56 protein-coding genes are annotated in these 56,313 nt (G+C 67.7%); 21 read left to right on the forward strand and 35 right to left on the reverse strand.

Going from position 1 to position 56,313, the window contains the following annotated elements:
* Positions 1–301: 301 nt before the first annotated feature.
* Positions 302–1,597, reverse strand: coding sequence for a wax ester/triacylglycerol synthase domain-containing protein (locus ACFW3F_RS16260; protein ID WP_388059087.1), 1,296 nt, complete (start codon positions 1,595–1,597; stop codon positions 302–304).
* A gap of 28 nt (positions 1,598–1,625) precedes the next feature.
* Positions 1,626–2,879, reverse strand: coding sequence for an acyl-CoA dehydrogenase family protein (locus ACFW3F_RS16265; protein WP_388059089.1), 1,254 nt, complete (start codon positions 2,877–2,879; stop codon positions 1,626–1,628).
* A gap of 187 nt (positions 2,880–3,066) precedes the next feature.
* Between ACFW3F_RS16265 and ACFW3F_RS16270 the strand changes: the two genes are divergently transcribed.
* From ACFW3F_RS16270 to ACFW3F_RS16285, 4 genes are all read left to right on the forward strand, one after another.
* Positions 3,067–5,463: an acetyl-CoA acetyltransferase gene (locus tag ACFW3F_RS16270; RefSeq protein WP_388059091.1), complete on the forward strand. Its 2,397-nt coding sequence runs from the start codon at positions 3,067–3,069 to the stop codon at positions 5,461–5,463.
* A 154-nt stretch (positions 5,464–5,617) separates the two neighbouring features.
* The gene (locus ACFW3F_RS16275; RefSeq protein ID WP_388059093.1) at positions 5,618–6,826 is read left to right on the forward strand and encodes an AI-2E family transporter; all 1,209 of its coding nucleotides are present in this window, start codon (positions 5,618–5,620) and stop codon (positions 6,824–6,826) included.
* Between the two features lie 90 nt (positions 6,827–6,916).
* Positions 6,917–8,149 carry an acyl-CoA dehydrogenase family protein gene (locus ACFW3F_RS16280; RefSeq protein WP_388059095.1) on the forward strand — a complete coding sequence of 411 codons (1,233 nt, stop codon included), beginning with the start codon at positions 6,917–6,919 and terminating at the stop codon, positions 8,147–8,149.
* Positions 8,150–8,169: 20 nt separating this feature from the next.
* Positions 8,170–9,321: an acyl-CoA dehydrogenase family protein gene (locus tag ACFW3F_RS16285; protein WP_388059097.1), complete on the forward strand. Its 1,152-nt coding sequence runs from the start codon at positions 8,170–8,172 to the stop codon at positions 9,319–9,321.
* Between the two features lie 60 nt (positions 9,322–9,381).
* On the opposite strand, the gene ACFW3F_RS16290 is transcribed toward ACFW3F_RS16285, so the two are convergent.
* Both ACFW3F_RS16290 and ACFW3F_RS16295 read right to left on the reverse strand, forming a co-directional pair.
* Positions 9,382–10,170: an enoyl-CoA hydratase gene (locus ACFW3F_RS16290; RefSeq protein WP_388059099.1), complete on the reverse strand. Its 789-nt coding sequence runs from the start codon at positions 10,168–10,170 to the stop codon at positions 9,382–9,384.
* A gap of 25 nt (positions 10,171–10,195) precedes the next feature.
* The gene (locus ACFW3F_RS16295; protein WP_388059101.1) at positions 10,196–10,720 is read right to left on the reverse strand and encodes a DUF1648 domain-containing protein; all 525 of its coding nucleotides are present in this window, start codon (positions 10,718–10,720) and stop codon (positions 10,196–10,198) included.
* 60 nt (positions 10,721–10,780) lie between these two features.
* Between ACFW3F_RS16295 and ACFW3F_RS16300 the strand changes: the two genes are divergently transcribed.
* Complete coding sequence (locus tag ACFW3F_RS16300) at positions 10,781–11,866, forward strand: NADH:flavin oxidoreductase/NADH oxidase (protein ID WP_388059103.1); 1,086 nt, start codon at positions 10,781–10,783, stop codon at positions 11,864–11,866.
* Positions 11,867–12,247: 381 nt separating this feature from the next.
* Here ACFW3F_RS16300 and ACFW3F_RS16305 read toward each other — a convergent pair whose 3' ends face one another.
* Positions 12,248–12,889 carry a TetR/AcrR family transcriptional regulator gene (locus ACFW3F_RS16305; protein WP_388059105.1) on the reverse strand — a complete coding sequence of 214 codons (642 nt, stop codon included), beginning with the start codon at positions 12,887–12,889 and terminating at the stop codon, positions 12,248–12,250.
* An 87-nt stretch (positions 12,890–12,976) separates the two neighbouring features.
* Here ACFW3F_RS16305 and ACFW3F_RS16310 point away from each other — a divergent pair, with 87 nt between their 5' ends.
* Both ACFW3F_RS16310 and ACFW3F_RS16315 read left to right on the forward strand, forming a co-directional pair.
* Positions 12,977–14,284 (forward strand): cytochrome P450, encoded by a 1,308-nt coding sequence (locus ACFW3F_RS16310; protein WP_388059107.1) that lies wholly within the window; start codon positions 12,977–12,979, stop codon positions 14,282–14,284.
* A 596-nt stretch (positions 14,285–14,880) separates the two neighbouring features.
* Entirely contained in the window at positions 14,881–15,213 is a 333-nt protein-coding gene (locus ACFW3F_RS16315; RefSeq protein ID WP_388059109.1) for a transglycosylase family protein, read from the forward strand.
* Positions 15,214–15,325: 112 nt separating this feature from the next.
* Here the strand turns inward: ACFW3F_RS16315 and ACFW3F_RS16320 are convergent, their stop codons facing one another.
* Positions 15,326–15,739, reverse strand: a complete 414-nt coding sequence (locus tag ACFW3F_RS16320) for a hypothetical protein (protein WP_388059111.1) — start codon at positions 15,737–15,739, stop codon at positions 15,326–15,328.
* Positions 15,740–15,825: 86 nt separating this feature from the next.
* Complete coding sequence (locus ACFW3F_RS16325; protein ID WP_388059113.1) at positions 15,826–16,005, reverse strand: hypothetical protein; 180 nt, start codon at positions 16,003–16,005, stop codon at positions 15,826–15,828.
* A 59-nt stretch (positions 16,006–16,064) separates the two neighbouring features.
* On the opposite strand from ACFW3F_RS16325, the gene ACFW3F_RS16330 reads away from it, so the two are divergent.
* Positions 16,065–16,805 carry a guanylate cyclase gene (locus ACFW3F_RS16330; protein ID WP_388059115.1) on the forward strand — a complete coding sequence of 247 codons (741 nt, stop codon included), beginning with the start codon at positions 16,065–16,067 and terminating at the stop codon, positions 16,803–16,805.
* Here the strand turns inward: ACFW3F_RS16330 and ACFW3F_RS16335 are convergent.
* Complete coding sequence (locus ACFW3F_RS16335; RefSeq protein WP_388059117.1) at positions 16,774–17,427, reverse strand: TetR/AcrR family transcriptional regulator; 654 nt, start codon at positions 17,425–17,427, stop codon at positions 16,774–16,776. The genes ACFW3F_RS16330 and ACFW3F_RS16335 overlap by 32 nt on opposite strands.
* A 106-nt stretch (positions 17,428–17,533) precedes the next feature.
* On the opposite strand from ACFW3F_RS16335, the gene ACFW3F_RS16340 reads away from it, so the two are divergent.
* Entirely contained in the window at positions 17,534–18,355 is an 822-nt protein-coding gene (locus ACFW3F_RS16340) for an SDR family NAD(P)-dependent oxidoreductase (protein ID WP_388059119.1), read from the forward strand.
* Between the two features lie 21 nt (positions 18,356–18,376).
* Here ACFW3F_RS16340 and urtE read toward each other — a convergent pair whose 3' ends face one another.
* The 6 genes from urtE to ACFW3F_RS16370 all read right to left on the reverse strand — a co-directional run bounded on the left by urtE (position 18,377) and on the right by ACFW3F_RS16370 (position 24,687).
* Positions 18,377–19,069, reverse strand: coding sequence for an urea ABC transporter ATP-binding subunit UrtE (urtE, locus tag ACFW3F_RS16345; RefSeq protein ID WP_388059121.1), 693 nt, complete (start codon positions 19,067–19,069; stop codon positions 18,377–18,379).
* 3 nt (positions 19,070–19,072) lie between these two features.
* Positions 19,073–19,954, reverse strand: a complete 882-nt coding sequence (urtD, locus tag ACFW3F_RS16350; RefSeq protein WP_388059123.1) for an urea ABC transporter ATP-binding protein UrtD — start codon at positions 19,952–19,954, stop codon at positions 19,073–19,075.
* Positions 19,951–21,063: an urea ABC transporter permease subunit UrtC gene (gene urtC / locus ACFW3F_RS16355; protein WP_388059125.1), complete on the reverse strand. Its 1,113-nt coding sequence runs from the start codon at positions 21,061–21,063 to the stop codon at positions 19,951–19,953. Before urtC ends, urtD begins: the two co-directional genes overlap by 4 nt.
* Positions 21,060–21,947, reverse strand: a complete 888-nt coding sequence (gene urtB, locus ACFW3F_RS16360) for an urea ABC transporter permease subunit UrtB (RefSeq protein WP_388059127.1) — start codon at positions 21,945–21,947, stop codon at positions 21,060–21,062. Before urtB ends, urtC begins: the two co-directional genes overlap by 4 nt.
* Positions 21,948–22,046: 99 nt before the next feature.
* Positions 22,047–23,360 carry an urea ABC transporter substrate-binding protein gene (gene urtA / locus ACFW3F_RS16365; RefSeq protein ID WP_388059129.1) on the reverse strand — a complete coding sequence of 438 codons (1,314 nt, stop codon included), beginning with the start codon at positions 23,358–23,360 and terminating at the stop codon, positions 22,047–22,049.
* A 280-nt stretch (positions 23,361–23,640) separates the two neighbouring features.
* A complete protein-coding gene (locus ACFW3F_RS16370) occupies positions 23,641–24,687 on the reverse strand; it encodes an oxygenase MpaB family protein (protein ID WP_388059131.1) in 1,047 nt (348 codons plus the stop codon).
* 114 nt (positions 24,688–24,801) lie between these two features.
* Here ACFW3F_RS16370 and ACFW3F_RS16375 point away from each other — a divergent pair, with 114 nt between their 5' ends.
* Positions 24,802–25,410, forward strand: coding sequence for a TetR/AcrR family transcriptional regulator (locus ACFW3F_RS16375; protein ID WP_388059133.1), 609 nt, complete (start codon positions 24,802–24,804; stop codon positions 25,408–25,410).
* Here the strand turns inward: ACFW3F_RS16375 and ACFW3F_RS16380 are convergent.
* Positions 25,391–26,629 (reverse strand): MFS transporter, encoded by a 1,239-nt coding sequence (locus ACFW3F_RS16380; protein WP_388059225.1) that lies wholly within the window; start codon positions 26,627–26,629, stop codon positions 25,391–25,393. The two genes, ACFW3F_RS16375 and ACFW3F_RS16380, sit on opposite strands and share 20 nt — an antisense overlap.
* A gap of 89 nt (positions 26,630–26,718) precedes the next feature.
* On the reverse strand, positions 26,719–27,465 hold the full coding sequence (locus ACFW3F_RS16385; protein WP_388059135.1) for a TetR/AcrR family transcriptional regulator: 747 nt from the start codon (positions 27,463–27,465) through the stop codon (positions 26,719–26,721).
* Between the two features lie 95 nt (positions 27,466–27,560).
* Here ACFW3F_RS16385 and ACFW3F_RS16390 point away from each other — a divergent pair, with 95 nt between their 5' ends.
* Positions 27,561–28,547 carry an ATP-binding cassette domain-containing protein gene (locus ACFW3F_RS16390; RefSeq protein WP_388059137.1) on the forward strand — a complete coding sequence of 329 codons (987 nt, stop codon included), beginning with the start codon at positions 27,561–27,563 and terminating at the stop codon, positions 28,545–28,547.
* Positions 28,544–29,368: an ABC transporter permease gene (locus ACFW3F_RS16395; RefSeq protein WP_388059139.1), complete on the forward strand. Its 825-nt coding sequence runs from the start codon at positions 28,544–28,546 to the stop codon at positions 29,366–29,368. The genes ACFW3F_RS16390 and ACFW3F_RS16395 overlap by 4 nt, the downstream gene beginning before the upstream one ends.
* Before the next feature lie 18 nt (positions 29,369–29,386).
* Here the strand turns inward: ACFW3F_RS16395 and ACFW3F_RS16400 are convergent, their stop codons facing one another.
* On the reverse strand, positions 29,387–29,896 hold the full coding sequence (locus ACFW3F_RS16400; RefSeq protein WP_388059141.1) for a carboxymuconolactone decarboxylase family protein: 510 nt from the start codon (positions 29,894–29,896) through the stop codon (positions 29,387–29,389).
* 149 nt (positions 29,897–30,045) lie between these two features.
* Between ACFW3F_RS16400 and ACFW3F_RS16405 the strand changes: the two genes are divergently transcribed.
* On the forward strand, positions 30,046–32,055 hold the full coding sequence (locus ACFW3F_RS16405; RefSeq protein WP_388059143.1) for a DUF2339 domain-containing protein: 2,010 nt from the start codon (positions 30,046–30,048) through the stop codon (positions 32,053–32,055).
* A 42-nt stretch (positions 32,056–32,097) separates the two neighbouring features.
* Here the strand turns inward: ACFW3F_RS16405 and ACFW3F_RS16410 are convergent, their stop codons facing one another.
* Positions 32,098–32,964 (reverse strand): formate/nitrite transporter family protein, encoded by an 867-nt coding sequence (locus ACFW3F_RS16410; protein WP_388059145.1) that lies wholly within the window; start codon positions 32,962–32,964, stop codon positions 32,098–32,100.
* Positions 32,965–33,219: 255 nt separating this feature from the next.
* On the opposite strand from ACFW3F_RS16410, the gene cynS reads away from it, so the two are divergent.
* Entirely contained in the window at positions 33,220–33,672 is a 453-nt protein-coding gene (gene cynS / locus ACFW3F_RS16415) for a cyanase (protein ID WP_388059147.1), read from the forward strand.
* Here the strand turns inward: cynS and ACFW3F_RS16420 are convergent.
* Positions 33,660–35,240, reverse strand: coding sequence for a PucR family transcriptional regulator (locus tag ACFW3F_RS16420; RefSeq protein ID WP_388059149.1), 1,581 nt, complete (start codon positions 35,238–35,240; stop codon positions 33,660–33,662). The genes cynS and ACFW3F_RS16420 overlap by 13 nt on opposite strands.
* 88 nt (positions 35,241–35,328) lie before the next feature.
* Here ACFW3F_RS16420 and ACFW3F_RS16425 point away from each other — a divergent pair, with 88 nt between their 5' ends.
* Both ACFW3F_RS16425 and ACFW3F_RS16430 read left to right on the forward strand, forming a co-directional pair.
* A complete protein-coding gene (locus ACFW3F_RS16425) occupies positions 35,329–35,829 on the forward strand; it encodes a nucleoside deaminase (RefSeq protein WP_388059227.1) in 501 nt (166 codons plus the stop codon).
* Positions 35,826–36,797: an isopenicillin N synthase family dioxygenase gene (locus tag ACFW3F_RS16430; protein WP_388059151.1), complete on the forward strand. Its 972-nt coding sequence runs from the start codon at positions 35,826–35,828 to the stop codon at positions 36,795–36,797. Before ACFW3F_RS16425 ends, ACFW3F_RS16430 begins: the two co-directional genes overlap by 4 nt.
* A 6-nt stretch (positions 36,798–36,803) precedes the next feature.
* Here the strand turns inward: ACFW3F_RS16430 and ACFW3F_RS16435 are convergent, their stop codons facing one another.
* The 4 genes from ACFW3F_RS16435 to ACFW3F_RS16450 all read right to left on the reverse strand — a co-directional run bounded on the left by ACFW3F_RS16435 (position 36,804) and on the right by ACFW3F_RS16450 (position 40,424).
* On the reverse strand, positions 36,804–37,685 hold the full coding sequence (locus tag ACFW3F_RS16435; RefSeq protein ID WP_388059153.1) for a sulfurtransferase: 882 nt from the start codon (positions 37,683–37,685) through the stop codon (positions 36,804–36,806).
* A gap of 156 nt (positions 37,686–37,841) precedes the next feature.
* Positions 37,842–38,819, reverse strand: coding sequence for an arabinofuranosidase (locus tag ACFW3F_RS16440; protein WP_388059155.1), 978 nt, complete (start codon positions 38,817–38,819; stop codon positions 37,842–37,844).
* A gap of 392 nt (positions 38,820–39,211) precedes the next feature.
* Positions 39,212–39,763, reverse strand: a complete 552-nt coding sequence (locus ACFW3F_RS16445) for a putative immunity protein (protein ID WP_388059157.1) — start codon at positions 39,761–39,763, stop codon at positions 39,212–39,214.
* Between the two features lie 22 nt (positions 39,764–39,785).
* Positions 39,786–40,424, reverse strand: a complete 639-nt coding sequence (locus ACFW3F_RS16450; protein ID WP_388059159.1) for a GNAT family N-acetyltransferase — start codon at positions 40,422–40,424, stop codon at positions 39,786–39,788.
* Positions 40,425–40,568: 144 nt separating this feature from the next.
* Here ACFW3F_RS16450 and ACFW3F_RS16455 point away from each other — a divergent pair, with 144 nt between their 5' ends.
* A complete protein-coding gene (locus tag ACFW3F_RS16455; protein ID WP_388059161.1) occupies positions 40,569–41,942 on the forward strand; it encodes a trypsin-like peptidase domain-containing protein in 1,374 nt (457 codons plus the stop codon).
* Here the strand turns inward: ACFW3F_RS16455 and ACFW3F_RS16460 are convergent.
* The 5 genes from ACFW3F_RS16460 to ACFW3F_RS16480 all read right to left on the reverse strand — a co-directional run bounded on the left by ACFW3F_RS16460 (position 41,930) and on the right by ACFW3F_RS16480 (position 45,468).
* A complete protein-coding gene (locus ACFW3F_RS16460; protein ID WP_388059231.1) occupies positions 41,930–42,055 on the reverse strand; it encodes a hypothetical protein in 126 nt (41 codons plus the stop codon). The genes ACFW3F_RS16455 and ACFW3F_RS16460 overlap by 13 nt on opposite strands.
* A 60-nt stretch (positions 42,056–42,115) precedes the next feature.
* On the reverse strand, positions 42,116–42,607 hold the full coding sequence (locus ACFW3F_RS16465) for a peptide-methionine (S)-S-oxide reductase (RefSeq protein WP_388059163.1): 492 nt from the start codon (positions 42,605–42,607) through the stop codon (positions 42,116–42,118).
* 6 nt (positions 42,608–42,613) lie between these two features.
* Entirely contained in the window at positions 42,614–43,693 is a 1,080-nt protein-coding gene (ychF, locus tag ACFW3F_RS16470; RefSeq protein WP_388059165.1) for a redox-regulated ATPase YchF, read from the reverse strand.
* 57 nt (positions 43,694–43,750) lie between these two features.
* Entirely contained in the window at positions 43,751–45,049 is a 1,299-nt protein-coding gene (locus ACFW3F_RS16475; RefSeq protein WP_388059167.1) for an AI-2E family transporter, read from the reverse strand.
* 83 nt (positions 45,050–45,132) lie between these two features.
* A complete protein-coding gene (locus ACFW3F_RS16480; protein ID WP_388059169.1) occupies positions 45,133–45,468 on the reverse strand; it encodes a hypothetical protein in 336 nt (111 codons plus the stop codon).
* Between the two features lie 119 nt (positions 45,469–45,587).
* Here ACFW3F_RS16480 and ACFW3F_RS16485 point away from each other — a divergent pair, with 119 nt between their 5' ends.
* The 4 genes from ACFW3F_RS16485 to ACFW3F_RS16500 all read left to right on the forward strand — a co-directional run bounded on the left by ACFW3F_RS16485 (position 45,588) and on the right by ACFW3F_RS16500 (position 50,097).
* Positions 45,588–47,156 (forward strand): DNA-3-methyladenine glycosylase 2 family protein, encoded by a 1,569-nt coding sequence (locus ACFW3F_RS16485; RefSeq protein ID WP_388059171.1) that lies wholly within the window; start codon positions 45,588–45,590, stop codon positions 47,154–47,156.
* A gap of 65 nt (positions 47,157–47,221) precedes the next feature.
* Positions 47,222–47,806, forward strand: a complete 585-nt coding sequence (locus ACFW3F_RS16490; RefSeq protein WP_388059173.1) for a methylated-DNA--[protein]-cysteine S-methyltransferase — start codon at positions 47,222–47,224, stop codon at positions 47,804–47,806.
* 61 nt (positions 47,807–47,867) lie between these two features.
* A complete protein-coding gene (locus ACFW3F_RS16495) occupies positions 47,868–49,118 on the forward strand; it encodes a DNA recombination protein RmuC (protein ID WP_388059175.1) in 1,251 nt (416 codons plus the stop codon).
* Between the two features lie 4 nt (positions 49,119–49,122).
* Entirely contained in the window at positions 49,123–50,097 is a 975-nt protein-coding gene (locus ACFW3F_RS16500; RefSeq protein ID WP_388059177.1) for a DUF6542 domain-containing protein, read from the forward strand.
* A 4-nt stretch (positions 50,098–50,101) separates the two neighbouring features.
* Here the strand turns inward: ACFW3F_RS16500 and ACFW3F_RS16505 are convergent, their stop codons facing one another.
* The 7 genes from ACFW3F_RS16505 to ACFW3F_RS16535 all read right to left on the reverse strand — a co-directional run bounded on the left by ACFW3F_RS16505 (position 50,102) and on the right by ACFW3F_RS16535 (position 56,177).
* Entirely contained in the window at positions 50,102–50,710 is a 609-nt protein-coding gene (locus ACFW3F_RS16505) for a nucleosidase (protein WP_388059179.1), read from the reverse strand.
* Positions 50,707–51,504, reverse strand: coding sequence for a fructosamine kinase family protein (locus ACFW3F_RS16510; protein ID WP_388059181.1), 798 nt, complete (start codon positions 51,502–51,504; stop codon positions 50,707–50,709). Before ACFW3F_RS16510 ends, ACFW3F_RS16505 begins: the two co-directional genes overlap by 4 nt.
* A complete protein-coding gene (locus ACFW3F_RS16515) occupies positions 51,501–52,424 on the reverse strand; it encodes an SDR family oxidoreductase (RefSeq protein ID WP_388059183.1) in 924 nt (307 codons plus the stop codon). Before ACFW3F_RS16515 ends, ACFW3F_RS16510 begins: the two co-directional genes overlap by 4 nt.
* A gap of 103 nt (positions 52,425–52,527) precedes the next feature.
* Positions 52,528–53,550, reverse strand: coding sequence for an N-acetylmuramoyl-L-alanine amidase (locus ACFW3F_RS16520; protein ID WP_388059185.1), 1,023 nt, complete (start codon positions 53,548–53,550; stop codon positions 52,528–52,530).
* A 198-nt stretch (positions 53,551–53,748) separates the two neighbouring features.
* Positions 53,749–54,807: a CobW family GTP-binding protein gene (locus ACFW3F_RS16525; protein WP_388059187.1), complete on the reverse strand. Its 1,059-nt coding sequence runs from the start codon at positions 54,805–54,807 to the stop codon at positions 53,749–53,751.
* A complete protein-coding gene (locus ACFW3F_RS16530; RefSeq protein WP_388059189.1) occupies positions 54,804–55,649 on the reverse strand; it encodes a rhodanese-related sulfurtransferase in 846 nt (281 codons plus the stop codon). Before ACFW3F_RS16530 ends, ACFW3F_RS16525 begins: the two co-directional genes overlap by 4 nt.
* Before the next feature lie 321 nt (positions 55,650–55,970).
* Positions 55,971–56,177, reverse strand: coding sequence for a hypothetical protein (locus ACFW3F_RS16535; RefSeq protein ID WP_388059191.1), 207 nt, complete (start codon positions 56,175–56,177; stop codon positions 55,971–55,973).
* Between the last annotated feature and the right edge of the window lie 136 nt (positions 56,178–56,313).

Genomic DNA, 56,313 nt, shown 5'->3' on the forward strand with positions numbered 1-56,313 from the left:
GTTCCTGCTTGTGGTGCGCGCCCCCCCCCCCACGAAGGGTCTCGCAACGTGTCTCACCAGGCCCTTCGTGGCTCGTCGCTTGCGCTCCTCGCACCTCAGGGAGCAGAGGTTATGCGGTTCTTTCGGATTAGGGAGCGGAACGGTGGTCGCTATCGCTCTCAGGCCTCAGGGAGCAGAGGGGTTCCCGCGCTTCGCATTACGAAGGAGCCCCGGTCCCTGAGGAGCGAGCTTGCGAGCGATGGGACACCCTCCGCAGGCTCCAGGCGCTCCACAGGGAGCAGGACTCTGTGGTTCTTTCGGATCAGCCGCCCGACGCACGAGCGAGCAGCCTCACGTACCGGTCCACGTCGTCCATCACGTCGGGACTCGTGGTCACCGAGATGGCGATCCGATCGCCGATCCCGTGCACACCGTGTGTCAGCCCCTGAGCGGTTGACAGGGCGGGAAATCCTGTGGTGAAAAGGATCTCGCCGCCGTCGAGGTCGAGGTCGGCAGCACCACGGTCCACCGACGAGACCACCGTGACGCCGGTGACCGTCTCGGGCGGGGTTTCAAGATCGACGGTTCCGATCCCCCATCGAGTCAGGATCGCGGGCGTCGACTCCGATGCCCGACGCTGCGCGACGCGCAACGGGTCCGTCTCGGCTGCGCGAGCGGCGGCGATCTCGGCGCCGATGAGTCGCGCACGCTCGTGCAGGTCGTCGACGTCGACGCGCAGGTCCACGCCTGCGTTGCGGAAATGATTGCGGGCCTGGGGTTCTCCCGACCGTCCGATCGTCAGCTCGACGCCGAGACGCCGTCCGGTCTCGCCCAGGTACTCCGGTAGTGCCACCGAGATCGCGGTGAGAACCGCGACCGTAACCGGATGCGCGCGGCCGCTGAGCATGTCTCGGTCGAGCACGAGAACCCGCAGCGTCCGCCGCGGTCCGGGCAGGGTGTTCAGCCGGGTCGGCGCGTAACCCGGCGTCGGCGGCGCGGACGCCGAGGCGAGGCGCGCCGCGCGTCGCCCTCGCCGTGCCGTCGTGACGAACTCGCCGGGAAATCGAAGCATTCCGCCGACGACCGTCCCGGCGTCGACCAGCAGCTCGCAATCAGGCGCGCGCGTCACGGCCACTCGTCGTCGTGGAATGGCGGGAGCCGTGAACCATTCGCGCGCAATCCGTGACGCACGTCGGCCGTCGCCCAGTGCGTGACAGATCTGCAGTACGACGACGTAGGCCGCGCCCGTGGCACCCGGGGCATCCACAACCGGACCGAACAGATGCGCCCGCCACGCCTCTCGGGTCGGATCGAGCGGCCGCGAGATGAGTCCGGCGACCTGCGCCAGGCACGACGACCACGTCCGGCTCGACGGGTCCACCCGGACCTGGTCGTCGATGGGCCGGACGGATTCCCAGTACGGACGGTCGGCCGTGCCCGGGACCTCTCGGATCCGGAGACACAGATCGTCGACGAACGCGGCACGGAGCCGGAGTTGCGCCGCGCAGTCCTCAACCGAACTACGCGGCGCAGCAAAGCAATACACCAGGAACTGGTCGTTCGGGATGCGTTGCGACATCCAGTACGACACCGCATCCGCTGCGGCCATCCGGTGCATGGCCGCCAGCGTAGCGACGCGGCTCGCGCTACTTCTGGCCGGCGCTCCAGGCATAGGGCAGGTCGGTACCGTTGAGAGCGTGGTCGCCGACGGCCTGCAGCTTGAAGATCAGCGGGTTGTGCACCGAGATCACGCGGGCATTGCGCCAGTGCCGGTCGAGGCGCAGACGCTCGGAGGTGATCGACGCGCCGCCGACCTCGAACAGTTGCGTGGTCGCGTCGAGCACGGCGGGGATGACCGCGGCCTGCGCCCGGGCGACGTCGAACTCGACGCGGTCGAGGAGTTCTGCGTCCTCCCAGCCGGCGAGCGAGAGCTCATCGAGTTCGTCGGCGATGTCGAGGACCAGTGTTCGCGCGGTGTAGGCCGCGGCCGACAGCCGGCCGATCACCTGCTGCACCAGCGGATCGTGGCGCGGCAGGTCGGCGGTCGAGTGCGTGTACGTGCGCGTGCGGTTGCGCACCCACTCCACGACGTCGTCGGTGGCGCGCTCCGCTATCCCGGCCAGCACCGCGAGTTGCACGAGCTGGAGATACGACGTCGCATACGTCCGGCCTTCCCCGCCGTACCCCGGACCGAGAATGCGCTCGGCGTGAACCTCGACGCCCGCGAACTCGGTGGTGCCGCTGGCGGTCAGGCGCTGACCGAAGCCATCCCAGTCGTCGTGCTGGGTGACACCGTCGGCGTCGGCGTCGACGAGCACCGAGACCCGCTCGCCGTCCTGATCGGCGGCGACGAGGATGTGATCGGAGTAGAGACTGCCGGTGCTGTAGTACTTGGTGCCGTCGAGGCGGAACACGGTGCCGTCGGCGCTCGCAGGGTCCGGAGTGAGGCGCGTCTGATAGCGGTCGATGGCACCGACACCGGGCTCGGTGATGGCGTTGCCGACCAGCGTGCCCTCCCCGACCTTGCGCAACCATCGCTGCGCGGCCTCGTCCGGGAGGGCGGCGAGCTGATCCTCGACGAACGACCAGTGCACGCGCAGGGCCTGCGGCAGATTGGACTCCGCGGCAGCCAGATCGATGAGCAGCCGGAACAACTGCCGGATCGACGCACCGTATCCGCCGAGTTCCACCGGCACGCGCAGTGCGCCGAACTTCGCCTCGCGGAGCCAGGAGACCTCGTCATGCGCCAGCCTGCGGTCGTCCTCGCGTTGCACCGCACCCTCGGCGATCCGGGCGAAGATCGGCGCGAACACCTCGTCGAGCCGCTCGTCGGTCGTTCCGTCGGAGGCGCTGGTGGCGGGCCGGGCGGAGGGCGTGGTGGAAGACACCGTGGACGTCATCAATGGTCCTTTCGATCGCAGTCTGGTCGGCGACAGTGTGGTCCGATCCGCAGAGGCCGACCACTGTTGGAACCGCGCTGACCGCAACACTGACGTTCTCGAGAGGACCGCCGCACACTGACGCTCCGTCGCTCGTCGGCCACCTCCGATGAGACGGCCGTCACCTGAGTGTGTACATGTAGTGGTTATGCCAACAACGCACGTTGATATCGATCCGAACACCCCCGTCGTCGTCGGCGTGGGCCAGGCCTCGGAACGTCTGACCGATCCCGGTTACGAGGCGCTCGGCGAGGCCGACCTCGCTGCCCGTGCGGTGACCGCCGCGTTCGCCGACTCCGGGGGCGAGGTCGCAACGTCGATCGACACGATCGCCGCGATCCGGTCGTTCGAGGTCTCGAGCCCGCTGTCGTCGTCTCCGCTGGGCCGGCCGGACAACATGCCGCGTGCGGTCGGCAACCGCGTTGGCGTCAACCCGCGCCGCGCGGTGCAGGCGGTGACCGGCGGTCAGACCCCGCAGACGATGCTCGTCGAGCTCGCCGGAGCGATCGCCGCCGGCGACTCCGAGGGTGCCGTCGTGTTCGGCGCCGAGGTGATGTCGACAGTCCGTCATCTCATGTCCCAGCCGGAGGATGAGCGCCCGAGCTACGCCGAAGAGGTCGGGGGGCAGCTCGAGGACCGCGGATTCGGCTTGAAGGGCATCATCTCGGTCGCCGAGATGCGGCACGGCCTCGCGTCGGTGTTGCCGCAGTACGCCCTGCTGGAGAACGCCCGTCGGCACGAGTCCGGGCTGAGCCGCGACGCCTACGCCGCGACGATGGGTGAGCTGTTCGCACCCTTCACCGAGGTGGCCGCCGCCAACCCGCACTCAGCGGCACCGACGGCGCGCACCGCCGCCGAGCTCGTTGCCGTCACGGCCGAGAACCGGGTCGTGTCCGACCCGTTCACCCGGTACATCGTGGCGCGCGATCAGGTGAACCAGGCCGCAGCCGTGGTCGTGATGTCGGTGCGTGCCGCGCAGGCTGCCGGCATCGACCCCACGAAATGGGTCTTCCTGCACGGTCATTCGTCCACCGTCGAGCGACCGATGCTGGCTCGCCCCGAACTCGGTTCCGCCCCTGCGGCTCCCGCGGCGGTGCGCCACGCGCTGGAGGTCGCGAGGATCGGACTCGACGACATCTCCGTCGTCGACATCTACAGTTGTTTCCCGATAGCAGTGTTCAACGTCCTCGACGGGATCGGCATGGCGCCCGACGACGCACGCGGTCTGACCGTGACCGGCGGCCTGCCCTTCTTCGGTGGGCCGGGCAACAACTACTCGATGCACGCGATCGCCGAGATCGTCACCCGCGTCCGGCAATCGCCAGGAGAGTTCGGTCTCGTCGTCGCCAACGGCGGCGTGCTGAGCAAGCACGCCGCGGGCGTCTATTCGACGACGCCCGCCCCCTGGCGTCCGGACACCAGCGGACCCGTGCAGTCCGAGCTCGACGCCGTGCCGACCGTACCCACGGTCGCCGACGCCGACGGCGCCGCGGTCATCGAGACCTACACCGTCATCCCGCAGAAGAACGGCCGCCGCACCGGTGCCGTCATCGGCCGGCTGGTGGATCAGACCTCGCCAGAGGGACTCGGTGCCCGGTTCGTCGCCAACCTCGACTCGGATGACGACGAGTTCTTCGAATTCCTCCTCACATCCGACGACCCCGTGGGCACCCCGGTCGTCGTGCGGTCGTTCGACAAGGGCAATCGGGTCGCCCTGACCGCGGCGGCGATGAACTCCAGGCATCCGGCGCTCGCCCCGGCATTCCGGGACTCCTACGAGCACGTCGAGATCCGTCGCGACGGCCGGCTGCTCGAGGTGACCATCAATCGGCCCGACGCACGCAACGCCCTGAATCCAGCAGCCAATGCCGAGCTCGATTCGATCTTCGAGGCCTACTTCGCCGACCCCGATCTGTGGGTGGCGATCCTGACAGGCAAGGGCGACAAGGCCTTCTCCGCGGGCAACGACCTCGCGGCGACTGCGGGCCCGGCGGCTCTGTCGGTGCCGAAGAACGGGTTCGCGGGGCTGACCTCACGGCGCAGTCTGCCCAAACCCGTGATCGCCGCGGTGAACGGGTTCGCGCTCGGCGGTGGTTGCGAGATCGCGATGGCCTGTCACATCGTCGTGGCCGACGAGGACGCGTCGTTCGGCCTGCCCGAGGTGAAGGTCGGACTCGCGGCGGCTGCGGGCGGACTGGTCCGCCTGCCGCGCCTGGTCCCGCCTGCACTGGCGCGTGACATGATCCTGACCGGCCGCCGCATCTCGGCCGCGGAGGCCGCGGCCGCCGGCCTGGTGAGCCGAATCGCCCCGGCCGGAAAGGTTCTCGAGACCGCGCGCGGCGTGGCCGAGGAGATCCTCGCCGCCTCACCGACATCCGTGCGGGCGTCGATCGCCACCATGGAACAGTCCGACGCCATCGCCGATACCGTCGACGCCGTCCACGCCAGCGCCTCGGTGCTGGACTCGCTCATCATCAGCGGCGACACCCTCGAGGGGATCATGGCGTTCGTGATGAAGCGCTCGCCGAACTGGAAGGGACACTGAGAGCTCACCTGAGCAGTCGAACGACGACGAAAGCTCACCGAAAACGCGCGGATGGTCGCCGGATGCTGAACACTTGACCGGCGGCCACTGCGCGCGTTCGCGTCCGGTGGCCGCTGTGACGACAAGTCAGTCGTGTCCAGAAAGGCGGCACACCATGTCCGGTCGTAGTGGGGCAAGCGGAACCAAGGCCTCGAAGCGCACTCCGCCACCACCCTCGTACCGGGTCGACCCGCCCGACTGGACACTGCCTCGGGGCACCATCGTGCTCCTCACCATCGCCGGCCTCGTCGTCGCGGTCGCCGGCATCAAGTCGGTGGCGTCACTGGCCGCGCCGGTCTTTCTCGCGCTGATGCTGACTGTCGCCGTTCAGCCGGTCCCGACCTGGCTGCGCAAGCGGGGTTTCCCGCGTTGGGCCGCATTCGTGACGACCGTGCTCCTGGTCTACGGCATCCTCATCGGACTGTTCGCGGCACTGGTGTTCTCCGTCGCGCGGCTGGCATCGATCCTTCCCCAGTACAGCGACAAGTTCAACGACCTCGTCAGCAGCTTCCAGAACTTTCTCACCAGTCACGGCGTGAGCCACGACAAGGTGCAGGACATGATCTCCCACATCGACACCAGCAAGGTCGTGAGCGCGGTGACCGACGTGCTGGCCAGCACATTCAGCGTCGCCTCGGCACTCGTGCTCGTCCTCGCCCTGCTCCTGTTCATGGCCGCGGACTCGGTCGGCTTCGACGATCGGATGAACATCCTGGACCGGATGCGTCCCGACATCGCGTCGGCCTTTCGCTCCTTCTCCCAGGGGACGCGCAGCTATCTCTGGGTGTCGACGGTCTTCGGCCTCATCGTCGCCGTCCTCGACAGCGTGGCCCTCGCGCTGCTTTCCATCCCCCTGCCGATCCTGTGGGGACTGCTGTCGTTCATCACCAACTACATTCCGAACGTCGGCTTCATCATCGGCCTCGTCCCGCCCGCGTTGCTGGGGCTCCTCGACGGCGGCCCGAGCAAGATGCTCATCGTCATCGTCGTCTACAGCGCCATCAACGTGATCATCCAGTCGGTGATCCAGCCGAAGTTCGTCGGCGACGCGGTGGGACTGTCGACGACACTCACCTTCATGTCCTTGCTCTTCTGGGCCTGGACGCTCGGTCCACTGGGGGCGATCCTCGCGGTCCCGCTCACGCTGCTCGCCAAGGCCCTGCTCATCGACATCGACCCCGCGACGCGCTGGGCGGACGTGCTGCTGTCGTCGGGCGGACGGCCTGACGACGACACCGGAGAGCCCGCGCAGACCCCGGCCGCGGGGCCCGAGGATCCCGCCCCCGGATATGCCCCGGGCGTCACACTGAAACCGGAAACGTGAGGCGGGCTACGCACCGCGCCGATCATTGGGTAGATTCCCTTTCGACCCCAATCTGACCACAACCGTTTACAGATAGGTTGCGCACCGCTCATGGACATGAACTGGTCTCCGGACGACGCTGCGTTTCGCGACGAGGTTCGCGCGTTCCTCGACGAGAAACTGACCCCCGACCTGCGCGCGGCAGGCACACTGCGCACCAGCGTCTACTCCGACCACGAGGCCTCGATGGAGTGGCAGGCGATCCTGCACGAGCGTGGCTGGGCCGCTCCCGCGTGGCCGGTGCAGTACGGCGGTTGCGACTGGTCGCAATCCCAGCACTACATCTTCAGCCGTGAGTCGATCCTCGCCGGTGCACCCTCGCTGTCGCCGATGGGCATCCGCATGGTGTCCCACGCGATCATGGCGTTCGGCACCGACGACCAGAAGAACTTCTTCCTGCCGGGAATCCTCGACGGCAGCGTCTTCTTCTGCCAGGGCTACTCCGAGCCCGAGTCCGGCTCCGACCTCGCGTCGCTGTCGATGGCCGCCGTCGACGACGGCGACGACCTCGTCGTGACCGGTTCCAAGATCTGGACCACGCACGCGTCGGAAGCGAACTGGATCTTCTGCCTCGTGCGCACGTCGCGCCAGGAACGCAAGCAGCAGGGCATCACGTTCGTGCTCATCGACATGAACTCGCCGGGCATCGAGGTGCAGAACCTGGTGTTCGCGTCGGGCGAGCAGGTGCAGGCACAGGTCTTCTTCGACGGCGTGCGCGTCCCCAAGAAGAACGTCCTCGGCAAGATCGACGACGGTTGGACCGTCGCCAAGTACCTGCTCGTCTTCGAGCGTGGGGGCGGCGCGGCGGCTCCGGCGCTACAGGTCATGGCCGAGCAACTCGGCCGCGATGCGGAATCGGTGACGGCTCCGAACGGTGGTCCGCTGTCGCAGGACCCGGCGTTCGCGGCCAAGCTCACCGACCTGCAGGTCCGCGCGAAGATCCTCGAGGTCCTCGAATACCGCGCACTCGCCGCGATGAGTTCGGGCAAGGACCCCGGATCCATCGCCTCGATGCTGAAGATCCTCGGTACCGAGCTGAGCCAGGAGATCACGACCCTGAGCCTGGAGGCCGCAGGCCCCCACGGACGCGTCTTCCAGCCCCACGCCACCAAGCCGGGCGGCCCGATCTTCCAGTACACCCCGCCCACCGACGGCTACGTCAGCGGCGAACCGTGGCAGGCCGTCGCGCCGCTGCACTACTTCAACGACCGCGCGGGTTCGATCTACGCCGGCAGCAACGAAATTCAACGAAACATCCTCGCCAAAGCGGCTCTGGGTCTCTGACGGGTCACAGGAGATAACTGATGGACTTCACACTCACACCCGAACAGCAACTGCTGTCCGACGGTCTCAACAAGTTCCTCGACGCGCGATACGACCTGCAGGTCAGCCGCGACGCGGCCAAGGTCGGCGAGGGCTGGCAGCCCACGATCTGGAAAGCCTTCGTCGAGGACCTCGGCGTGGTCGGCGCCTGCCTGCCCGAGGACATCGGCGGATTCGGCGGCGGCCCTGAGGAATTGATGGTCGTCACCGAGGCGCTCGGACACGCCCTCGTGGTCGAGCCGTTCGTCGACACGGTGGTACTCGGCGCAGGCCTGCTGCACGCGACCGGCAACCCCGCCGCCCTCGAAGCCGCCGGGCGCATCGCCGAGGGCGAGGCCCTGAGCGCTCTCGCCGCACTCGAAGACAGCTCGGGCGGGGTCCTCTCGCGCATCGAGACCAGCGCCGATCGCGACGGTGACGAGTGGGTGCTCAACGGCACCAAGGCCGTGGTCACCACGGCGCCGCTCGCCGACTACCTGATCGTCAGCGCGCGCACCGCGGGCGAGCCACACGACCCCGCCGGTGTCTCGCTGTTCCTCATCGACCTCGCCGACGGCGGCCCGCAGGGCATCGAGCTGCACAGACTGCGCACCATCGACGACCGCCAGGCCGCTGATATCACGTTCAGCGAGGTGCGCCTGCCCGCCGATGCCCTCATCGCCGACGAGAACGCGATCGACATTCTCGAGAAGGCCTGGGACACCGCGACTGCCGCGGTCGTCTCCGAAGCCGTGGGCCTGATGCGCAAAGTCTTCACCGACACCGTCGAATACTCCAAGCAGCGCGAGCAGTTCGGAGTCCCGATCGGCAGCTTCCAGGTACTGCAGCACCGGATGGTCGACATGCATCTGGAGCTCGAACAGTCGGTCGCCGCACAGTATTTCGCGATCCTGTCACTCGAGGGATCTGCGGCGGAGCGCGCGGCCGCGGTCTCGGCCGCCAAGGCGACGGTCAGCCGCGCCGCCCGGTTCATCGGACAGAACGCGGTGCAGTTACACGGCGGGATGGGCATGACCGAAGAGTTGGCGATCGGTCACTACTTCAAGCGCCTCACCGCGATCGAGTACGAATTCGGCACCGCCGACGCCCATCTGGCGCGTTTCGCGTCCGCCACCGCGCAGATCGACGCCTGACTCCATAGCAGAATCGCCACCTCTCGGTTCCGGGGTGGCGATTCTGTTCTCGGAGCCGGCTCAGCTGTCGGTCCAGACCGGCTTCCGCTTCTGCAGGAATGCCGACATCCCCTCCTGCGCATCGCAGGTCATCGCATTGGTCGCCATCGTCTCGCCCATCTCGTCGTAGGCGGCGGACTCGTCGAGCTCGATCTGGCGGTAGAACGCCTGCTTGCCGATGGACACCGTCCGCGCACTCGAGCCGGCGATGTGGAGTGCCAGGTCGCGTACCGACGCCGCGAGCTCCTCGTCGTCGACGACACCGCTGAGAAGTCCCCAGTCCGAGGCGGTCTCGGCGCCGATGGGTTCGCCGGTGAGCAGCATGTGCATGGCACGCTTGCGTCCGATCGCGCGGGACAGCGCGACCATCGGCGTCGAGCAGAACAACCCGATGCGCACGCCCGGCGTGCTGAACCGCGCGCTGCGTCCCGCCACCGCCAGATCACACGTCGCCACCAGTTGGCACCCCGCAGCGAAGGCCATACCCGCGACTTCGGCGATGACAGGCTGACGCACCTCATGAACCGTCCGCATCAGCTCCGTGCACGTCGCGAAGACCGCCCGCTCGTCGTCGAGGGTTCGATCGACGAGTTCGCCGAGGTCGTGCCCGGCAGAGAAGGCGGGCCCGAGCGCCCGGATCACGATCACGCGTACTCGCGGGTCGTCGTCGAAGCCCCGCAGGGCGGCGGTGATCGCGCGCATCGTGCGCGTGGACAACGGGTTACGGCGCCGCGCGTCGCCCAGCGTGATCACGCCGAGGGGTTCGGCGATCTCCGTCGCCACCGCCTCGTGCACGGTCGGATCGGTCATGTTCGGCAGCCTCTCTTCCATATCGTCACTCACGCACGCGGTACCGGGCACCGGCCGCGATGTAGACGGTGTAACCGACCAGGGCCACGACGTAGATGACGAGCGGCACCGCAAAGGCCCAGCCGTTCATCGATGTCTCCCCGGTCGCGGAGAAGATCGTCGTCGCGGCGAGCAGCCAGGCCAGCAGCACCATCGTGGCCGCCCCGATCAGCTCCAGGTCCTCGGCCATCAGACGGTTGAACTCGGTGCGGTGCGCAGGCCGCATCCAGTACTCCTTGCGGCGCCGGCCGGGCAGGTTGATCGCTCGTGCCGGCAACCGGGCGAGCAACGCACCGGAGAAGCCGAATATCACCACGAACAGAAGGCCGACCGCACCGAGTCCGGCCAGCACGACCCACTTCGAATCCCACCTGGTGACCTCGCCGGCGGCGTCGACGTGCCCCGCGATCCGGTCCGGCCCGGCCACGGCGACCGCAACCCACACCGACACGAACACGGCTGCGGCGATCACGAACGCCCATCGTTGCGCGCTCCACGACGAATCGGTCATGCCACGACGATATGGCAGCGCGACGGGAATACGACGCCCGATCGATCGTTGTGTCTCCTCGTGACCAGTACCGCGCTTTTCGAACCGATCGCCCTCCGCGATGTCGAGATCCCCAACCGGATCTGGCTCGCCCCGATGTGTCAGTACAGCTGCTTCGCCGGCGACGGGGTGCCCACCGACTGGCACCTGACGCATCTCGGGTCCCGGGCCGCCGGCGGTTTCGGACTTCTCCTCACCGAGGCAGCGGCCGTGGTCCCCGAAGGTCGGATCAGCGCGCACGACGCGGGCCTGTGGAACGACGACCAGGCCGCGGCGTGGCGACGGATCGTCGACTTCGTGCACTCACAGGGCTCGGTCATCGGTACCCAGCTCGCGCACGCCGGTCGCAAGGCCTCCACCTACGCACCGTTCGCCGATCGATCCGGAGCGATCCCCCTCGACGACGGTGGGTGGACGACGTTCGGCCCCTCCGACGTCGCCTTCGAGGGACTGCCCGCCCCCACCGCGATGACGACCGACCAGATCGCCGCGGTGGTGGAGGCCTTCGCACAGGCGGCCCGTCGAGCCGATGACGCCGGATTCGACGTGGTGGAGATCCACGCCGCGCACGGTTATCTGCTGCACCAGTTCCTCTCCCCGTTCTCGAACCGGCGCACCGACGCCTACGGCGGCGACTTCGACGGACGCACCAGGCTCACCCTCGAGGTCGTGGACGCGGTCCGCGCCGTGTGGCCGTCGTCGAAGCCGTTGTTCATCCGCGTGTCCGGCACCGAGTGGACCGAGGGCGGGTGGGATGTCGCGGAGTCCGCACGCCTCGCCGCCCTGCTCGCCGAACGCGGCGTCGATCTCGTCGATGTCTCCTCGGGCGGCAACGTGCTCGCCGACATCCCGGTCGGACCCGGCTACCAGGTGGACCTCGCCCGCTCGATCCACCGCGAGTCGGGCGTGCCGACCGCGGCCGTCGGCCTCATCACCGAACCCGATCAGGCCGAGAAGGTCGCCGGCGACGACGACATCACGGCCGTCTTCTTCGGTCGCGTTGCGTTGCGAGAACCGTCGTGGCCGCTGCGCGCCGCACACGAGCTGGGCATCGAGCGTCGCGAGGCGCCGTACCCACCTCAGTACCAGCGCGGTTCGTGGCACTGAGGCTGCTTTGGGATCTCTGAACCGAAAGTCCCACAGGACTTCCGCTACCCGATCCGGACGCATAGCCCCTGGTCCTTGATCCGACAGAATCGCATAACCCCTGGTCCCTGATCCGACAGAACCGCATAACCCCTGGTCCCTGATCCGACAGAACCGCATAACCCCTGGTCCCTGAGGTGCGAGGAGCGATAGCGACGAGCCACGAAGGGCTCCGCGAGGTATCGTGCGAGGCCCTTCGAGGCTCGCTTCGCTCGCACCTCAGGGAGCAAGATCGAGGCTCGCTTCGCTCGCACCTCAGGGAGCAAGATCGAGTCGCGCTTCGCTCGCACCTCAGGGAACAAGATCTACGCTCGCTTCGCTCGCACCTCAAAGTCCGCGGACTCAGCGCGGCGGTGTCACCAGCGCGAGGGAGGCAGCGGTCGCCGGTTCGATGATCGATGCCAACGGAGTGCCGGATTCGACGGCACCGGCGGTCAGTTCCCGGAAACCGCCCCACAGGAAGATCGCACGCTGACGGTCCATCGGGACCACCCCCGCCGCGGCCAACGCCGGGGTCGAGGTGAGACCGACGAAGAGCTCGATCCACGCCTCCAGTGCCTCGTCTTTGACAGGTTGGGCCGCGCTGCCGAGTGCGGGCAACTCGCGAATCCAGCTCAAGGTGAGGCCCGGGTACCGTTCACTGGCCGCGACGTACGATGACACCGCCTGTCGCACTTGCTCTTCGATGGATGCCTCCGAATCGACGCGCCGCGCGATCTCGGCGATCATGAATTCGTTGGTCACCGCCAGTAGCGCGAAGAAGCACGCCTGCTTGTCGGCGAACTCCTGATAGAACGACCGCCTGGAGGTCCGGGCGACCCGCACGATGTCGGCGACCGTGGTGTCGCGATAGCCCGCGTCGACGATGCACTCGAGCATCGCGGCGAGCAGCCGATCCCGGGTCGATGCCCCTGCCGATGGGACCAGCCAGGGCGCCGAGAGCGGGGCGAGCGGTTCCGATCCAGCCTTCACAACTGCGAGCATATGCCTCTTGCCCCCACCGGTACGTGCGCGTACCGTCTGCTGGTACGTGAACGTACCAGCCGCTGCGGCGAGAGGAACCCGACGCCCGTGAACACACCGACCCGGAGCGGTGCGGCCGTTCTCCCGCCGACCACGTCGATCCCCTCCCCCCTGCAGGGCCTCGGCGCGATCGTCTCGCGACGACTCTTCTTCCGCCACCTCCATGATCGTCATGGAGCGGCCTTCACCGTGCACCTGCCCGTCTTCGGTCCGACCGTCGTCATCTCCGACGCGGCGTTGGCGCGCGAGCTGTTCACCGCCGGCGACAAGGTCGAGAACGTCCAGCCCAACCTGGGTCGCATCCTGGGCACAGGGTCGATGTTCGCACTGGAGGGCGCCAGGCACCGAGCCCGACGCAAGCTGCTCACCCCGCCGCTGCACGGCAAGCCGATCCGGTCGTACGAACAGATCGTCGTCGACGAGGTCCGTGCCGAAACAGCCTCCTGGCGCACCGGAGTCGAGTTCGCCAGCATCGAGCCGATGATGCGCATCACGCTGAACGTCATCCTCCGCGCCGTCTTCGGCGCCGAGGGCAACGAGCTGGACCGACTCCGCGACATGATCCCGCCGATGGTGACCGTCGGTTCGCGCGCCGCGACGGTACCCCCACTCCCACGCCTTCTCCGTCCGATCGACCCCAATCACCGGTACGCGCGACGCAATGCCGAATACCGAGAATACGTCGGCGGACTGATCACCAAGGCGCGCAACGATTCTCATTTGGATGAACGCACCGACATCCTTGCGATCATGCTTCGCAGCACCTACGACGACGGCAATCCTATGACCGACGACGAGATCGCCGAGGAGCTGGCCACCATGCTCGCCGCCGGGCACGAGACCACGGCGACGACCCTCGCGTGGGCGCTCGAGCGGCTGCGGCGGCACCCCGAGGTGGTGCGCGAACTCGTGGCCGAGGTGGACGCCGGCGGACACGACTACCGCCACGCCACGATCCTCGAGGTCCAACGCAGTCGACCCGTCATCGACTTCGCCGGCCGACACGTGGTCGCCGACCATCTCGACCTCGGCGAGTGGCGAATCCCGAAGGGGTACAACGTCCTCGTCTCGATCGCCCTGCTCCACGACGACAGCCGCGAATTCGCCCGGCCCGAGAACTTCGATCCCACCCGTTTCCTCGGCACCAAGCCCTCGTCGGCGTGGCTTCCGTTCGGCGGCGGCACCCGACGGTGCATCGGCGCGGCGTTCGCGACCATGGAGATGGATGTGACCCTGCGGACGTTGCTGGCGGAGTACGAATTGCTGCCCACCTCCGACCGCGCCGAGCGCTGGTTCTCGCGCGGGGTGGCCTATGCCCCGTCCCGTGGCGGTCGGATCGCGGTGTTGCCCCGCTGACCCATGCTGAGATGTTGCGCTTTGCCCGGCAACCACCGCAAGCGGGCACGCAATGGCCATTCCGCGTCACGGCGCCGGTCGCGGGATTGCGCACCGAACCTGCTCGACGGCGGACTCAGGTCGCCGGGTCCCGTCCTCCAGTCGATCCAGATACTCCGAGACCACCGCGGCGTCGAGGACGGACAGTGCCGGCGTCGTGACTCATAGGCCGTCGTTGACGATCACATCGTCGTGAGCGACCTCGCGGTGTCGCACGACGGCTGTCGCGGACGACCGTGCATGGCGCCCACGGGCTGCGATCAGAACGAGGTGCTTGGCCGGTTCCCGGCCGACGCCGCGTCGGTCGTGACGGGCCCCACATCCTCCCTGTGACCTTCGTCATCGAACGCGGCCGAACACTCGCGCTCGAGCGCCCCCACGGAATTGCGGGATGCGCTGGGAATTCACCGGAAAGCTAACAGCGTTATCCGGGCGTTATCCGAATCGCCCAGGTCACGGCCTCGACGTGACCCAGCCGTTACCGAACCCGTATGGTCGCCCACGGTCCGAGATCAACCGCCCTGCCAACCCCGGGGTGGTGAGGAGGAACGAAGACCATGCGTATCACCAAGACCCACATGACCAAGCTCGTCGCCCGCGCCGCGATCGTCGGCGCGCTGACTGCCGCACCCTTCGGGATGCTGGCGTCCACCGCGCACGCAGCGGGTAACTGGGACGCCGTCGCCCAGTGCGAGAGCGGCGGCAACTGGGCCATCAACACCGGCAACGGCTACTACGGCGGCCTCCAGTTCTCGATGAGCACCTGGCAGGCCAATGGCGGAACCGGCAACCCGGCCGACGCCTCGCGCGAAGAGCAGATCCGCGTTGCGGAGAACGTGCTCGCCACCCAGGGCCCCGGCGCCTGGCCCACCTGCGGCGCCAACCTCTGACGGATCACTCCGGCACCCGAGTGCCGTGAGGCCGTGAGGCCGTGAGGCCGTGACAGCAACGAGGCCGGCGGGCCCTTCACAGGACCCGCCGGCCTCGCGCATCTGTCGCTTCCTACGGTGTGGGCGCGGCGTCGTCTCCGGTGTCGCCGACCGTCGTGTCCAGGGCGCTCACCGCGATGCCGTACGGCAGGAACCGCACGTTGCGTCGCGGATCGGTGTTGCTCTTGTTCGCGCGCAGCGCGTCGAGCTCGGTGGCGTAGACCTGCTCGACCCGCGCACCGCCGTCGTCATCGACGACGAAGACCGCCCAGACACCGGTCCCGGCCTCGCCGGTGGTCTCCTCGCGCGGCTTGGTGCGAGTACGCCCACGGGCGGCCTCGTCGAAGAACATCGAGAAGGCTGCCGGTCCGGCCTGCCCTTCGAAGAGCTTGCCGAACACGTCGCGCAGTCCGTCTCCGGCCTCTCGGGCGAATCGGTCGAAGTCCTCGGGGCCGAAGTTGAACGAACCGCCGCTGTTGTCGGTCATGGTGTCACCTTTCTCCCTCCGCTCTGACGAGCGTCGGGCAACACTGCCCAGTGTCCTCAGAAATCAGTGGCGCCGCCACCCGGTCCTCACCGATCGGCAGATCGGTCACCCGCCTGGTCTGTCTCGTCGAGCCGCTGATGCAGTCGGGCGCGGACATCGTCGGCCGAGTAGGACTGTCGCTGCCGCTGATCGCGCGCCACCATCACCCCACCAGTGGCGACCCCGACGGCGCCGGCCAACCCCAGCCACTTCCACAGATTCCTCATGCGGGCAGGATAGGCCGCGCCGACGCCGCACGAGGCGCGGACGCACTAGCCTCTTGCTCGTGCCCACCAGCAGAATTCTCTTCGGCCGAGACCGCGCCGATTCCGGCGTCTCGTTGGCCACCGCGCTCGACGCGACCCGCACCGGCGACATCTGGCTCTTCCGCGGTCATTCCGGACCCGACCGGGCGATCCGCACCCTGACCAATGCTCCGGTCAACCACGTCGCGATGGCGGTCTGCATCGACGATCTGCCCCCACTGCTCTGGCACGCCGAACTCGGCGATCGACTCACCGATGTCTGGACCGGCTCCCGTCACCGCGGGGTTCAGCTCCATGACGCGCGAGAAGCCGTGGAGCAGTGGATGGTCCGCTACAAGCAGGCGTGCTGGCTCCGCCAGCTCACACCTGACGTGACCGGGGATCAGGAGGATGCACTGCTCCGGGTGATCGCCAGACTCGACGGCACTCCGTTCCCCACCACCGCGCGGCTCGCCGGACGATGGTTCCGCGGCCGCGTCCCCAACTCCACCGATCTCGTCCGCGGTATCCCCTATCTCGACCGCAAGGTGCGCGAACGACGCGACGAGCGTCAGCAGCGTCGAACCGGGGACGCCGACAGTGTCGGCCTCGAGGCCGCCTACTGCGCCGAGGTGGTGGCCATCACCTATCGAGAGATGGGGATCCTCGACGCAGCCAAAGACTCCAACTGGTTCGATCCGGGGCGATTCTGGAGCGGCGATCGCCTACCCCTGCATGCGCCGCATGAGCTCACCGCGGAGATCGGGGTCCGTCTCGACTGACGCGCGTGCGGGGGACGACCGGTCGATGACCGAAAGCCCGGAGTGTCGCCTCCACGAGATCGTCGGCATACGCCGGGGTCAGCGGCCCGGTGCGATGCAGCCACCGCTGGAACAACGGTGCGTAGAGCATCTCCAGAAACAGGTCGAGGTCGGTACCACCCGGCAGTTCACCGTCCTGTTCCGCCTTGCGAAGTCGGGCCTTCTTCGCCTCGTCCAGTGGTCGTGACAGCTTCTCCCGATACTCCGCCGCGAGGCCGGCGTCGTTCCCGATCTCGGTGTTCACCGCACGGATGAGGCGGTCGAAGGACGGGTCGGTGAATTCCTCCGCCGTCGCCCGCATGACCTGCTTGAGATCGACTTCAAGGTCGCCCGTGTCCGGCAGGGCGACGGACTGCCCGTCGACACCCTCGCTCAGGGCGAGCACGGCCGCGAAGACAACTGCACTCTTCGACGGCCACCGTCGATAGATCGTCTGTTTTCCGACGCCGGCCCGGGCCGCGATCGCCTCGACCGTGACCTTGTCGTACGACTGCTCGACGACGAGATCGCGCGTCGCCTCGAGAATCGCCTGACGCGACCGTTCCTTCCGGCGTGAGTGATCCGGCCCTGCATCCCGCGGCATGGCCCCCAGCATAGTTCACGAAACGAGACGATCCGTCTTGACAGCACGTTGGAACCGCGGCTACCTTGTTTCGAGACGGTCCGTTCCGTTTACTTTAGGAGGCAACATGACCACGCCACGGGTCTGGTTCATCACCGGCGCGTCCCGCGGACTCGGACGGGCGTTCGCCGAGGCCGCCCTCGATGGCGGCGATCGGGTGGTGGCCGTCGCCCGCAACGTCGAGCCGCTCGCGTCACTGGCCGAGCGATATCCCCGGCACCTACGAGCACTGTCTCTTGACGTCACGGACCGGGCGGCCGTGTTCGACGGAGTCGAGACAGCGATCGCCGCGTTCGGCCGGCTGGACATCGTCGTCAACAACGCGGGCGGGATGCTCTACGGGATGGTCGAAGAAGCCACCGAGGCACAGATCCGGGCACACCTGGACCTGAACTTCTTCGGCGCCGTCTGGGTCGCCCAGGCGGTCCTCCCCCACCTACGCGCCCGTGGCGGCGGACGACTTCTGCAGGTGACGTCGATGGGCGCAGGCGGCGGGATGGCGACCGTCGGCTACTACGGAGCGGGCAAGGCGGCGCTCGACTCGGTCAGCGAGGCGCTGGCGATGGAGGCCGAGCAGTTCGGCATCAAGGTCACCATCGTGCAGATGGGCGGTTACGACACCGGGTTGTTCACCACCGGAACGACGAACACCGAACCGATGGCGCAGTACCACGACCTGCGCACGGCGATGGAGTCGTCCTGGGGTGACGAGGCCGGACCGCCACCGGCCGCGGCCGCGCCGGTCATCCTGGAACTCGCGGCACTCCCCGACCCGCCTCGACGCCTCATCGTCGGAAGCCAATCGTTCGACCACGTGCTGGACATGGACCGCGCACGTGCGGCGAGCTACCGCGAATGGGAGCACCTCAGCAGGCAGGCGCCCGGCTGAGGTACTCCACGATTCCTCGGACTAGATCGTCATCGCCTCGCGCACAGCGCTTTCGGCAGCCGAACCGCCCTCACCCGACGACGTCACGCGGCCGCTCTCGAGCACGTAGTAGCGCTGCGCCGCCTCGAGGGCGAACCCGATGTGCTGCTCGACGAGGAGCACCCCCAGCCCGCCACGCTGGGTCAGCGTGGTGATGGTCTGCTCGATCTCGGCGACGACCGAGGGCTGGATGCCCTCGGTCGGCTCGTCGAGGATGAGCATGCGCGGCTCGGTGATGAGGGCGCGAGCGATGGCCAGTTGCTGGCGCTGGCCGCCGGACAGCAGGCCGGCGCGGCGCCCCAGCAGTTCGATGAGCGCCGGGAACATGTCCAGCATCTCTGCGACCAGTTCCTTGCCGCGTTTACGGCCGTCGGCCACCACCTGCAGATTCTCTGCGGTGGTGAGGTGACCGAAGCTCTGCTGCCCCTGAGGGACGTAGGCGATGCCGTGCGCCACCCGTGCGCTGGGGCGCGCCCGAGTGATGTCGACGCCGTCGAAGGTGATCGTGCCCTTGGTGGTCTTGACCAACCCGACGGCCGCGCGCAGCAGGGTCGTCTTCCCGGCCCCGTTGTGTCCCATCACGGCGACGACGCCGTCGGTGGGCACCTCGATGTCGACGCCGTGGATCACCTCGGTGCGACCATAACCGGCGTGGATTCCGGAGATCTTCAGCATGATTCAGCCCTTCTCCGAAGCCGGTTGCGCGAGTGTCGGGTGCGCGGGGGTGTCCGCGTCGGCGGCGATCTCCTCGAGTTCCTCCCCGCCGGCGGCGGTCCCGAGGTACACCTCCTGGACCTTCGGATTCGCCTGGACCTCGGCGACCGTGCCCTCGGCGAGAACCCGTCCGCGGGCGAGCACGGTGACCGAGGTCGCGAAGGACCGCATGAAGTCCATGTCGTGTTCGACGACCACCACAGTGCGCTCACCACCGATGCGGCGCAACAGGTTCCCGGTCTCTTCCCGCTCCTCGTGGCTCATGCCCGCGACCGGTTCGTCCAGTAGCAGCACGGAGGCGTTCTGCACCAACAGCATCCCGATCTCGAGCCACTGCTTCTGGCCGTGCGCCAGCACGCCTGCCGGTGTGTCCGCCAGATCCTGCAGGCCGATGGTCTCGAGCGCCTCGGCAATCGAGTCGGGCACCTGGGTCGGCCGACGCCGCAGCATCGTCCACACCGAGCGCCCGGCACCCGCGGCGATGTCGAGGTTCTGCAGCACGCTCAGTTCCTCGAAGACGCTGGCGGTCTGGAAGGTCCGGCCCACACCGAGACGCGCGATCTGATGCACCTTCTTGCCGACGAGCTCGACGCCGGACTTCTGGATCGAGCCGCTCGACTTCACCAGGCCGGTGATCGCGTCGATGATCGTGGTCTTGCCCGCACCATTCGGTCCGATCAAAAACCGCAGATCACCCTGCAGCAGGGTGAGATCGACGTCGGTGACCGCCTTGAAACCGTCGAATTCCACAGTGAGACCGCGCACCTGGAGGTAGTCGCTGTCCATCCCGGCGTTGCCGCCTGCGATCGGCGGGTGGACGGCGACTGTCGATTCTGCATCGGTCATGACGACGCTCCTACCTTGCTGTCGGTGTGTTCATCGATGTCGCCGGTCGGTGACGAGTCGGGCGCGCGCCTCCGGCGCCACTTGACCAGTGCCCCGAGTCCGGCCAGCCCCGCCGGGAAGAACCCGACGACCACGATGAACAGGATGCCCTGCGCGTAGGTCCATCCGGACGGGAAGTTCTCCGACAAGCTCGTCTGCGCCCAGGCCACTGCGATGGCACCGAGAACCGGACCGAGAAGCGTTGTGCGGCCGCCGATCGCGACGCCGATCAGGAAGGCGATGGACGGCACGATCCCGACGTCGGCGGGCGAGATGATGCCGACGATCGGAACGAACATGGCGCCCGCGATACTGGCGAACAGTGCTGCGATCGCGTAGGCGACGACCTTGACGTTGGCCGGGTCGTACCCGAGGAACCGAACCCGCTCCTCCTGGTCGCGAACGGCGACCAGGAGTTCGCCGTACCGGCTGTACATCAGCTGACGCGTGATGGCCACGACGGCGAGCAGGATGGCGGCCGTGATGAAGAACAGCAGTTGCCGGTTCACCGGGTCGTTCAGGGCGAGCCCGAAGAAGCTTCGAAACCGGTTGAGGCCGTTGCTGCCACCGGTGGTCTGCTGACCGATGAGCAGGATCGCGAACGCGGCGGCCAGCGCCTGGGACAGAATGGCGAAGTAGGCGCCCTTGACCCGCCGTTTGAACACGCCCAGACCCAGCAGGATCGCGAGGAACGTGGGTACCAGCAGGATGCCCAGGATCGTCACCACCGGTGAGGCAAAGGGTGTCCAGTACCCGGGTAGGTCGCTGATGCCGGCGATCTGCATGAAGTCGGGTACGTCGTCACCGCGCAGCTCGGCGTCGGAGATCTTCAGGTGCATCGCCATGATGTAGGCACCCAGACCGAAGTAGACACCCTGCCCGAGGGTGAGCATGCCGCCACGCCCCCAGGCAAGGCCGATACCCACCGCGACGATGCCGAAGCACAGGAACTTGCCGAGCAGGTTGAGGCGGAAATCCGACAGGACGGCGGGCGCGACCGCGAACAGCAGGATCGCGGCGACCCCGAACCCCGCCCAGACCTTCCAGGAACCGCTGAAATAGTCCTTCACACGAGACTCCTCGACTGGACCGTGAACAGCCCCTGCGGCCGGATCTGCAGGAAGATCACGATGATGACGAACACGGCGACCTTGGCCACCGATGCCGTCGTGTTGTATTCGATGAACGAGTTCAGGACGCCGAGCGCGATGGCCGCGATGACCGCGCCCTTGATCTGGCCCAGCCCGCCGATGACCACCACCAGGAATGCGTCGATCAGGTAGGTCATGCCGGTGTTGGAGCTGGTGGAGCCGATCAGGGTCAGCGCAACGCCGGCGACTCCGGCGAGCCCCGAACCGATGAAGAACGTCGTGATGTCGGTGCGGCGGCTGGAGATCCCGCTCGTCTCCGCGAGGTCCCGATGCTGGACGACCGCCCGGATTCGCCGACCCATCGCTGTGTATTTCATGGTGACCGCGATGGCGGTCACCGCCACGACGGCCAGCAGCATGATGAACAGGCGCGTCTTCGGCACGACCGCACCGAGGATGTCGACACCGCCGGACAGCCATGCCGGCGCGACCACGTCGACCGCCGGTGCGCCGAAGATGTCGCGGGCGAGCTGCTGGAGGATGAGACCCACGCCGAAGGTCACGAGGAGGGTGTCCAGCGGGCGGTCGTACATGCGCTTGATCAGGGTGACCTCGAGCAGAACCCCCATCAGGCCGCCGACGCCGAACCCGATGACCAGCGAGACCAGCAGGGACACCCCGGCATCGGCGATCAGGTACTCCTGCACGCTGTAGGCGGTGTAGGACCCGGCCATGATGAACGCCCCGTGGGCCATGTTGATCACGCCCATCTGCCCGAAGGTCAGGGACAGGCCGAGAGCTGCGAGGAGCAGAATCGAACCGAGACTCAGCCCGGTGAAGAGCTGTCCGATAACGGTTTCCACGTGACTATCCGTTCGTAGTCGGCACTTGCCGCGTTCCAGGGAAGGACCGTGCGCGACCCGTCCCGCGTCGGTAGGACGCGGAACGGGTCGTCGACGGTGTCAGTTGCTCAGGCCCTCGGCCCACGGGTACGACTTCAGGTAGGGGTCCGGCTCGATCGGCTGACCCGAATCCCACACGGTGTAGATCAGTCCGTCGCCGCGGATCTCGCCGATACGTGCGGTCTTGGTGATGTGGTTGTTCTCGCCGTCGATCGTGACGAGTCCCTCGGGGGCGTCGAAAGTGACTCCGCCGGCGGCCTTCTGGACGTCAGCGACGGCGAACGACTGCGCCTTCTCGACGGAGTTCTTCCACAGGTACACCGAGACGTATGCGGCCTCCATCGGATCGGAGGTCGGCTTGTTCGCCCCGTAGGCGGCCTTGTAGTCACGCACGAACGACGCGTTCGCCGGGTTGTCGACGGTCTGGTAGTAGTCCCAGGCGACGAGTTGCCCCTCGATGTTGTCCACACCGATACCGCCGACCTCCTCCTCGGCAATGGACACCGAGACGACGGGCATGGCCTGCGGGGTGAGTCCCACGTTCTTGTACTCGCGGAAGAACGCCACGTTGGAATCGCCGTTGAGAGTGTTGAAGACGGCGTCGGCGTCGGCGCTGCGGACCTTGTTGACGATGGTCGAGAAGTCCGTCGAGCCGAGCGGGGTGTAGTCCTCGCCCTTGATCTCGATGCCGTTGGCCTCGGCATATGCCTTGATGACGCGGTTGGCCGTCTGGGGGAACACGTAGTCGCTGCCCACCAGGTAGAGCGACTTCACGCCCTCCTCTTTCAGGTACTCGAGCGCGGGCACGATCTGCTGGTTCGTGGTCGCGCCGGTGTAGAAGATGTTCGGCGACGATTCCAGTCCCTCGTACTGGACCGGGTAGTACAGCAGCGAGTTGTTGTCCTCGAAGACCGGCAACATCGCCTTGCGACTCGACGACGTCCAGCCACCGAACACCGCTGCGACACAGTCGCTCGAGATCAGCTTCTCGGCCTTCTCCGCGAAGATCGTCGGCTCGGAGGCACCGTCCTCACCGATCAGCTGGATCTGCTTGCCCAGGACACCGCCGTTGTCGTTGATCTGGTCGACGGCGAGTTTGATGGAGTCGCGAACGGTGACCTCGGAGATCGCCATCGTGCCCGACAGGGAGTTGAGCGATCCGACCTTGATGGTCTCACCGGCGGTGTCGACGCACGATTCGGCGCTCGACGCCGATTCCTCGCTGGCCGAACTGCCACACGCACTGAGCACGAGCGCCACTGCGGACAGGGCCGCGGGCACGAGGATGCCGTACCGCCGACGGCGTGACCGGGGGGTGGCGGACGGCGGGGTGTCCGTCGGCGGGGGGCCGGACGGCAACGGAACAGACGGCATCGGCGAAGCCTTTCTCACTACGTCTCAGGTCCACTCAGGTGGGGGCACGACGAACACACGGCATGACACCGCATGACCCCCTGTGAGATACGCGCCGCAACAAACCTTGCGATCTGGCGTATGGGAGGTAAACGTATTTTGACTTTGTTACGCCGGCGTGACGTGAGATGAAATCGGTGTTTCCGCTTCCGGAGACGTCACCGAAGCAGAAGGCCGGTGAATTCCGTTGCCTTCATTGATGATTCAGATAGGCCCGGTTTGACACGGGCGCGCACAGGCGCTATTGGGCGAACGAGGCCTCGATGTCGGCCCGGGTACGCTCGGGGTCAGATCCGACTTCGTACCGCGGAAGCGTATGAGGCACAGTCGTCCCCTGCGCCACGCGTCGGCGGGCGGCCGCGAACTCCGGCGCCTCTCCCATGGTCAGATGAGCGGAGTTGACGAGACCCCACACCGCACTCCGGCGCGCGCGCCGCTCGATCGGATTCGGCGGGCGATACATGATGAGCTGTTTCGCCCAGCGAGGCATCGTGTCCCGGATCGCCCAGTCCACGGCCCCCTGGGCGGGATTGCGCACATTCAACCCGGTCGCCATCGCATTGCCATGTGTCAAAGCCAGTTTCGGCAGATACTCCTCGAGACACGCGAGGGTCTCGGCTTTGGTGGTGGGGAGGTCGGCACCACCGAGCGCATGACCGACGCGCACGAATTCCCGGTAGTAGCGGTCGAGTTCGGCTCCGCGCAATGGCTGCGGGTGATAGATCTCGTGCGCGGTCGCGATACCCCAGACCACGGTCGCATAGTTCCACCGTAACCAGTCCGGATCGTCGGCATCGTAGGCCGCACCGTCGGGCCGGACGCCCTTGATGGTGTGGTGCATCGCCCGGACCGTCCGCGCCAGCCGTTCGGCGGACTCGGTCGAGCCGTACGCGGTTCCCATGAAGAAGGCCAGCGAGTGTCCCAGCCTGGTCATGGCGCCGTCGGGGTCGATCGACAGGGTCGGGGTGCCGTCGTCGCGGCGCCGGACCAGGCGCGAGTGCTGCACGCCCATCCAGAAGATGCTCGGGTCCAGGCGCTCGAGGTACGACGCGCACTGGAGCCCGAAGATCAGTGCGGGCGTGTGTGAATGGACGTACCACGTCGCGCTGTCCGGACCGAACCATCCCGGGTCCCCCGCGGGACTCTCGAAGTCCATCCCACGGAAGAACTTCGCCCGCACGTGGGCGTCGAACTTGCCGTTGAGCCAGGAGCCGACGAACTCGTGCGGAAGGGGAACGGGAATCCAGTCGGTGGAGGGAAGCCGAAGGGGAGCCATGGACACAGTCATCGGAGACCTTCCGCTCGGGGCACCGTTGGTCACGGTTGTATCCACACTAGACCTTTGGATACGGGTGTGACCAGATACTCGTCCGAACAGGACACGGCCGTCTATGGTGAGACGATGTCCCTACCGACCCGATGGGCGGGCGTACCGCTCGCGGATCGGCGCGCAGAGCGCAGATCCAACCTGATCGCGGCCGCCTTCGACATCTTCGGGGGTGTCGGAGCCGAGTCCGAGCTGTCGGTTCGCTCCGTCTGCCGATACTGCGGCTTCAACACCCGGTACTTCTACGAGAGCTTCACCGACACCGACGAGCTGCTCGGCGCCGTCTACGACGCCGCCGCCGCCGAGCTCGGCACGGTGGTCGAGGTGGCGATGAGCGAGGCCGACGCCTCGGTGCGATCACGCACCCGCGCGGGAATCCGCGCGGTTCTCGGTCACGCGTCCTCGGATCCGCGTCGCGGCCGCGTGCTGTTCACCGCCGGGGTGACCAATCCCGTTCTCGCCCAACGCCGCGCCGCCACCCAGGGCGTGCTCCGCGACCTGGCGTTCGCCGAGGCCGACGCCCGGGACACGGACCCTCTCACCAGCCGGGTACGAGCCGCGATCTTCACCGGTGCGATGGCCGAGCTGGTCCAACAATTCCTGGCCGGCAGCCTGGGCGATGATCTCGACCGGGTCGTCGACGAGGCGATGGCCACACTGCTCCCTACTCGAGTGGCTTCATGAGTCCGCGATCGAGAGCACGGATCATGATGAGACAGCCGAGCCCGGACAGGATCAGGCCGGTCGCGAAGATCGCCGGGAACCCGAACAGATCGCCCACGATCCCCGCGGCGAACCCGGCAGCACCCTGCACCCCGACCACAGCGCAGGCGAACAAGGTGTAGTCGCTGCCTTCGTAACCCTTCTGGCACGCATCCATCATCAGCGTGAACACCGCGACGGTGGCCGCCCCGCCCAGGATGTGCTCGGCGAGACTGGCCGTCACCACGAGCCAGAAGCCGCCGACCCCCAGCGACGCGACCAGGTACAGCGCGAGACTGAGCGTCTGGGTGACACCGCCGACGAGCAGTGCATGCCGCCGTCCGTAGGTGTAGGCGAGCCACCCGCCGAGCGCGGCTCCGCCGAGAGCACCGGCCGACGACAGCGCCCCTTCGACGAGTGCGATCTGGCCGAGCGTGAGGCCGACGTCGGACATGAACGGACCGACGAGCGCCGACGCCATCGAGTTGCCGAACTTGAACGCGCCGACGACGAGGATGAACGTGATCACGCCGGGGCGTCGGAGCCGGGACGACCAGCCCGTCAGCAACAACACCGGCGCCGCGGGTTTCGGCGGTGTCGGGGGTGCCTCGCCGGGGCGCGGCGCGGTGTCGCGAGCGAGGAACCACACCCCGACGGTGGAGGCGAACAGCAGCACCGACATCACGACGAAGAGGGCACGCCAGCCGGCGAGAGAGAACAGCCAGAGAAGCCCACCACCGCCGACGATCATGCCGATTCGGTAGGCGCCCACCTGGATTCCGTTGCCCAGACCGCGCTGACGCGGCTCGAGCATCGATACGGCGAGACCGTCGGTCGCGATGTCCTGGGTCGCCGACAGCAGATTGATGACCGCGATGCCCACGAGCAACCAGACCAGGGTCCCGGACAGGTCGAGGGATGCGAGTACGAGCGCGACGACGGCCGAGGACAACTGGAGCGTCAGCAGCCATCTGCGCCGCGTGCCGTAGGCGTCGACGTAGGGCGCCCACAGGAATTTCAGGCCCCACGGCGCGAACAGCAGTCCGTACACACTGATCTTGGTCAGTGAGTAACCCTCTTCGCGGAGGATGACGGGGATGGCCTGACTGAAGAACCCGTAGGGCAGACCCTGCGCGAAGTAGAGCACCGTGAGCAACACCAGGGTGCCGACAGCAAGCCGGCCGGAGCGCGGAGTCGACATGGATCGCGGAGTCGACATGGATGCCATCATGCCGCACGCGGCGCCGGCGAGTCGGCCCAGATCCGTTCGCGCTCGGTGCGTCCCCGACCTCAGGAAGATCGGGCGACGTGCGCGGCGATGCCGTCCAGGATGAGCTGCAGTCCGAAGTCCTCGTCGACCGGTTGAGAACGCGGGGAACCCAGAGCCGCGACCGTGCACGGGAACCGGGCGGGATCGGCGAGGTTCGTCAGAATCTGCTCGAAGTACGACGCCCCGGCGTGGTCGTCACCGCTCTCATTCTCACCGTCATGGTCGTCACCATCGTCTCGGTGTTCGATGCTGCGACGATGCTCGATCTCCACCCGACTGGCCGACAACGCGTACTGCGCAAGCAGTCCGACGATCTCGAACCGGTCGTCGCCGGGCAGGTCGAAGTCGTCGAGGATCTCGAAGGCCGCCTCGATCCAGGCCATGCGATTCGGTCCGGGAACCGCACTGGTGAGGGGAAGGTCGAGGTACCAGGGGCGCTCCACGATGCCGTCGATCTGCGCGCGGGTCCACGCCACCAGGTCGTCTCGCCAACGCCCGGTGCGGGGCGGGAGGGTCAGGGCACCGGTCGCGGTGTCGAGCATCAGGATCAGCAACTGATTCTTGCCCGACACATGGCGATACAGCGCCATCGACGAACACCCGAGCGCATCGCCGATTCGCGCCATCGAGACCGCGTCGAGGCCCTCGGCGTCGGCGATACCGATGGCGGCGTCGACGATGCGGTCGAGACTGAGCGCCGGTTTCGGACCGCGACGGCCCTCCCGTGCGCCCGTCCACAGTCGTTTCAGCGTGTCCTCGGAACTCACGGCACCCTCATCTCCTCTTGCCGATGCACGAAACTGCGTCTAGTGTACGCAGTTACTGCAATAAACAGTTTCTCTCGTACACAGATCGGATTGCCATGACGACCAGCACCCACACCTCCGCTCCTCCCGTCGAAGCCGTCGGCCTCGTCAAGTCGCTGGGCAGCGGGGACAGCCGAGTGCCCGTGCTCTGTGGACTCGACCTCGAGGTCGGCGCCGGCGAGGTCGTCGCCCTCCTCGGCCCCAACGGGGCAGGCAAGACCACCACGGTCCGCATCCTGTCCACACTCACCCGACCCGACGGCGGGACCGCGCGCGTCGGCGGTTTCGATGTCGCCACGCAGGGCCGTCGGGTGCGCGAGATCATCAGTCTCACAGGGCAATATGCTGCCGTCGACGACAAGCTCACCGGTCGCGAGAACCTCACGATGATGGGGCGTCTGGCCCACCATCGCCGGCGGGCCGTCGATGACCGGGTCGACGAACTGCTGATCGCGTTCGATCTCAGCGATGCAGCCGACCGGTTGGTGGCGACCTACTCCGGGGGCATGCGCCGGCGCCTCGATCTCGCTGCCGGGCTGCTCGATCGGCCGGTGGTGCTCTTCCTCGACGAGCCGACCACCGGCCTGGACCCGCGGAGTCGTCAGATGCTGTGGCAGGTCATCGACGATGTGGTCGCCCAGGGAACCGCGGTGTTGCTGACCACGCAATACCTCGAGGAAGCAGACCGCCTGGCCGACCGCGTGGCCCTCATCAGCGGCGGCCGGATCGGGACCTCGGGCACGCCGGACGACCTGAAACGCCGCGTCGGCGAGGCCGCACTCGAGTTCGTCGTGCCGACCGCAGCCGAAGCGGCGGCGCTCGCCCGCGACCTGAACGGCTTCGGGCCCTCGGTCCAGGCGACCACCGTTCGCATCCCGACCGACCGCTCGTTGTCCCATACGCGCGCGGTCCTCGATGCCGTGGAACACTCCACGGTCACCGTCGACGCCTGGGAATTACGTTCTCCCACACTGGACGACGTGTTCCTGGCCTCGACCGGCCGGCCGGCGGTCCCGGTGACCGGCAAGGAGGTCGCGGCATGAGCGTCGACGCCCCGCCGGTCCACGACGCGTCGTCGAGGCGGCTTCGCCACCTCCGGATCGACGCGACCACGATGTTCTCGCGGTCGGTGCGCATGATGAGCCGCGATCCCGACGAGTTGCTCCTCGCCCTCATCCTGCCGATCGCCATCATGCTGATGTTCGTCTACGTGTTCGGCGGCGCCATGTCCGTGGGTACCGACTACATCACCTATGCGACCCCCGGAGTCATCCTGCTGTGCGCGGGTTACGGCGCGTCCAACACCGCACTGGCGGTGGCCACCGACATGAACGGCGGCATCATCGACCGCTTCCGGTCGATGCCCATCGTCGGTGTGACCGTGGTGTTCGGACATGTCGCGGCCAGTCTGGTGAAGAACTCCGTGTCCACCGCGGTCGTCCTGATCGTCGCGGTGGCCATCGGTTTCCGGCCCTCGGCATCGCCTGCCGAGTGGCTCGCTGCTGCCGGGATCGTCCTCGCCTATGTTCTGGCGATCACCTGCCTGGCCGCATTCATCGGGGTGTCGGTACGAACACCCGCCGCGGCAGGCAGTTTCGGCTTCGTCATGCTCTTCCTGCCCTATGTGTCGAGCGCATTCGTGCCACCGGAGACGATGCCGACGTGGCTGCGCGGCTTCGCCGAGACGCAGCCGGTCACCCCGGTCATCGAATCGATACGGGCCCTGCTCGTCGGTGTGGGCACCGGCGGGTCACCGGTGCACGACCTGGGGTCGCAGTCTGCAACCGGACTCGCGTGGTGCGGGGCGATCACGCTGGTGTCACTCGCCGCGGCCGGCTGGGTCTTCGCCCGGAAAGGACGGTGAGTCGACGACGGCGACCGGTCAGCCGTTCGCGCTTCGCGTGAACGGAGCCGCCGACTTCCGGGGCGATGCGCCGGGCCGTGGGCGGTATCCGCTCACGATGGACATCCGGTTGAACGCGTTGATGGTCACTGCCGCCCAGATCAGCACCGCGGTCTGCTCCGTGTCGAGGATGTCGGTCGCCCGGTCGTAGGCGAGATCGGCGGCGTCGTGCGCGGGTAGCTCGGTGACCAGTTCGGCGATCTCCAGTGCGGCCTGTTCGACATCGTCGAAGAGGTCGGGCGCGTCGCGCCACCCGGCGATGACGTCGATCTGCTGCGTCGACAGACCCGCGGAACGGCCCAGTTGTGCGTGGAGATCCATGCAATAGGCACAGCCGTTGATCTGCGAGCACCGCAGATTCACCAGCTCGACGAGTGACCGACTCAGCCCGATCGACTCGGCGGCCGCGGCGACCTCGGTCGACACCGCGATCAGCTTCCGATAGACCTGCGGCGTGGTCTTGTCGATTCGCACCCGTTGCGCAGGCATGGGCACAACAGTAACCGTCGGCTGTGGTCCGTCGGCGCAGCCCGGCGTCACCTCGATGCAGTGGACACACGCACCGTCGCACGAACTCCCCACGCCTTCTGGGTAGGACTACTCATCCACGCGCGGACGTGAGCGGTCATCGTCGAACCATGACCTCATCCAGCAGCACGTTCGGCGGCGATCCGGGTACCGCCACGCTCGCCCGGATCTCGACCGAATTCGACGCCATCGCCCGTCAGATGTCCACAGTCTCAGCCGAGTTCGCAGAACTCCGGCGCATCGTCGCCGGGCCGACGGTGACGTCGGCTCCGCCACAGGCTGCCAGTCCCCCACTCGTCCCCCCGTCCCGACCCTGGCTGCCGACGGCGCCGCCGTTCGCGCAGCCCCACCGAACCACCGCTCCCCCGATGCCGCCGGGCCCCGCCGTACCGCCGATGCCCCGTCCGACGAACGCGCCGTCGTACCGTCCGCCCGCATCGCCGGTCGTCCCGCCGGTCACCCCGCCTCCTCGTCCGCCCCGACCGTCGATGTCCGAACGCATCGGCGCGGCGGCCGAGCGCGGATTGATCGGCAAGATCCTCGCCACCGCCGGCGTCGGCGTCACACTCATCGGCGTCGCACTGCTCCTCGTCCTGGCCGCGCAAGCGGGAGTCCTCCGACCGGAGTTCCGTGTCGCCGGCGGCGCGGTCCTCGCCGCGGCACTCGTCGCCGGTGGAATGTGGCTGCGCGGCCGGGCCGATGGCCGGATCGGTGCCATCGCCCTGACCGCCACCGGCATCGCGGCCGGCTACCTCGACGTCCTGGCCGCGACCAAGATCTACGAGTGGCTACCGATCGTCCCGGGCCTCGGCGTCGCCGGACTCGTCGCGGCAGGTGGTCTGGTGCTGGCCCATCGGTGGCGCAGCGAACATCTGGGGCTCCTGGTCGTGGTGCCGCTGATCGTCCTCGCGCCGGTCCTCACGGGCGGACTGGACACCACCTTGATCGCATTCATGGTGGTGCTCTGCGCCGCGTCGGCGTGGGTGCAGCTCGGCCGTGACTGGATCTGGCTGCATGCCGTCCGCCTGGCGGCGCCCACGATCCCACTCACCCTGGTCGGCCTGTTCGGACTCGTCGGCTGGAGCGCGCCCGGGAGCGCCGATCCGGTCTTCGCGACAGCCGTCGCCGTGGTGGTCGTCCTGGGTGTTGCCGGCGCACTGGTCACGATGCCCACCACGGAGTTCCGCGAAGCGATGGCGGGCCTCGCGAGCGCGACCACCGTCCCGGCGCTCTTCGCCGGTACGGCGATGCACCTACCGGGTGCGGTCATCCTGCAGATCTCCATCGCCCTCGCTCTGATCGGCACGGTGCTGGTCGGCTCGGGACTCATGGGTTCGGGGCTCATGGGTTCGGGTGCCGCCGCGCGTCTCATGCCCGATTCCGTCGCCCAGATCTGGTCCGCCACCGCACTTCTCCTGCTGTTCGTCGCAGTTCTCGTGTCTTTCGACGGCGCCGTCGCGGTCGCCGTACTGCTGGGGCTGGCCACGGTGACCGGTCTCGTCGCCCGGACGTGGTCGACGACCTCGCGTGTCCTCCTCGCCGGCAGCTCGGTCATCTGGGCGATCGGTTTCGCCGCCCTGCTCGACGCGGCGCCGCCGTTCGTGCTCGCCGACGCCGACCTGATCGGACGCGACGCAAACCTCGGAATCGTTGTCGCAAGCCTGTTCGCGGCATCCGGAGCACTCGTCCTGGCAACGGGCTGGGCGCGCATCACCGACGAGACTGTCTCGCGCGCCGCCCACATCGCCGCCGGACTGGTGGTCGTGTACACGCTCACCGCGATCAGCGTGACGGCCGGCGTTCTGGTCGGCGGGTCCGACGGATTCCTGGCCGGGCACGTCCTGGCGACCACCTGCTGGATGGCTCTCGCCGGGGCAGCACTCGCCTTCGCCCGGCGTCGCAACGGCGCGGCACGCACCGCCGCGGTCACCGGGGGCTTGGTCCTCGTCGCCGCCGCGATCGCCAAACTGTTCCTCTTCGACCTCGCCACCCTCGACGGGATCTTCCGCGTCATCGTGTTCATCGTGACCGGCCTCATCCTGCTCGGACTGGGCGCCTGGTACGCCCGCGCCCTGCAGGACGACGGTCCGGCGCAGCCGGGTTCCGCGACAGCCGTCTGATCGCATCGCCTCGGATGACCCCAGCGATCCGAGGTCGGTCAGCTAGGTGGTCGTGCGGACCGGCGCGGCCACGTCGACCTCGGTCGTCGCGTCGTGGGCAGGCGGTCGACGGTCCGGGGCGGTCCGCACGTGCGTCAGGTACAGCGTCAGACCGACGAAGGTGAGACCGCCGACGAGATTGCCGATGACCGTGGGGATCTCGTTCCAGACGAGGTAGTCGGCGATCGAGAAATCACCGCCCAGCATGAGTCCCGACGGGAAGAGGAACATGTTGACGATCGAGTGCTCGAAACCCATGTAGAAGAACACCATGACGGGCATCCACATACCGATCACCTTGCCGGGCAGTGACGTCGACATCATGGCCGCGACGACGCCGGTGGACACCATCCAGTTGCACAGCACACCGCGGATGAACAGCGTCAGCATGCCGGCCGCCCCGTGCTCGGCATAACCGACGGTGCGGCTGTGACCGATCTCGCCGAGCTGCTGCCCCACCTCGTCGGGTGCGACGCTGAACCCGTAGGTCAGGATGACCGCCATCATCACCGCGACCAGGAACGCGCCGAGAAAGTTCCCGAGGAACACCAGACCCCAGTTGCGCAGCATCGACCGGACCGTCACACCTCGGCGCTTGTCGAGCAGCGCCAGCGGCACCAGCGTGAACACGCCGGTGAGCAGGTCGAATCCCATCAGGTACAGCAGAATGAAGCCGACCGGGAACAACACTGCCCCGAGCAGCGGTTCGCCGGTTCGCACGGTGACCGTCACCGCGAACGCCGCGGCCAGAGCCAGGATCGCGCCGGCCATGAACGCCCTGATCAGGGTGTCGCGGGTGGACATGAACGCCTTGGACTCGCCGGCGTCGACCATCTTCACCGCGAATTCGGACGGTTTCACATAGGACATGTGGTTCTCCTCGAACTCCTCAGTTGTTGCGCCCCATGGAACCGAGGTCACATGTCCGTTCGGTGTCATCGACGAGTCCCCCTGTTACACCGCCCTCACTCTCGCCTCGCCACCCTGTGAAGTTCTCGTGTCGTCACCGGCACCCTCTGCGCATGTCGATCGTGTGAACACTGCCGAATGTCACTGCCTCGACTTGGCATCGCGCCCGACGATCGGCAATGTGGGTGTGGTCCAACACTATCGATGGAGATGACGATGACCACCCCGATCATGCCGAAAATCGATGCCGCAGAACTGATCAACGCCGCGCGGATACGCCAGGGACTCACGTGGACGGCGATCGCGGAGAAGATCGACGCCCCGCTTGTCTGGACTGTCGCAGCACTGTTGGGCAAACATCCGGTCCCGGCCGCGAAAGCCACCGCCGTGGTGGAACTGCTGGGTCTCGGTGAGGGTGTGGCGGAGAGTCTGCGGCAGCAGCCCACACGGACACCCGACGATGCGGCGGCGAGCGATCCCACCATCTACCGCTTCCACGAGGCGATCGACGTCTATGGACCCGCGCTAAAAGAGCTCATCCACGAGGAGTTCGGCGACGGCATCATGAGCGCCATCAACTTCAAGATCGGTTTCGAACGACGGTCGGACCCCAACGGCGACCGGGTGGTCGTCACCTTCGACGGCAAGTTCCTCGACTACAACTGGTGATGCTCGCTCGTCACCGAGTGCAACGCGAGCATCATCGACGCGTAGACCGACGACTCGGTGGGGTCGAAACCGAGGAGCGTCCGGATACGCTCCAGCCGCTGGTAGAGACTCTGCCGACCGATGTGCAGCGCCGCGGCCGACCGCGTCGCACTGCAGCCATGGGTCAGATGCACCGTCAGGGTCCGGACGAGATCCGACGACGAGCGTTCATCGTGCGACACCAGTGGTTCCACAAGGAACCGGAGCTCGGCGCGGATAGCGGGGTCGAACGCCCGGACGGCGTCGTCGGCGAGAAGTTCGCGAGAGGTGAACACCCGGCGATCTGTCCCGAGGCGCACTGCGGTGGAAGCTGCTGGTCCGAGTTGCCGCCCGCATCGGCGTAGTGATTCGGTGAGAACCGCCGCGACATCCGAGGTGGGTCCGAGATGGTCGAGGGAACAGGGCCTTCCGACCACGACCGTCGTACGTCCGAGTCGGTTGCCCCGCTGTACCAGCGCAGACACCACTTGGTCGACCGGATCCGCGCCGCCCTCGACGGCGCCGGCCGGCACCGCGGCGAGCGCATAGACCGTGGCGTCGACGATGCTGTGCGCCACCGACTCCAGCGCCGCCCCGGCGACCGCGGCGTCGGCCATCCGCGGGTCGGGAGCCTCGGCGGCCAGCGGGACCACAACCGTGTGTCCGGCCAGGGACACCCCCGCAGCGGCCAGACGCGTGCGCAGATCCGCGGGCCGCATCGGCCTGCCGTCCACGAGATCCTCGACGAGCCGCGCGGCCAGCGCCGATCCCCGGACACCGGTACGGGCCAGGCCGACCCCCACGGGAGCGGCAGCCGCACGCAGCAAGCTCTCGACGAACGGGATCGGGTGGGCGTCGGCACGCTCCCCCACTATCAACCTGGCCATCGGACGTCCCTTGCTGAGGACCACGGCCTCGGACACGGCTCGATCGACGACCCGCCATGCCGCCGAATCGTCGTCGACCCCGTGCGCCGACAGCAGGGCGCCGGACGTGGACACGAGAACGACTGGAGCACCGAGGATCTGGGCGACACGACCAATCATGGGCGCGACGCCCGCCCCGGCCGCCAGGTCGTCGTGGAGTGCGTCCACGAGCGTCGCGCGGACGCGCAATTCGTCGACCTCGCGTGCGGCGATAGCGGTGTTGACCGCGCGGCACACATCGATGAAGGGGACGACCGCGCGCAGTTCGATGATCGGCAGCCGCGCTGCCGATCCCGCCCGCACCATCTCTTCGGGCACGTCCTCGAAGGTGCGGCCGACCTCGACCGCGAGGGCCGCGACCCCTCGCTGCGCAAGGTCGTGGACGTAGTGTTTGCGTGTGCCCGCGTCGAGTCCGCGCAGGCCGAGACCCGTCGTCAGCAACAGTTCGCCGCCGGTGAGCAACGGCCCGATCTCATAGATCTCGCTCGAGTGCACCCACCGCACCGGCGCGTCGAGGCTCTCGCGGCCACTCAGGACGCGCGGCTCGGCCGCCGCCAGCTGATTGTCGAGGATCTCCCGCAGTGTCGGCGAGGTGGATTTCGCCGCTTGTCGACTGCCCGTCATGCTCGAGACACTATGCACCGTTCACGCGGACCGCAGCACGACGATCTGTCAGTTGCAGCCGCTGTCGCCACGCGGCACTCTCGAGACCATGACGCTCTCGCTCCCCGACCGCGCCGGGCTGGACCTCTCCGGGATGCTCGACGTCGCCTACCGGCAGGCCCGCAGCGGCCTCGACGAAGGCGGCATCCCGATCGGTGCGGCCCTCTTCGCTGCCGACGGCACCGTGCTCGGTGCGGGCCACAATCGGCGCGTGCAGGCCGACGACCCGTCAGCACACGGTGAGACGGATGCGTTCCGCGCTGCGGGACGGCAACGGGACTATGCCTCGACGATCATGGTGACGACATTGTCGCCGTGCTGGTACTGCTCGGGTCTCGTCCGTCAGTTCGGTATCGGTACGGTCGTCATCGGCGAGCACACCTCGTTCTACGGCGGAGAGGACTGGTTGCGCGACAACGGGGTCGAGGTCATCGTGCTCGATGACGAACGATGCACCGAGATGATGGCGTCGTACATCGCGGCGAACCCGGCCGTCTGGAACGAGGACATCGGAATCCCCCCGGCCGACGCGACGGAGACCAAGCCATGACCGGCAGCCCGGTCCTCACCGTCGACCTCGGCGAGTGGCGCTCCGGAGGATCTGCCGCACAACGGGTCTGCGCCGCCGTCGACGAGTCACTGCAGCAGGCCGGATTCCTACTCGTCACCGGGCACGGGCTCGATCCGGAGTTGCCGCGATCCTTGCGCGCGGCAGCTCGGCGTTTCTTCGCCCTCCCCTCCGACGTCAAGGGGCGCTACGCCGCCGGTGTCGGCGGGCGCGGCTGGATCGGGCCGGGTAAAGAGGCCAACGGATTCGCCGAGGGCACCGAGACCCCACCGGATCTGAAGGAGTCGTTCACCTCCGGTGCGCAGACGCCGGTGGGAATACCCGAGATCGACGGATACTGGTTCGCCCCGGACGTCTGGCCGACGGAGACACCCGAACTCCGGGAGCTGTTCACCGCGTGGACTTCTCAGATGAGGCGACTGTCCGACGACCTGCTCGCACTGATGGCCGCCGCACTCGGCCTCGTCGGCCCGGACAACCCGTTCCGGGACCTCGCGTCGAACCCGACCTGGTCGTCGAACATCAACCACTACCCACCGCTGCACGACGTCGGACATCCCGAGCCCGGCCAGTTCCGCATCGGACCGCACACCGACTTCGGCACCGTCACCATTGTCGACCGCGAACCGGGCGCCGGTGGATTACAGGTCTACAGTGAACATTCCGGCTGGGCGGATGCACCCTGGAACCCAGAGGCACTGACCGTGAACATCGGCGACATCCTCGAATACTGGTCGGCCGGGCGCTGGCCCGCGGGCCGACACCGCGTCCTCCCACCACAATCCGACGCGCCCGCCGAAGACCTCGTCTCGCTGATCTACTTCTACGAGCTCGACCATGACGCGCTCGTCTGCCCGGTCGCTCCGCCCGTGGGGCGTCGCGCCGGGCTCGAACCGGTGGTGTCCGGGGACTTCATCAGGCAGCGTCTGGACGCCATCACCGTCGGTTGATCTCCGTCAGCGAGGTTCGGATCCGGTGACCAGCGGGAGCGACGGGTCGTTGGCCCAGGCGGTCATCGATCCGTCGTACACCGCGACGTCGTCGCGACCGACAAGCGCGAGCGCGTGTGCGATTCCGGTGGCCGCGATGCCACCGCCGCAATAGGTGACGACCTTGGCGTCGGCGGCCAGCAACCCGGCCGCCTCGAACTCACGACGCAACTCGTCGATCGGCCGGAGGTCGCCGGTCTCGGCGTCACGGATCGAGAACACCGGTAGGTTCACCGACCCGGGAATGTGACCCTGCCGCGCGTACGTGGTGGTTTCACCACGATAGGTCGCCTCGTCGAGAACGTTCACCAACAGAGTCGACGGATCATCCAGCGCCGCGGCGACATCGACGGTCGATCGGAGGAGCTCGGGACGACGCGTCGCACTGAAGGCACGCGGGGTGACGGTCGACTCGGCATCGGTCACCGGGGCGCCGGCAGCCTTCCAGGCCGGCAGTCCGCCGTCGAGCACGGTCACGGCGTCGAATCCTTCGAGGCGCAGGTGCCACCACAATCGGGTGGCCCAGAACCCCTCGAGCTGGTCGTAGACCACCACGGTGGCCCCGTCGCCGATACCCAATGCGGAAGCGGCCGAGGCGAACTGCTCCGACGACGGAACCGTCCAGGGTTCGGGGCTGGCGGCATCGGCGAAATCGGTCAGCAGGTCGGCGAACACCGCGCCCGGGATGTGTTCCGCGCGATAGGACTCCGCGCCCGACTCCGGGACGTAGGGCCCCTCCTTCGGGATCGGGAGGTGGGTGGTCGCGTCGACGATGACCACGGACGGGTCATCCAGACGTTCCCGCAACCAGGTGACATCGACCAGGGCGGGCAGGACAGGTGTACTCATCAGGACCTCTCGAGAAACGGGCAAAACACCCCCGACTTCACCGAGAGTAGGTGGCCGCCGAAGCCTCGGCACGGTGCCGAATCTCACCGAGCACGACGGTTGACGCCCCAACGCTCGCGATGAGATATCTGCCCACGCCGGGCCGTGGCCTCACGGTCAGGCTCGTTCGCGCATGACCCCGACGTGACGGACCGTCCCGGAGATGCCGGGGATCTGTTTCACCGGCGACCAGGTACGCATCCCATCGGTGCTGTCGGAGTAGAGGTACCGGTTGTTCCGATAGGCGTCGAGGTACATGCGCCAGGCACCGTTCGGCAACTGGATGACGGCCGGACCCTCGACAAGGAGTCCCCAATTGCCCGGCGGCACGAAGCGGTAAGGCCCGTACAACGACGTCGCGACCCCGTGCTGGATGAACTTCTTCGTCTCGTTCTTGGTGAACGCGTGATAGGTCGGACCGACCTTGACGACCGTGGTGTCGATGTGATCGGCACCGATGCTCAGCACCGGGATGGGCGGACTCCACATTCGCAGCCCGGGATCGAGCGCCGTCATCACATACGGAACGAAGCCGCCACCGGTCGACATCGACAGGATCACGTTGACCCGACCGCCCTCGACGAACCACTCCGGAGCCCAGGCCTTGGTCGTGAACGGCGACAAGGACGGACCGTCGCTCGATCCCGCCGACCCGGAGGAACCGGGCCCGCTCGACGACCCGAGTCCCCTGCCGTCGCCGGTGCCCGGTAAGAACGCGCAGCACAGCGGCACCGGCCAGTTGTACAAGAAGTTCCAGTTGACGCGGTCACGGCTGCGGGCGAACCCGATGCTCGCCCCGTCGGCGGTCGTGTACGTCACGTAGTACCAACCGTCGGTGTGCCGGAAGATGCTCGCATCGCGCACATAACCCGTCGGCGGCCGATAGGCGGACTTGCGCACCATGGTGTATTCGAGTCCGTCGGTTGACTCGTACACATCCATGTCGCGCGCACTCGAATTGCTGAAGGCGACCATCGTGTACCGCCAGCCCGTGGGGGCGGCGCTGCTGCTCGCCTGCGTCGGTACGAGCAATCCGGCCACTGCGAGCAGCACCACGATCGCCGGCGAGAGGACGGTTCGTCTGGAAAGAGTCACCGATGCAGTATCGACGACGACCAGCGCGCGATGTGCAACTTTCACCGGGAACGTCGCCGCGTGTCCCGGGCGCCGCCGGCCGCACGGGGTGACACAGCGAATCCGTGCGGCCGGCGGAGATCACGGGGTCCGCGAGACCCCTACGCGCTAGCTGCCGTTGGCGTACAGCGCCAGGAGCGGACCGATGAAAGCGAACAACATGGTGAGACCGAGTTCAGACGAGGACACTGGAGACCTTTCGACATGTGACAACTCCGAAGGCCGGTGAATCGGATTGCACTCATCGGCCAGGCACACCCTCCCATGACGCGATTCGTTTGTCACGCGAATGAGCGACAAAATCCGTTCCCGCACAGAGCTTTTGAGTGACACCGAGCGGCCATTCGTCTCAGTCAGGCGTCCCACTCGAAGCGTGGACTCGTCCCACGCAACCGGTTGTCGAGATCGGCCATCAGCACAGCGACGCGCGAGGCCCCGCCACTGGGTTGCGGATACCGGCTCAGCACCTCGACCAGTTCCGGCGGCGTCCGTTTGCACACGGTCTCGGTCATCGCGTTCCCGACCGCGGGGTCGCCGCCGCTCTCGAGTTCGGCGATGTAGGCCCAGTTGGCCGGGGCCCGCAGAATGTGTCCCACCTGATGTGCTTTCGCGATCGGATGCAGATATGCGGCCGCCGCGGCGTCGCCCGCGGCTTGCGCGGCCAGTCGCGCGGCCTCCGACGGCGCGGTCTTCGCGGCACGGTGCGCGGCGAAGGCCGCTGTCCGCTGAAGCGCAGATCTGCGTGCCCCGCCGGTGAATTGCCGGGCCGCCTCGATGGCCGCGCGAGGGCGCGCGTCGTCGGGTCGAACGCGCTCGAAAACCGGTAGCACTTCTTCAGCCCAACCGGTGGCATACCGCACGACGACCCGCAGGTCGTCATCGGTCAGTTCGAAGTCCGCTGCCACGCGGGGAACGGTAGCAGCGGTCTCAACCGGTCGTTGACAACCCGTCGCCACCCGGCTCGCGGAGCATCGAGTGCACGACGAGCCCCGCGTCCACCGGAGTCGTTGCGGTGACCATGAATCCGGCTCGCTCATAGATCTGCACGTTACGATCGTCCGAGGTCTCGAGCGCGACTCGCGCACCCGGTGGGTCCGTCTCGTCGACGACGCCCAACCCGGCACGGACCAGCGCGCTTCCCAAACCCTTTCCCTGGCTGTCCGGGTGGACGCCGAGCGTCGCCAGGCTCCAGGTGCCCTCCGGAGGCGCAGGGGTGTGAGCACCGGCGACCGCGGCCAGTCGGTCGCCGTGCAATCGTGCCACCGCTTCGTGGAACTGTTCGTCGGGCTCCGGCGCATCCGGGGGCAGCAGCGCGATCACACCAGACAGATCCTGGGTGGCCAGCACGATGCCGTGATCGAAGGCGTACCCCAGGTACATCCGTTGAAGTCGTTGCAGCCGATCCCGGTACCCATCGGCAGGGATGGACCATCGTGTCCAGGGATAGGCGTCAAAAGCGGCGGTGAGAGTGCGAGCCGCATCGTCGAGATCTGCGACGGTTACGTGGTCGATGAAAATGGCACTGCCCTCAGGAGTTGCGTCGGTGCCGGGTGATCGGCGGATCACCCTACCGTGGGAACCCATTCGGTGGACAACAGGTTTTTCGCGCGCGAACAACACCGCGGAATCCATTGTCCGCAGGTCAGAAACACCTGAGAGTCCGCGTCGAGCTTGTCAGGAAATCCGCAGGTTATCTGTAGCCCTGTTCACATGAGGCGCGGGCATCGTGGTGCCGTGAACACGCCTCAGACCCCCATGCCCCAGAACCCCGAGCCACAGACCCCCGACGACCACGATCCGATCACCGAACCCTTTGTGCCGCCCCGCGGTCCTGCGCAGCCGCCCGGGCCCTGGATGATGAACCAGCAGGCCCCGCCGCCGCACGCACCGATGTCGCAACCACCGATGCCGCGACCACGCGCCGGGGTGACCAAGCCGATCATCGTCACCGCACTCCTCGCCGGACTTCTCGGCGGCGCGGTGGGCATCGGCGGCAGTGCACTGCTCGGGCACGACGCCGCATCGGTCCCGGTGCTCAGCTCGCAGCCGGCCGCGGCGGCCAATGCCGCTGATGCGCAACCCGGTTCGGTGACCTACGCCGCGAGCGTGGCGTCGAAGTCGACGGCGGACATCAAGGTGCAGACCGCGAACGGCACGGCCGTGGGCAGCGGCATCGTCCTGTCCCCGGACGGGTACGTCCTGACCAACCATCACGTCGTCGCCGGTGCGGGCGCCGGGAGCACGATCGTCGTCACCACCGGCGACGGACACCAGCACAACGCCACCGTCACCGGCAATGCGCCGTCTTACGACCTGGCGGTGATCAAGCTCGAGGGCGCGTCGGGACTGACCCCGGCGACGCTCGGCGATTCCGACGCGCTCAAGGTGGGCCAGCAGGTGGTGGCCGTCGGTAGCCCGGACAGCCTGTCCAACACGGTGACCTCCGGGATCGTCAGCGCACTGTCGCGCACGGTGACCGCCGGGGACGAGAGCGGTTCGTCACTCACCGTGTACAACGGCCTCCAGACCGACACGCCCATCAACCCGGGCAATTCCGGTGGGCCACTGGTGAATCTGCAGGGGCAGGTGATCGCGGTCAACTCGGCGGTCGACACCGGTCAGGCAGCGACGGGCGGACCGCAGTCCTTCGGGCTGGGCTTCGCGATCCCGATCAACACCGCCAAACGCATCGCGAATCAGCTGCTGCAGGACGGCAAGGCCACCAAACCTGTTCTGGGTGTGTCGGGTTCGCTGTCGGCCGGCGACCGGACCGAGGGCGCGACGGTCTCATCGGTGCAGCGTGGCGGTCCCGCCGCGGCTGCGGGAATCCGGCAGGGCGATGTGATCACCAAGATCGGGGACACCGCCGTCGCCGACTACGCCGATCTCATGGCGCAGATCCTCACCCACAAGCCCGGCGAGACGGTGCCGGTGACCGTCGGTTCGGGTTCGGATACGCGCACGGTCGAGGTGAAGCTCGGCAGTGCCGTCGACGAGCAGGAGACGACGGTGCCGGAGTCCGGCAGCGGATCGGGTGGCTCCCCGTTGCCGTTCGGCGGCAACCCCTTCGGTCAGAACCCGTGACCCGGGTGGATGTACTCGAAGAGTTCGAGGCGCCCGTGCCCGTCCGGGGTCTGCAGCATGGCGGTCACGCTGGTGGGCGCGCTTGCCGAATACGACCGACCGGCGAACCTCATCTCGACCGATGGACTTCGATCGAGGTCTGGCTGTCGAGTTGAGGTCTGTCGGTCGCTTCGTCAGGCGCGGTACTTCGCCACTAATTCCTGCGGAAGGTGACACGCACTCTCGGGAATACATGCGAGCCGATCCTGGTGCTCGTCGGCGCTGCGCACATAGTTGGTCAGCGGTTGCACCTCGACGGCGATGCGATCCGCGTCTACCCGCGCGCCGAGGAAGGCTCGCGCCCGGTCGAGGTGCTCAGGGTCCTCGGAGTACACGCCGGTGCGGTACTTCTCGCCGACATCGGGGCCCTGCCTGTTCACGCTGTACGGGTCGATGATCTCGAACAGATATGTCATCAGCTGCTCGACGCTCACCACGGTCGGATCGAACCGGGTCCGGACACACTCGGCGTACCCGTCGTAGTCACCGCCGAGGGACTGGCTCGTTCCGTTCGCCCGGCCTGCCTCGGTGAACGTCACCCCCGGCAGCGTCGCGACGAAGGCCTGCACTCCCCACAGGCAGCCACCCGCGAGGTAGAGCTCCTCGTTCGACGCGACGGAAGTCATCGCTCGTCAGACGTTGAATCGGAACTCGACCACGTCGCCGTCCTTCATGACGTAGTCCTTGCCCTCCATGCGCACCTTGCCTGCCGACTTGGCCGCAGCCATCGATCCGGCGGCGTCGAGGTCGTCGAAGGACACGATCTCGGCCTTGATGAAGCCCTTTTCGAAGTCGGTGTGGATGACACCGGCTGCCTTGGGCGCGGTGTCGCCCTGGTGGATGGTCCAGGCGCGGGATTCCTTGGGGCCGGCCGTGAGGTAGGTCTGTAGTCCGAGGGTGTGAAAACCGGCGCGCGCCAACGACGTCAGGCCCGGCTCGTCCTGTCCGATGGAGTCGAGCAGTTCCTGGGCGTCCTCCTCGTCGAGTTCGAGGAGTTCACTTTCGACCTTGGCGTCGAGGAAGACCGCGTCCGCGGGTGCGACGGCGGCGCGCAACTCGGCCTTGCGGGCGTCGTCGGTCAGGACTCCCTCGTCGGAGTTGAAGACGTAGAGGAACGGCTTCGCGGTCATCAGGTGCAGCTCGCGTACCGATGACAGGTCGAACGAATCCTGCTGCGAGAACAGGGTTTTACCGGTGTCGAGGATCTCCTGCGCCGTCTTCGCGGCGGCAAGCGTCTCGGCCAGGTCCTTGTTCTTACGCGCGTCTTTCTCCAGACGCGGGATGGCCTTTTCCAGGGTCTGCATGTCGGCCAGGATCAGCTCGGTCTCGATGACTTCGATGTCGGCGAAGGGGTCGACACGACCGTCGACGTGGACGACGTCGCCGTCGTCGAAGACTCGCACGACCTGGCAGATGGCGTCGGCTTCGCGGATGTTGGCCAGGAACTGGTTGCCCATCCCCTCACCCTCCGACGCGCCCTTGACGATGCCGGCGATGTCGACGAAGGACACCGTGGCGGGCAGAATCCGCTCGCTGCCGAAGATCTCGGCGAGGCGGCCGAGCCGGCTGTCGGGTAGTTCGACCACGCCGACGTTCGGCTCGATGGTGGCGAACGGGTAGTTCGCCGCGAGGACGTCGTTACGGGTCAGGGCATTGAACAGGGTCGACTTACCGACGTTGGGCAGGCCGACGATTCCCAGGGTGAGACTCACGGGCGCCCAGTCTATCGGCAGGCAAGGCGGAGACCGTCGGGGCGTCGGCCCGGCGGGTCAGTCGCGGTCCAGCAGCCCCTTCACCGGGTTCTTCCGCTCCTCCGGTGGATCCTTGTCCGGGACACCTACCTGCGACGTCACCGGGGTGTTCGGCGGCGGCAGCGATTCCCCGGCGCGCTCGGCGATCTGCTCGTTCAGGTAGCGCAGGACCACGGCCAGGGAGGCCACCGCGGGCACCGCGAGGAACGCGCCCGTGATGCCGAAGAGGGTGCCGCCGAGCGTGACCGACAGAAGCACGATCACCGCGTGCAGGTCCATCGACTTGGCCTGCAGCCACGGCTGCAACACGTTCCCCTCGAGTTGCTGCACCGCGAGGATGATGCCGAGAACGATGAGCGCGGTGGTCAGTCCGTTGGACACCAGGGCGATCAACACCGCCAACGCACCGGCGACGAACGCACCGACGATGGGGATGAAGCCACCCAGGAAGGTGATGACCACCAGCACCCCGGCCAGCGGTACTCCCAGGATGAACAGACCCAGACCGATGAGTGCGGCGTCGACGAAGCTGACGATCGCCTGTGTCCGGATGAAGCCACCCAGGCTGTTCCACATGCGGGTCAGCACCTCGCCGAGGTGGTTGCCCGACGGGCGGCCGACAGTGCGGTCGAGCCACGGCACGAACTTCGGGCCGTCCTTGAGGAAGAAGAACACCAGCACGAGGGAGGTGAACATCGTGATGAGAAGTGAGGTGGCCGTCCCGACGCCGCTGAACACACCTGCCGCGATGACCGACGCGCTCGACTGCAGGCGACCGGTGATCGTGTCGACCATGTTGTCGAGTTGCTTGTCGTCGACATTGAGAGGCGGCCCCTGCACCCAGTCCTGCAGGTGCCGGACGCCGTCGGTCGCGCGACTCGCGAGTTCTGGGGCCTGGTCGACGACCGACGGCACGATCAGGCCGATCACACCGCCGAGCACACCGAGCCCGATCAGCATCATCAGCAACGACGCGGCAGCGGCCGGTATCCCGTGGTTGCGCATCCACCGCACCGGCGGCCACAGGATGGTGCACGCGATGATCGCCAGCAAGATGGGCAGCAAGATCACCCAGAACTTCGCCAGCAACCAGAACAGCACCCAGAGGGCAGCGGCCACGAGCACGATCTGGAGGCCTACCGTCGCGCAGGAGCGCAAGCCGGCCATCATCACCTGCGCGCGCGTCGGATACGTCTTCTCGCCGCCGCCGAGCACCGCGTCGCCGCCTAGGACGGCGTCGGCACCGATCGTGCTGGTGTCTTGTCTCGCGTCGGCGGACGTGGTGTCCGCGCGCTGATCGTCCGGGCTGTCGGTCACCTGAGGATCCTCACACATCGGCGTGACAATGCGACATCGACGGGGCGACGGTCGTACGAACAGGTGATCCGTACGCGGCGGGATCAGCGGCGGCGGAGCTTCCGTCCGAGGTAACGCACCAGTGAGTTGATCGCCTCCAGTTCGGCGTCGACCTGGTTGAAGACCGCCGGGGTGTCCTCGCGACCGTCCGGTCCCGCGCCCGGTCGCGCCGTGATCGGGACGGCAGCAGGGGGTGCGTGCCCGGCGACCAGCGCTCCCGGCGAGGCCTCGACACCGAGCTCGGACTCCTCGGCGCAGGCACGCCGGATCGTCTCCGGGCCGTAGAGGCCCATCATCATCTCCAGACCCCACGCGGGGAGTCCGGCGAGGGGAAGGTCGTCGTGCCGACTTCTGCGGCGGCCATCGAACCGGGTGGTCATGGCGCCATGGTGCCACATGGATGTAACCCAGATCACACTTTTCGCCCGCTCGGTGGGACGGCTGCCGCGATGTCCGATTCCCGCCAGACCGGATGGCCGCCGGGTGACACAGTGGACGGGTGACCACAGGCACCGCAACAGAACCCGACACCGGGGGTTTCGCGCCGGACTTCGACCGGTGTTACCGCGCAGTGCAGGCCCGTGATGCCCGCTTCGACGGACAGTTCTTCGTGACGGTCCGCACGACCGGCATCTACTGCCGCCCGTCGTGCCCGGCACAGACGCCCCGACCCGCCAACGTCGCGTTCGTCCTCACCGCCGCGGCCGCCCAGCAGCAGGGCTTCCGCGCCTGCCGGCGGTGCGCTCCCGATGCCGTACCCGGCTCCCCGCTGTGGAACATCAACGCCGACATGTCGGCTCGAGCGATGCGGCTCATCGCCGACGGGGTGGTCGAACGCGAAGGAGTCGACGGGCTCGCCGCGCGCCTGCGGTACTCACCCCGACATCTCACCCGCGTGCTGACCCGACACCTGGGTGCGGGGCCACTCGCGCTCGCCCGAGCCCATCGAGCCACCAACGCCCGAGTGCTCATCCAGTGCACGACGATGCCGATGACCGACATCGCTTTCGCCGCCGGGTTCGCGAGCGTGCGCCAGTTCAACGACACCGTCCGCGCGGTCTACGGGCTCAACCCGACAGAGCTCCGACGCCTGCCCACCCGGAGGGCGAACTCGATCGGCACCGATTCGGCTCCGGGAAGCGTCACCCTGCGACTGCCCTTCCGCGCACCGTATCGGTGGCCGTGGATGCGGTGGTTCCTGGACGCACACGCCGCGGCAGGGGTCGAATCCGTCGTCGACGCCCCGGACAGTCCCTACGGCTGGCGTTACCGTCGGATTCTCGCGCTGCCGCACCGCACGGCCTCGGTGGAGGTGGAGCCGCGGGACGATCACGCTCTCGTCGCGCTCCGCGGACTCGACATGCGCGATCTGGGCGTCGCGGTCAACCGGATTCGCCGCATGCTCGACCTCGACGCCGACATCACCGCCGCGCAGGACGCGCTGGCCGGGGACGACACGATGCGGCGACTCGTGAACCGAGCTCCCGGACTTCGCGCGCCGGGCAGTCTCGACCCGGCCGAGACGATCATCCGCACCATGCTCGGTCAGCAGGTCAGCCTCGCCGCCGCCCGCAACCAGATCGACCGGCTCGTCGACGTCCTCGGTGAACCAGTCGGCGAATCGTTCCCCGTGTCGTCGGACGGAACCCCGACCGAGGGGGCCGGGTCGGCCGGCGAGCCCGCGTCGAGATCCTTTCCGACGCCCGACGTAATCGCCGCTCGCGGGCATGAGGTCCTGCGCGGCCCGAGACGTCGCATCGACGCCGTGATCGGGGTCGCCGAAGCACTCGCCGAAGGTCGGGTGGAACCGCACGTAGGGGTCGATGCGTCTGATCTTCGTGCCCAGCTTCTGGAGTTGCCCGGCATCGGCCCCTGGACCGCCGACATCGTCACGATGCGAGTCACCGGCGATCCCGACGTCCTGCTCACGAATGACCTCGTCGTCGTCCGAGCAGCCGCCGACCTCGGTGTCGATCTGCGGGACACACAGCACTGGGCACCGTGGCGCTCGTACGCGACCATGCACCTGTGGCGACACCGACTCGACGCCGCCGGACAGATCGTGTGACGAGCTGACATCCGACGACCGTCAACCCCGTACCGATCCCAGCCCTCCCGATCACAAGGAGCGACATGTCCGCACCGACCACCATCCCTGACCCGAACACCCTCGAAACAAGCGGTCCCACAACGACAGTGGGCGAGTTCGCCACCGTCGCGACGCCCAACGGTCCGTTCACCGTCGTCGCCGACGCCGACCATCGTGTCCTGGCCTCCGGGTGGACCGACGACCCCGCCTATCTCATCGCACTCGTGCACCGCGATCTGCGGCCGGAGTCACTTCAGCCGTCGACCGGGCTGGGCCCCATCACCGACGCGGTGTCGGCCTATTACGACGGCGACCTCGCCGCGCCGTCGCGGATCGCCGTCGTGCAACGCTCCGGCGGAGCTTTTCTCGGCCCGGCCTGGGATGCCCTGCGTGAGGTCGAGGCCGGACACCCGGTCACGTATACCCGTTTCGCCGAGCTGGCAGGCCAGCCCGCCGCGGTCCGGGCCGCTGCAGCGGCGTGCGCTCGCAACGCGGCCGCCCTCTTCGTGCCGTGCCACCGGGTGAAGCGCAGCGACGGCACACTCGGTGGCTTCCGATACGGACTGCCGACGAAGCAGTGGCTGCTCGACTTCGAGGCGGGCGCCCGACCCCAGGCCGACGGGACCTGATCGCTCGACGCCGGCGGTCGCGCGGACGGACTTGTCGGAGGTGTCCGACACCATCGACGACATGACTGCTGCTGCGCTCTCGCTCGTCGTCGGCCTCGTCCTCGGGATCGCGCTGGGCTGGTGGGCGCACGCCGCCCGCAGCGCCGCGACCGTGGCGGCCGCCCGCGCCGAGGTGGAGATGCTGCGCGCCGGCCGGGAGGACGTTGCGTCCTCGCTGTCGTGGGCCACGGAGGACGCGGCCCGGCGGCAGTCGTCGGCGATCGGCAGTTCGGTCGCCCACATCGTCGAGCCGCTACGCGCCAACCTGGCGCAGCTCGCCGACGAACTGCGCCGGGTCGAGAACAACCGGATCGGCGCCTACGCGGGCCTGACCGAACAGGTGCGCGGCATCCACTCGGCATCGATCGCGCTGAACGACCAGACCCGGCAGCTGGCCAACGCGCTGCACAGTCCGCACGCACGCGGCCGGTGGGGTGAGGTCCAGCTCGAGCGGGTGGTCGAGCTCGCAGGCATGACCAAGCACTGTGACTTCAGCACGCAGGTGTCGGTCACGGACACGTCCGCCGCCAACGGTTCGGGGAGCCGCGGTGGCACCACACTGCGTCCGGATCTCGTCGTCCACCTCGCCGGTGGCCGCGACATCATCGTCGACGCCAAGGTGCCACTCGACGCCTACCTGCGAGCGGCCGAGGCCACCGACACATCCGCACGCGACAAACTCATCGGCGAGCATGCCCGCGCGTTGCGCGCGCACATCGCCCGGCTGTCCGCGAAGTCCTATTGGTCGGCTTTCGACAACACGCCGGAGATGGTGGTGCTGTTCCTACCCGGTGACGTCGTGCTGGAGGCCGCCGCGCGTACCGATCCGGATCTGCTCGAGTTCGGCTTCGCCCGCAACGTGGTCATCGCCACCCCGACCACGCTCATCGCCCTGTTGCGTACCGTCGCGCTCGGTTGGCGCCACGATGCGATGGCCCGCGACGCCGCGGTGATCCACGACCTCGGTCTGCAGCTCCACCAACGCCTCGCCGGGGTCCTCGGTCACCTCGGCACGCTCGGCACCTCGCTGCAGCGCACGGTCGACGCCTACAACTCGACGATCGGTTCGGTGGACAGCCGCCTCGGCGTCACCGCGCGCCGACTGGCCGAACTCGACGCCCTCGGCGACGTCCCCGACGCCCCGCGGCCCCCGGTGATCCACGACACCTGCCGCGCTGCGGGCTCGGCGGTCACACCTGGGACGACGCCGGAGCCGGCCCCGACGCCCCGGCCCGGGGGTGGAACGAATTCCGTCGACGAACCGGTACCGTGACCATGTGTCTTCCCCGCAACGTCTCCAAACCGCGGTACCGCTGGACCAGCAGTCGGTACTGCCCGCGGTCCGCGGCGTGCCGTGGTGGGGCGCCGTCCTCCTGGGAACCGGGATCACGGGCCTCGGCGCGGCGATCGATGCCGGCAGCAACGAGTCGCTCGGATCGATCTTCAAGTTCTGCTACCTCGTCGGCTGTGTGATCGCTGCGCTGGCCGTGCGTCGCCGTGCGCTGTTCACCGCCGCCGCGCAGCCCCCGCTCATCGCCTTCTTCGTCAGCATCGTCACCCTGTACGGCCTCAATTCCGAGCAGGCGTCGTCGGGGCTGAAGAGTCTCATCTTCAACGTCCTGCTGCCCATCGCCGCCGACTTCCCCTGGATGTTGACGACGTTCCTGGTCACGCTCGCGCTCGTGCTCGCCCGGTGGTTCCTGACCCGCGATGCCGCCGAGTCCGCGAAACGCCGGACCCCCGACCGCGACAAGGCCGACCGGGAGTCGACCAACAGAGCCACCACCGGCAGCGGGACCGACCGCCCGCGCGCTCGCGCGACATCGCATCGCCGAGCCAAGGGCGCCGCGGGCGCCGGCGCTCCCGGATCGAACACCGATGCACCGTCGGCATCGCGCGCCGAGAAGCCCCGACCGACCGAGCAGGCCCAGTCGTCGGCTCCGCCGGCGGCGAAGTCTGCCGCTACGAGGACCCCGGCCCCGAAGACGCCGCCCAAGGCGCAGGCAGCGGAATCGGGATCGCGGCGCAAGCCCCGTGCCGGCGTCCCCTCGGACCGGCCGTCTCCGACCCCGCGCTCGGCGAGTGCTCCTCGCACTGCTTCGGGCGCGACGCGGCCGACGGTGGCAGATCTCGGCGCTCCGGACCTCACCCCGTCGGACGCCTCGCCCGCCGCACCACGACGTTCGGACATCCCGGCCTACGAGTCGGCGACCGACATCCCCCCGGCCGGAGTCGCCGACACCCGGTCCTGAGGTCTCACCGCTCGACGTTGAGCTCCAGCCACCGTCCCAGCCGACGCGCCGCGGCGTCGACGAGCCCGGGCCAGTCCATCGCGCCTTCGTCGGCATTGTCGGTGACCGCCTTGACCAGGCGGCAGGGTACGCCGAACTCGGCACCCACATGGGCGACCGCGCACCCCTCCATGTCGACGAGGTGAGCGTGTTCGGCGAGCTCCCGCCGACGAACCGGATCGGCGACGAAGGTGTCGCCGGATGCCAGGACGGTTCCGTCGCCGTCGGGCAGTGCCCATCGATCGGTCATCTCATAACCCATCGCCCGCAGCTCGGTGCTGCTGATGTCGTGCTCGAGCACCTCCGACGGCAGGAACAGACCCAGGTCGGCATCGCCGGTCACACCGTCGCGCAGGGCACCCGCCGTACCGATGTTGATCACTTCCGACACCGGTGCGCCGCGGGCGAGTTCCCGGCTCAGCGCCATCGTCGCCCGCACCTTGCCGATGCCGGTCACGAGCACCCGTGTTCCGGGTGGCACATGTCTGGCCTCGGCCCGCGTCGCCGAGACGACGAGCACACTGTTGCGGGGCATGCCGTTAGGAGTCACGCCGACGATTATGGGGTGCGTCATCCCCGCGCGAGCGCTGAGGATGCCCGTGCTGCCCGGCCCAGCGACGAACCGTATCCGGGACCATGGCCGGCGGCGTGCACGGCCAGCGGATGCAATTGGTGGACGTCGACGCGGTCCTGCCACCCGGGCACGAGCGGGTGGACGTCCCGGTAACCGGCGAGAATCGAGTCGAGGTGCGGACACCCGAACAGCGCCATCATCGCGAGATCGGTCTCCCGGTGACCGCCGTGCGCGGCCGGGTCGATCATCACGACACCCCGCGGAGTCCACATGACGTTGCCGTTCCAGAGATCGCCGTGGATGCGTGCCGGTCCGTCGTCGTCGTCGAACACGCCGTCGGCGATCAGGGCGCACGCGTCGCGGACCGCGTCCTCGTCGGCGGTGGTGAGGTTTCCGGCCTCGCGGGCCGGGACCAGATACGGTTCCACCCGCTCACGCGCGTAGAACTCGCCCCACGACCGGTATTCGACAGAACTCAGCTCCCGCCTACCGATGAAGAGCTGACCTCGAAATGGCGTTCCTCCCGAATCGGCAGGCGGAGAACCGAACTGTGGGGCGCCGGCGTCGTGCATCCCCGCCAGAGCAACCCCGAAATCCCTTGCCGCCGCGGGCGCGGGGCGGCCGCGCTCGAGGCGTTCCAGCTCGATGGAGTCTGAGTTCACCGAGATCACCTGCACGACAGGCGCTCCCGACTCCGAGAGCCAGCGCAGGCCGGCGGCCTCGGCCGCGAAGAAATCAGGGTGGCCGCCCGGCGGACCACTCTCCCGCAGAGTCTTGGCGAAGCCTGGGCTCACCGGGGAGAGTGCTCGTCGGCAGCTCGTGCCTCGAGGCCCTTGCCGCTCACCCGCGCGAGCCGGTCGAAACGATCGTTGGCCACGCGCATGGCGATCTCGTAGGGCAGCGCGAACTTTCGTGCCCACCAGTAGCCGAAGCGGATGTCGAACGAGGTGTAGACCAGAAAGCGGTTCTTGCGGATTCCCTTCAGGATCGCCGCCGCTGCGACGTCCGGCGACACCGCGACCTTGTGGAAACCGTTGATGGCGGCCTTGACCCGGGGGTTCTCACGATCGATACCGACGATCTCGACGGAGTCCACCAGTGGCGTGTCGACCCCGCCGGGACACACCAGGGACACCCCGATACCGTGGCGCCGCAGATCGAATCGCAGCACTTCGGACACCCCGCGCAGACCGAATTTGCTGGCGCTGTAGGCGGCGTGCCACGGCAGGGCCAACAACCCCGCGGCCGACGACACGTTGACGAGGTGACCGCCACGGCCCCGCCGGATCATCTGCGGCACGAAACACTCGATGACGTGGATCGGTCCCATCAGGTTGACGTCGACCAGTTTTCGCCAGTGGCGGTGTTCCAGGTTCTCCACCGTCCCCCACGCCGAGATCCCCGCGATGTTCATCACCACATCCATGACCCCGACCTCGGCGTCGACCTGCCTGGCGAAACCGGCCACCCAGTCGTAATCCGAGACGTCGCCCGCAACGTGGTAGAGGACCGTTCCATCCGCCGCGGTGATGGCCGCGACGACCTCGTCGAGCTGGTCGGCATGCAGGTCGGTGAGCACGAGTTCGGCGCCCCGGGCGGCGGCGGCCTGGGCGGTCGCCCTGCCGATTCCGCTCGCCGCACCCGTGACGAGGACCTTGCGGCCGCGCAGCGACGGCACCGGGGTGTCCATGAACAGCAGCTCTTTGAGACCCATGACGCGAGGTTAGCCGTCCGCCGCCGCGGACCTCAGCCGATCGGCGGATCGGCAGGTCGGACCACTTTTCGCGGACCCACTCCCCCGGCGCACCCTCGCGGACTCAACCGATCGGCAGTTTCCCGTCGAAGAGTCCGTAGACGATGGTCAGCATCGCCTTGAGCACCTGCGCGGACACGTCTTGACCCTGGGTCATCAGGAGCCGGGCGACGGCTTCGGGGTCCTCGGTGGCGAGGAGTTGTTCGACGAACGGGATGACCGAGGACAGTCCGCTCGCGTCGTCGGTCGGCGTCGACGGCGCCGGGCCGGCTCCGGTGGCGGCATCCCCGTTGACGTAGTTCAGGATGCCGTCGGTGATGGCCATGGCGTACTTGACCTGGCCGTCACGCCCGGCGAGCGCTTTCGCCTCACCCGGGTTGGCGAGGTTGCCCATCTCGATGAACAGCGCTGGGACCTTCGTCAGGTTCACCGCGGCGATGTCGGCGCGGGTCTGGATTCCATCGCGGACGCCGGCGTAGTTCGCCGACGGGAACCCGGCCTTGACGAAGGCGTCACGCATCGTCGTCGAGGCCTTGCGTCCCTCGCCGGACTGCACTCGATCCACCGTGGCGTCCGGAACCGGCAGCGACGGCACGATCATGTGGAAGCCCTTCTTGGACTCGTCGGCTCCCCGCGCGGTCGAGTCGGCATGCAAGCTGACCGCGACGGCTGCCCCGGACCGGCTGGCCGCGGCGGCGCGTTCGTCGACGCATCCGCCCCACCCGGTGTCGTCCGGACGGCTCAACACCACGCGCGCCCCCTGGCTCTCCAGACCCGCCTTGACGAGTTGGCCGATCTGCCAGTTCACCGTGTGCTCCTTGGCGCCGTTGACGCCGGTCGCACCGCTGGTCTGGCAGTCTTTCTTGCCACCGCGCCCATCGGGCACCTGCGCCCTCAGGTCGTGACCGTCAGCCGAGGCCTGATGGCCCGGGTCGAGAAAGACCGTCTTGCCCGCCAGCGCCGTCCCACGGGCGGGGGCCGCCTCGGCGGGTGGTGCAAGGAGGTTCGACGCGACCACCGTCGACGTGGCGGCCACCATCGCGAACACGATCGTGGTCAGGCGTTGTGTTGTCGTCTTTCGGAACATTGCTCTGTCGAGGCCGTGACGCGCGCGGTTGCGCCGATCACTTGCCTCACTCCCTCCCGTTGAGTACCACTGGTCACACTGGTCACAGACTTAACAGTGAAACAAACGAACGCGGGAATCCGAAATGCTCGTCCTGGGACAACGGGATTTCGTTAGGGAGATGTGACTTCCGAACCGGCGTGTCCGGCGCGTCGCGGATCAGTCGGCCAGGTGCCGCAAGACCCTGAGGATGCCGTTCTCGTCCGCTGCGTCTTCCGGTCGAGCAATGGCGGCCTCGAGTTCGGCGCGCACGGCCGTCTCGTCGAGTCCACGCCCGATCGCGACCAGTTCGGTCGTCGGACGCCGGTCACCCCAGGGCTCGCGCTGGACGCGGACGAATCCGCCCACGCCGTGTACGACGAACCGCTGACGATGCCGCGGCACATCGAAATGAACAACTCCTTTGATCCGGAAGCAGCCACTGGGAGGGCGCTCGAGGAATCGCGCGAGGCGCCGCGGATCCATCGGCTCGTCGCTGGAGAACGACACCGACTCGTACCGGGCATGCAGATGTTCGTGGTGAGCGTGACCGGCGTCCTCCAGCAGCAACTCGTCGAGGGCCAGCTGACCGGAGCGAACCTGCTGCACATCGCGTCGCGGGAGATCGAACAGCAGCGCCGGATCGATCGCGGCGTTGCGCGTCGCAACTCGTGGTGCGGTTGTGTTCAGTTGTGCGACAAGCTCTTCGACGGACCGCCGGGACTCGTCTGCGATCAGGTCGACCTTGTTGACGAGCACGAGGTCGGCAATGGCAACGTGCGTGTCCAGCTCCGGATGCGTGCGGCGTACCTCATCGACGTGTGCGGCGTCGACGACGTACACCAGCCCGCCGTAACGGAGCCGCGCATCGGCGACCGACGTCACCATGCGAATGAGCGATTTGGGTTCGGCGATCCCGCTCGCCTCGATGACTATGGCATCGATCCCAGCACTGGGGCGCACGAGCGAGGTCAGCGCGTCGGCAAGACCGTCGGCGTCGACGGTGCAGCACATGCACCCGTTCCCGAGGCTCACCGTGCCGTCGGCCTGCGCCGAGACCAGCAGTGCATCGATGTTCACCTTGCCGAAGTCATTGACCAGGACTCCCAGGCGAGTGCCGGTGATCCCGGCAGACCGCAGCAGGTGGTTGAGCAACGTCGTCTTCCCCGAACCGAGGTAACCGGCCACCACGACGACGGGGACCGGACCACGACGCTCGGAGGTGCGCGCGTCGCTCATCCCAGGCACGCGGGACAGATCACGGCCAGATCGCGTCCGTCTCGATCGGGATGATTGGCGACGTTGCTCGTCGGGCGACCGCATTCGACGCACCGGCCGATCACGTCCGCGTGGTCGGAGAACTCCACGCCCATGCGGTCGTCGAAGACGTACAGCGAGCCCTGCCAGAGCCCGTCGTCGCCATAGCGCTCGCCATAACGGACGATGCCGCCGTCGAGTTGATAGACCTCGGAGAAACCGCGGTGCCGCATGACCGTGCTGAGCACCTCGCAACGGACCCCACCCGTGCAGTAGGTGACGATCGGCCGGTCCTTGAGGTGGTCGAACGCCCCGCTCTCGATCAGCGGCACGAAGTCCCGGGTGGTGCGTGCCTTCGTCGTGACAGCGCCGGCAAATCGCCCGACCTGCGCCTCGATCTCGTTGCGCCCGTCGAAGAAGACCACGTCGTCGCCGCGCGCGTCCACGAGCTCGTGCACCTGTTCCGGGCTCAGTCGCGTCCCCGTGCCGACCACCCCGTTCTCGTCGACCTCGATCTCGTCGGGGACCCCGAAGGTCACGATCTCGGGACGGACGCGAACGCTCAGCCTCGGGAAGTCCCCGCCGGCGCCCTCGGACCACTTGATGTCCGCTCCGGCGAACCCGGGGTACGCGCGGGTCGTCCTGACGTAGCGTTTGACCGCGGCGATGTCACCGCCGACGGTGCTGTTGATCCCGTGGCGTGACACGATGATCCTGCCCCGGACCCCGAGCGACTCGCAGACCGCCAGTTGCCACAACCGGATGGCCTCGGGATCGGGCAGCGGTACGAAGACGTAGAACAAGACGATCTTGGGGGTCGGCACAGTGCAAGGGTACGGAAATCATCGAACCCTCCCCGAATCCACATCGCGGTCCCGTGAGCGCCCATTCTTGCGCGTGATCTGCGCAACTGCGGCAATCGGGACGCTGTCCGTTTCGGTCGCGCTCGCCGGGTGCTCATTGCCGACCGAGTCGGGTCCGTCTCGAATCGTCATTCCTCCGACCGACGAGTTGTCGACGGTCACCGAGACCGAGTCCTCGTCGACGACTTCGACAACCGGAGAGGACTCGGCACAGAATTTGCCCGATTGGACAATCGGCCGAGTGGTCGCGATGGCACCACGCGTCGACAATGCGCGTTTCCATCAGGGATCGGTGACCGAGGAATCACCACTGCAGGACTCGTCCGGTTTCCATTTCTCCACACCGGACCGGGCGGTGAATTGCTCGACCGGCACCAACGGCTCGGCGACCCTCGCCTGCCGCATCGATGCGGAGGCCGACGACGACTCGCCGGCACGGCGCCCCTCGTCAGTCGAGGGAGCCTGCGACTGGGGCGGGAATCTCGCCATCCTCGGACCCGACGGGCCACAGCGCGGTGCGTGTACCAATCGATATCCGGTTCTCTATCGCAGTTCAATTGTCGACTTCGGCCGCACTATTTCGATATCGCGCTTTTCTTGCCTCGTTGAGACCGTGGGGATGTTT

The organism is Gordonia sp. NPDC058843 (genome assembly GCF_042743165.1).
In the GTDB taxonomy this organism is placed as follows: domain Bacteria; phylum Actinomycetota; class Actinomycetes; order Mycobacteriales; family Mycobacteriaceae; genus Gordonia.

Excerpts from the sequence above, each read along its gene's own strand:
- ACFW3F_RS16505 (WP_388059179.1), bottom strand. The coding sequence starts at position 50,710 with ATGACGCACCCCATAATCGTCGGCGTGACTCCTAACGGCATGCCCCGC.
- ACFW3F_RS16420 (WP_388059149.1), bottom strand. The coding sequence starts at position 35,240 with ATGACGGGCAGTCGACAAGCGGCGAAATCCACCTCGCCGACACTGCGG.
- ACFW3F_RS16370 (WP_388059131.1), bottom strand. The coding sequence starts at position 24,687 with ATGACTGTGTCCATGGCTCCCCTTCGGCTTCCCTCCACCGACTGGATT.
- ACFW3F_RS16320 (WP_388059111.1), bottom strand. The coding sequence starts at position 15,739 with ATGACCGACAACAGCGGCGGTTCGTTCAACTTCGGCCCCGAGGACTTC.
- ACFW3F_RS16535 (WP_388059191.1), bottom strand. The coding sequence starts at position 56,177 with ATGGCGAGATTCCCGCCCCAGTCGCAGGCTCCCTCGACTGACGAGGGG.
- ACFW3F_RS16270 (WP_388059091.1), top strand. The coding sequence starts at position 3,067 with ATGCCAACAACGCACGTTGATATCGATCCGAACACCCCCGTCGTCGTC.
- ACFW3F_RS16395 (WP_388059139.1), top strand. The coding sequence starts at position 28,544 with ATGAGCGTCGACGCCCCGCCGGTCCACGACGCGTCGTCGAGGCGGCTT.
- ACFW3F_RS16410 (WP_388059145.1), bottom strand. The coding sequence starts at position 32,964 with ATGTCCTATGTGAAACCGTCCGAATTCGCGGTGAAGATGGTCGACGCC.
- urtE (WP_388059121.1), bottom strand. The coding sequence starts at position 19,069 with ATGCTGAAGATCTCCGGAATCCACGCCGGTTATGGTCGCACCGAGGTG.
- ACFW3F_RS16335 (WP_388059117.1), bottom strand. The coding sequence starts at position 17,427 with ATGCCGCGGGATGCAGGGCCGGATCACTCACGCCGGAAGGAACGGTCG.
- ACFW3F_RS16280 (WP_388059095.1), top strand. The coding sequence starts at position 6,917 with ATGGACATGAACTGGTCTCCGGACGACGCTGCGTTTCGCGACGAGGTT.
- ACFW3F_RS16340 (WP_388059119.1), top strand. The coding sequence starts at position 17,534 with ATGACCACGCCACGGGTCTGGTTCATCACCGGCGCGTCCCGCGGACTC.
- ACFW3F_RS16400 (WP_388059141.1), bottom strand. The coding sequence starts at position 29,896 with ATGCCTGCGCAACGGGTGCGAATCGACAAGACCACGCCGCAGGTCTAT.
- ACFW3F_RS16430 (WP_388059151.1), top strand. The coding sequence starts at position 35,826 with ATGACCGGCAGCCCGGTCCTCACCGTCGACCTCGGCGAGTGGCGCTCC.
- ACFW3F_RS16290 (WP_388059099.1), bottom strand. The coding sequence starts at position 10,170 with ATGACCGATCCGACCGTGCACGAGGCGGTGGCGACGGAGATCGCCGAA.
- ACFW3F_RS16260 (WP_388059087.1), bottom strand. The coding sequence starts at position 1,597 with ATGCACCGGATGGCCGCAGCGGATGCGGTGTCGTACTGGATGTCGCAA.
- ACFW3F_RS16495 (WP_388059175.1), top strand. The coding sequence starts at position 47,868 with ATGACTGCTGCTGCGCTCTCGCTCGTCGTCGGCCTCGTCCTCGGGATC.
- ACFW3F_RS16425 (WP_388059227.1), top strand. The coding sequence starts at position 35,329 with ATGACGCTCTCGCTCCCCGACCGCGCCGGGCTGGACCTCTCCGGGATG.
- ACFW3F_RS16325 (WP_388059113.1), bottom strand. The coding sequence starts at position 16,005 with ATGAGGAATCTGTGGAAGTGGCTGGGGTTGGCCGGCGCCGTCGGGGTC.
- ACFW3F_RS16380 (WP_388059225.1), bottom strand. The coding sequence starts at position 26,629 with ATGTCGACTCCGCGCTCCGGCCGGCTTGCTGTCGGCACCCTGGTGTTG.
- ACFW3F_RS16375 (WP_388059133.1), top strand. The coding sequence starts at position 24,802 with ATGTCCCTACCGACCCGATGGGCGGGCGTACCGCTCGCGGATCGGCGC.
- ACFW3F_RS16315 (WP_388059109.1), top strand. The coding sequence starts at position 14,881 with ATGCGTATCACCAAGACCCACATGACCAAGCTCGTCGCCCGCGCCGCG.
- ACFW3F_RS16275 (WP_388059093.1), top strand. The coding sequence starts at position 5,618 with ATGTCCGGTCGTAGTGGGGCAAGCGGAACCAAGGCCTCGAAGCGCACT.
- urtD (WP_388059123.1), bottom strand. The coding sequence starts at position 19,954 with ATGACCGATGCAGAATCGACAGTCGCCGTCCACCCGCCGATCGCAGGC.
- cynS (WP_388059147.1), top strand. The coding sequence starts at position 33,220 with ATGACCACCCCGATCATGCCGAAAATCGATGCCGCAGAACTGATCAAC.
- ACFW3F_RS16520 (WP_388059185.1), bottom strand. The coding sequence starts at position 53,550 with ATGTTCCGAAAGACGACAACACAACGCCTGACCACGATCGTGTTCGCG.
- ACFW3F_RS16435 (WP_388059153.1), bottom strand. The coding sequence starts at position 37,685 with ATGAGTACACCTGTCCTGCCCGCCCTGGTCGATGTCACCTGGTTGCGG.
- ACFW3F_RS16390 (WP_388059137.1), top strand. The coding sequence starts at position 27,561 with ATGACGACCAGCACCCACACCTCCGCTCCTCCCGTCGAAGCCGTCGGC.
- ACFW3F_RS16525 (WP_388059187.1), bottom strand. The coding sequence starts at position 54,807 with ATGAGCGACGCGCGCACCTCCGAGCGTCGTGGTCCGGTCCCCGTCGTC.
- ACFW3F_RS16265 (WP_388059089.1), bottom strand. The coding sequence starts at position 2,879 with ATGACGTCCACGGTGTCTTCCACCACGCCCTCCGCCCGGCCCGCCACC.
- ACFW3F_RS16455 (WP_388059161.1), top strand. The coding sequence starts at position 40,569 with ATGAGGCGCGGGCATCGTGGTGCCGTGAACACGCCTCAGACCCCCATG.
- ACFW3F_RS16515 (WP_388059183.1), bottom strand. The coding sequence starts at position 52,424 with ATGGGTCTCAAAGAGCTGCTGTTCATGGACACCCCGGTGCCGTCGCTG.
- ACFW3F_RS16295 (WP_388059101.1), bottom strand. The coding sequence starts at position 10,720 with ATGACCGATTCGTCGTGGAGCGCGCAACGATGGGCGTTCGTGATCGCC.
- ACFW3F_RS16285 (WP_388059097.1), top strand. The coding sequence starts at position 8,170 with ATGGACTTCACACTCACACCCGAACAGCAACTGCTGTCCGACGGTCTC.
- urtA (WP_388059129.1), bottom strand. The coding sequence starts at position 23,360 with ATGCCGTCTGTTCCGTTGCCGTCCGGCCCCCCGCCGACGGACACCCCG.
- ACFW3F_RS16405 (WP_388059143.1), top strand. The coding sequence starts at position 30,046 with ATGACCTCATCCAGCAGCACGTTCGGCGGCGATCCGGGTACCGCCACG.
- ACFW3F_RS16480 (WP_388059169.1), bottom strand. The coding sequence starts at position 45,468 with ATGACCACCCGGTTCGATGGCCGCCGCAGAAGTCGGCACGACGACCTT.
- ACFW3F_RS16305 (WP_388059105.1), bottom strand. The coding sequence starts at position 12,889 with ATGCTCGCAGTTGTGAAGGCTGGATCGGAACCGCTCGCCCCGCTCTCG.
- ACFW3F_RS16465 (WP_388059163.1), bottom strand. The coding sequence starts at position 42,607 with ATGACTTCCGTCGCGTCGAACGAGGAGCTCTACCTCGCGGGTGGCTGC.
- ACFW3F_RS16460 (WP_388059231.1), bottom strand. The coding sequence starts at position 42,055 with ATGAGGTTCGCCGGTCGGTCGTATTCGGCAAGCGCGCCCACCAGCGTG.
- ACFW3F_RS16490 (WP_388059173.1), top strand. The coding sequence starts at position 47,222 with ATGTCCGCACCGACCACCATCCCTGACCCGAACACCCTCGAAACAAGC.